This is a genomic window from Streptomyces cyaneofuscatus (assembly GCF_000718135.1).
GTDB classification, from domain to species: domain Bacteria; phylum Actinomycetota; class Actinomycetes; order Streptomycetales; family Streptomycetaceae; genus Streptomyces; species Streptomyces cyaneofuscatus.
Map to the genome: position 1 here is coordinate 113,390 of NZ_JOEM01000021.1, position 57,671 is coordinate 171,060.

38 protein-coding genes and 1 tRNA gene (2 of these 39 running past the window's edge) are annotated in these 57,671 nt (G+C 69.0%); 30 read left to right on the plus strand and 9 right to left on the minus strand.

Features of this window, described 5'->3' with window-relative positions:
* From IF17_RS0129255 to IF17_RS0129265, 3 genes are all read left to right on the plus strand, one after another.
* Positions 1-474: the 3' portion of a hypothetical protein gene (locus tag IF17_RS0129255; RefSeq protein ID WP_051884159.1), read on the plus strand. The gene continues 618 nt to the left of window position 1, outside the view; only the last 474 of its 1,092 coding nucleotides appear in the window; its start codon lies beyond the left edge, outside the window; the stop codon is at positions 472-474.
* A gap of 134 nt (positions 475-608) precedes the next feature.
* Positions 609-1,658 (plus strand): bile acid:sodium symporter family protein, encoded by a 1,050-nt coding sequence (locus tag IF17_RS0129260; protein WP_030572189.1) that lies wholly within the window; start codon positions 609-611, stop codon positions 1,656-1,658.
* An 81-nt stretch (positions 1,659-1,739) separates the two neighbouring features.
* A complete protein-coding gene (locus IF17_RS0129265) occupies positions 1,740-1,958 on the plus strand; it encodes a helix-hairpin-helix domain-containing protein (RefSeq protein WP_030572192.1) in 219 nt (72 codons plus the stop codon).
* A gap of 87 nt (positions 1,959-2,045) precedes the next feature.
* Here the strand turns inward: IF17_RS0129265 and fdhD are convergent, their stop codons facing one another.
* A complete protein-coding gene (fdhD, locus tag IF17_RS0129270) occupies positions 2,046-2,888 on the minus strand; it encodes a formate dehydrogenase accessory sulfurtransferase FdhD (protein WP_030572195.1) in 843 nt (280 codons plus the stop codon).
* 267 nt (positions 2,889-3,155) lie between these two features.
* Here fdhD and IF17_RS0129275 point away from each other — a divergent pair, with 267 nt between their 5' ends.
* The 16 genes from IF17_RS0129275 (at position 3,156) to IF17_RS0129350 (ending at position 24,410) form a co-directional block, all read left to right on the plus strand.
* Positions 3,156-4,115 (plus strand): beta-ketoacyl-ACP synthase III, encoded by a 960-nt coding sequence (locus IF17_RS0129275; RefSeq protein WP_030572197.1) that lies wholly within the window; start codon positions 3,156-3,158, stop codon positions 4,113-4,115.
* 148 nt (positions 4,116-4,263) lie between these two features.
* The gene (locus tag IF17_RS0129280; protein WP_018513416.1) at positions 4,264-5,445 is read left to right on the plus strand and encodes an ROK family transcriptional regulator; all 1,182 of its coding nucleotides are present in this window, start codon (positions 4,264-4,266) and stop codon (positions 5,443-5,445) included.
* Between the two features lie 292 nt (positions 5,446-5,737).
* On the plus strand, positions 5,738-7,261 hold the full coding sequence (locus tag IF17_RS0129285) for a sugar ABC transporter ATP-binding protein (RefSeq protein WP_030572200.1): 1,524 nt from the start codon (positions 5,738-5,740) through the stop codon (positions 7,259-7,261).
* Complete coding sequence (locus IF17_RS0129290; RefSeq protein ID WP_030572202.1) at positions 7,258-8,310, plus strand: ABC transporter permease; 1,053 nt, start codon at positions 7,258-7,260, stop codon at positions 8,308-8,310. Before IF17_RS0129285 ends, IF17_RS0129290 begins: the two co-directional genes overlap by 4 nt.
* 80 nt (positions 8,311-8,390) lie before the next feature.
* On the plus strand, positions 8,391-9,428 hold the full coding sequence (locus IF17_RS0129295) for a substrate-binding domain-containing protein (protein WP_030572206.1): 1,038 nt from the start codon (positions 8,391-8,393) through the stop codon (positions 9,426-9,428).
* 71 nt (positions 9,429-9,499) lie between these two features.
* Positions 9,500-10,750: a Gfo/Idh/MocA family protein gene (locus IF17_RS0129300; protein WP_030572209.1), complete on the plus strand. Its 1,251-nt coding sequence runs from the start codon at positions 9,500-9,502 to the stop codon at positions 10,748-10,750.
* A 15-nt stretch (positions 10,751-10,765) separates the two neighbouring features.
* Positions 10,766-11,770 carry a sugar phosphate isomerase/epimerase family protein gene (locus tag IF17_RS0129305; RefSeq protein ID WP_030572212.1) on the plus strand — a complete coding sequence of 335 codons (1,005 nt, stop codon included), beginning with the start codon at positions 10,766-10,768 and terminating at the stop codon, positions 11,768-11,770.
* Positions 11,771-12,047: 277 nt separating this feature from the next.
* The gene (locus tag IF17_RS0129310; protein WP_030572215.1) at positions 12,048-15,776 is read left to right on the plus strand and encodes a ThuA domain-containing protein; all 3,729 of its coding nucleotides are present in this window, start codon (positions 12,048-12,050) and stop codon (positions 15,774-15,776) included.
* A 93-nt stretch (positions 15,777-15,869) separates the two neighbouring features.
* Positions 15,870-17,042 (plus strand): inositol-3-phosphate synthase, encoded by a 1,173-nt coding sequence (locus tag IF17_RS0129315; protein WP_030572217.1) that lies wholly within the window; start codon positions 15,870-15,872, stop codon positions 17,040-17,042.
* Complete coding sequence (locus IF17_RS0129320; protein WP_030572218.1) at positions 17,039-18,235, plus strand: SCO3242 family prenyltransferase; 1,197 nt, start codon at positions 17,039-17,041, stop codon at positions 18,233-18,235. Before IF17_RS0129315 ends, IF17_RS0129320 begins: the two co-directional genes overlap by 4 nt.
* Entirely contained in the window at positions 18,232-19,107 is an 876-nt protein-coding gene (locus IF17_RS0129325) for a sugar phosphate isomerase/epimerase family protein (protein WP_030572220.1), read from the plus strand. The genes IF17_RS0129320 and IF17_RS0129325 overlap by 4 nt, the downstream gene beginning before the upstream one ends.
* Positions 19,101-19,739 carry an EboA domain-containing protein gene (locus tag IF17_RS0129330; RefSeq protein WP_030572222.1) on the plus strand — a complete coding sequence of 213 codons (639 nt, stop codon included), beginning with the start codon at positions 19,101-19,103 and terminating at the stop codon, positions 19,737-19,739. Before IF17_RS0129325 ends, IF17_RS0129330 begins: the two co-directional genes overlap by 7 nt.
* Complete coding sequence (locus IF17_RS0129335; RefSeq protein WP_030572224.1) at positions 19,739-20,587, plus strand: TatD family hydrolase; 849 nt, start codon at positions 19,739-19,741, stop codon at positions 20,585-20,587. The genes IF17_RS0129330 and IF17_RS0129335 overlap by 1 nt, the downstream gene beginning before the upstream one ends.
* A 4-nt stretch (positions 20,588-20,591) precedes the next feature.
* A complete protein-coding gene (gene eboE / locus IF17_RS0129340) occupies positions 20,592-21,806 on the plus strand; it encodes a metabolite traffic protein EboE (protein ID WP_030572226.1) in 1,215 nt (404 codons plus the stop codon).
* 2 nt (positions 21,807-21,808) lie between these two features.
* Positions 21,809-23,233 (plus strand): alkaline phosphatase family protein, encoded by a 1,425-nt coding sequence (locus IF17_RS0129345; protein ID WP_032772777.1) that lies wholly within the window; start codon positions 21,809-21,811, stop codon positions 23,231-23,233.
* A gap of 88 nt (positions 23,234-23,321) precedes the next feature.
* Positions 23,322-24,410, plus strand: a complete 1,089-nt coding sequence (locus IF17_RS0129350) for a sugar phosphate isomerase/epimerase family protein (protein WP_030572230.1) — start codon at positions 23,322-23,324, stop codon at positions 24,408-24,410.
* Between the two features lie 29 nt (positions 24,411-24,439).
* Here IF17_RS0129350 and IF17_RS0129355 read toward each other — a convergent pair whose 3' ends face one another.
* Entirely contained in the window at positions 24,440-25,747 is a 1,308-nt protein-coding gene (locus IF17_RS0129355; RefSeq protein ID WP_030572232.1) for a DUF2254 domain-containing protein, read from the minus strand.
* 163 nt (positions 25,748-25,910) lie between these two features.
* Between IF17_RS0129355 and IF17_RS0129360 the strand changes: the two genes are divergently transcribed.
* A tRNA-Leu gene (locus tag IF17_RS0129360) sits at positions 25,911-25,995 on the plus strand.
* 117 nt (positions 25,996-26,112) lie between these two features.
* On the opposite strand, the gene IF17_RS0129365 is transcribed toward IF17_RS0129360, so the two are convergent.
* A complete protein-coding gene (locus IF17_RS0129365) occupies positions 26,113-28,011 on the minus strand; it encodes a hypothetical protein (RefSeq protein ID WP_030572233.1) in 1,899 nt (632 codons plus the stop codon).
* Entirely contained in the window at positions 28,008-29,012 is a 1,005-nt protein-coding gene (locus IF17_RS0129370) for a site-specific integrase (protein ID WP_157851179.1), read from the minus strand. Before IF17_RS0129370 ends, IF17_RS0129365 begins: the two co-directional genes overlap by 4 nt.
* A gap of 21 nt (positions 29,013-29,033) precedes the next feature.
* Here IF17_RS0129370 and IF17_RS0129375 point away from each other — a divergent pair, with 21 nt between their 5' ends.
* Positions 29,034-29,354 (plus strand): helix-turn-helix domain-containing protein, encoded by a 321-nt coding sequence (locus IF17_RS0129375; protein WP_032772781.1) that lies wholly within the window; start codon positions 29,034-29,036, stop codon positions 29,352-29,354.
* A gap of 210 nt (positions 29,355-29,564) precedes the next feature.
* Here the strand turns inward: IF17_RS0129375 and IF17_RS1000000139060 are convergent, their stop codons facing one another.
* Positions 29,565-30,086: a hypothetical protein gene (locus IF17_RS1000000139060; RefSeq protein ID WP_157851180.1), complete on the minus strand. Its 522-nt coding sequence runs from the start codon at positions 30,084-30,086 to the stop codon at positions 29,565-29,567.
* Positions 30,087-30,364: 278 nt separating this feature from the next.
* On the opposite strand from IF17_RS1000000139060, the gene IF17_RS0129380 reads away from it, so the two are divergent.
* The gene (locus IF17_RS0129380) at positions 30,365-31,132 is read left to right on the plus strand and encodes an IclR family transcriptional regulator (protein ID WP_030572240.1); all 768 of its coding nucleotides are present in this window, start codon (positions 30,365-30,367) and stop codon (positions 31,130-31,132) included.
* Between the two features lie 24 nt (positions 31,133-31,156).
* On the opposite strand, the gene IF17_RS1000000140435 is transcribed toward IF17_RS0129380, so the two are convergent.
* Positions 31,157-31,603, minus strand: a complete 447-nt coding sequence (locus tag IF17_RS1000000140435) for an NUDIX hydrolase (protein WP_356447552.1) — start codon at positions 31,601-31,603, stop codon at positions 31,157-31,159.
* A gap of 842 nt (positions 31,604-32,445) precedes the next feature.
* Between IF17_RS1000000140435 and IF17_RS0129390 the strand changes: the two genes are divergently transcribed.
* The 8 genes from IF17_RS0129390 to IF17_RS0129425 all read left to right on the plus strand — a co-directional run bounded on the left by IF17_RS0129390 (position 32,446) and on the right by IF17_RS0129425 (position 51,791).
* Positions 32,446-34,566 carry an AIPR family protein gene (locus IF17_RS0129390; RefSeq protein WP_030572244.1) on the plus strand — a complete coding sequence of 707 codons (2,121 nt, stop codon included), beginning with the start codon at positions 32,446-32,448 and terminating at the stop codon, positions 34,564-34,566.
* Positions 34,567-34,826: 260 nt separating this feature from the next.
* Entirely contained in the window at positions 34,827-36,968 is a 2,142-nt protein-coding gene (mads2, locus tag IF17_RS0129395) for a methylation-associated defense system DNA methyltransferase MAD2 (RefSeq protein ID WP_030572246.1), read from the plus strand.
* The gene (gene mads5, locus IF17_RS0129400) at positions 36,965-38,389 is read left to right on the plus strand and encodes a methylation-associated defense system restriction endonuclease subunit S MAD5 (protein WP_030572249.1); all 1,425 of its coding nucleotides are present in this window, start codon (positions 36,965-36,967) and stop codon (positions 38,387-38,389) included. Before mads2 ends, mads5 begins: the two co-directional genes overlap by 4 nt.
* Complete coding sequence (mads6, locus tag IF17_RS0129405; protein WP_063830245.1) at positions 38,389-42,708, plus strand: methylation-associated defense system protein kinase MAD6; 4,320 nt, start codon at positions 38,389-38,391, stop codon at positions 42,706-42,708. The genes mads5 and mads6 overlap by 1 nt, the downstream gene beginning before the upstream one ends.
* Positions 42,699-44,366 carry a methylation-associated defense system protein MAD7 gene (gene mads7, locus IF17_RS0129410; protein ID WP_030572253.1) on the plus strand — a complete coding sequence of 556 codons (1,668 nt, stop codon included), beginning with the start codon at positions 42,699-42,701 and terminating at the stop codon, positions 44,364-44,366. The genes mads6 and mads7 overlap by 10 nt, the downstream gene beginning before the upstream one ends.
* Positions 44,363-50,044, plus strand: coding sequence for a methylation-associated defense system ATP-binding protein MAD8 (gene mads8, locus IF17_RS1000000139965; protein WP_030572256.1), 5,682 nt, complete (start codon positions 44,363-44,365; stop codon positions 50,042-50,044). The genes mads7 and mads8 overlap by 4 nt, the downstream gene beginning before the upstream one ends.
* 447 nt (positions 50,045-50,491) lie before the next feature.
* A complete protein-coding gene (locus tag IF17_RS0129420; RefSeq protein WP_051884157.1) occupies positions 50,492-50,722 on the plus strand; it encodes a hypothetical protein in 231 nt (76 codons plus the stop codon).
* Between the two features lie 178 nt (positions 50,723-50,900).
* A complete protein-coding gene (locus IF17_RS0129425; RefSeq protein WP_030572263.1) occupies positions 50,901-51,791 on the plus strand; it encodes a DUF429 domain-containing protein in 891 nt (296 codons plus the stop codon).
* 16 nt (positions 51,792-51,807) lie between these two features.
* On the opposite strand, the gene IF17_RS0129430 is transcribed toward IF17_RS0129425, so the two are convergent.
* The 3 genes from IF17_RS0129430 to IF17_RS0129440 form a co-directional block, all read right to left on the minus strand.
* Positions 51,808-54,465, minus strand: a complete 2,658-nt coding sequence (locus IF17_RS0129430; RefSeq protein WP_030572264.1) for a hypothetical protein — start codon at positions 54,463-54,465, stop codon at positions 51,808-51,810.
* Positions 54,462-56,000: a hypothetical protein gene (locus IF17_RS0129435; RefSeq protein WP_244890558.1), complete on the minus strand. Its 1,539-nt coding sequence runs from the start codon at positions 55,998-56,000 to the stop codon at positions 54,462-54,464. The genes IF17_RS0129430 and IF17_RS0129435 overlap by 4 nt, the downstream gene beginning before the upstream one ends.
* Before the next feature lie 468 nt (positions 56,001-56,468).
* A protein-coding gene (locus IF17_RS0129440; RefSeq protein ID WP_030572269.1) for a hypothetical protein crosses the window boundary here: on the minus strand, positions 56,469-57,671 show its 3' portion. Its footprint extends 135 nt past the window's final position; 1,203 of the gene's 1,338 nt are visible here — the last part of the coding sequence; the start codon falls outside the window, past its right edge; the stop codon is at positions 56,469-56,471.

Consider the following 57,671-nt stretch of genomic DNA (forward strand, 5'->3'; position numbering starts at 1 on the left):
GACACGACCGATCCCCTGCTCCTGTTCAGCCGCTTCCGGCCGGAGCGGGCCCGGCCGGTCGGTGACGTGGTCAAGACGCGCGGCCGGCTCACGTACCGTGAGGGGAAGCGCGGGGCGGTCGAGGTGACGGCGGACGTCACTTTCGTGTACCCGGTGACCCCGGCTGCCGACAGCGGAGAGGACGGCGAGGTCGTCCGCACGATCGTGCGGCGCGAGGTGGTGATGAGCTGGGACGATCCGGCCGAGGTCATCACGGAACCGGGCACGATGTCGCTCGTCTCCTACACGCTCGACATGACCAACGGCGGCTGCTCCGCCCCGACCGGCTACTTTGAGCCGCCGTTCGGTACCGCCGAGGGCCAGCACGCCGACCAGGACCGCCGGATCGACCCGTACGACCGCAGCAAGCCGCTCGACACGGGTGGCGGCACAACGGTCAAGGACGACGATTGCGCCACCGCCAGCCGCTCCTGAGGGTGGCCGTAGCGGGTCCCGGAGGTTTATCGCGTTCCGTGATGACAGTGAGAGCGGTGTGAGGGATTCCCGATCGCCGGACGGCGGGCAGGATGGTGGGGTCCACCAGCGAGCCGAAGAATCACGTGGAGCTCATGAGCAGCCGCCGCCGCACCCTCACCCTGCCGTCCTGGCTGCCGGTCGACGCGTACATCCTGGCGCTGGTCGGCACGGTCGTCCTCGCCGCGCTGCTCCCCGCGCGCGGCACAGCCGCCGACGTGGCGGGCGGCGCCTCCACCGCGGCGGTCGCCCTGCTCTTCTTCCTCTACGGGGCCCGGCTCTCCACCGCCGAGGCGCTCGACGGGCTGAAGCACTGGCGGCTCCACCTCACCGTCCTGGCCTGCACGTTCCTCGTCTTCCCGCTGCTGGGGCTGGCGAGCAAGGGGCTGGTGCCGTTCGTCCTGACGCCGGAGCTCCAGGCGGGCTTCCTCTTCCTGTGCCTGGTGCCGTCGACGATCCAGTCCTCGATCGCCTTCACCTCGATCGCCCGGGGCAACGTGCCCGCCGCGATCTGTGCCGGCTCCTTCTCCAGCCTCACCGGCATCTTCCTCACGCCGCTGCTGGCCGCGCTCCTGCTCGGCTCGGCCGGCGGCGGGTTCTCGGCGGACTCGCTGCTGAAGATCGTGCTCCAACTGCTCGTGCCGTTCCTCGCCGGACAACTCCTGCGCCGCTGGGTCGGCGGTTTCCTGACCCGGCACAAGAAGGTGCTCGGCCTGGTGGACCGCGGCTCGATCCTGCTGGTCGTCTACACCGCGTTCAGTGAGGGGATGGTCGCCGGTATCTGGAGCCAGGTCACCCCGGCCCGGCTCGGCGCCCTGCTCGCGGCCGAGGCGGTCCTGCTGGCCGTGATGCTCGCGCTGACCTGGTACGGGGCACGGCGGCTCGGCTTCGGCCGGGAGGACCGGATCGCCATCCAGTTCGCCGGGTCGAAGAAGAGCCTGGCGGCGGGGCTGCCGATGGCGAGCGTGCTGTTCGGGGCGCACGCGAGCCTCGCCGTGCTGCCGCTGATGCTCTTCCACCAGATGCAGCTGATGGTCTGCGCGGTCATCGCCAAGCGGCGCTCGCGGGACCCGGAGCCGGTGCGGGACCCGGCCGGGTCCGATGCCGGGCCGTTGTCACACCCGGCGGCTACGGTGACGTCATAGCCGCCGACCGTCGCCGGCCGCCGCAGACCGTTGCTGACCGCCGCTGGTTGCGGCTGACCGTCGCTGATCTGGAGGACCGCCATGACCGACCGGGCCGCCGCCGAACCCGGGGACGACTTTCCGCACGGCGCGGGCAACCCGGCCCGCGGCGCTCTGCGGCACGCGGGCTACACCCGGCTCGCCCAGCTCACCGACGTGACGGCTGCGGAGGTGCTGGCGCTGCACGGGGTCGGCCCGAAAGCCATCAGGGTGCTGCGCGAGGCGCTGGCGGCCGAGGGGCTGTCCTTCGCCGGTGAGTGAGTGAGCCTACGGACGACCTCGCCGCGCCCCGCCGCTCGGTGCACCCCGCCGCGCCCGCCGCTCGGTGGACCCCGTCCCGCCCGCCGCTCAGTGGACCCCCGCCTCCAGCGCGATCCGGTGCTCACCCGCGTACACGTTCATCGAAGGCCCCCGCAGGAACCCCACCAGCGTCAGCCCGCTCTCCGCCGCCAGGTCCACCGCCAGCGAGGACGGCGCCGAGACCGCCGCGAGCACCGGGATCCCGGCCATCACCGCCTTCTGCGCCAGCTCGAACGAGGCCCGCCCCGAGACCAGCAGCACCGCCCGCGACAGCGGCAGCCGCCCGTCCGTCAGCGCCCGGCCCACCAGCTTGTCCACCGCGTTGTGCCGCCCCACGTCCTCCCGTACGTCCAGCAGCTCGCCCTCCTCCGAGAAGAGGGCCGCCGCGTGCAGCCCGCCGGTCCGGTCGAACACCTTCTGCGCGGCCCGCAGCCGGTCCGGGAGGACGGCGAGCAGCTCGGGGGTGACGCGGACCGGGGGAGTGTCACCGACGGGGTGGCGGGTGGTGGTGCGCACGGCGTCCAGGCTGGCCTTGCCGCAGAGGCCGCACGAGGAGGTGGTGTAGACGTTCCGCTCCAGCGTGATGTCGGGGACCACGACACCGGGCGCGAGCTGCACGTCCACCACGTTGTACGTGTTCACGCCGTCGGCGGTCGCCCCGGCGCAGTAGACGATCGACTGCACCTCACCGCCCTCGGCGATCACGCCCTCGCTCACCAGGAACCCGGCGGCGAGCGCGAAGTCGTCACCGGGCGTGCGCATCGTGATGGCCAGCGGCTTTCCGTTCAGCCGGATCTCCAGGGGCTCCTCCGCGACGAGCGTGTCGGCGCGGGAGGAGACGGCCCCGTCCCGGATACGGAGGGTGCGGCGGCGCTCGGTGACCCGTCCCATGTGGCTGAACCCGATTCTGTCGGTGTGCGGAGCTGCCGGCCGTGGGTCGGGCCGGAGCCTGGCCCTGTCATTGTCCTGCACACGCGGTACGGCGTCTCCGCCGCGTGTGCAGGACACCCGAACGGACGGTCGGGGGGAGCATGCAGGTGAGGCTGTTGTCAATGCTCCAACGTGTGGGCCGGTTTCCTGTGGGATCACGTGCCCCCGTACCGAACGGTAGCCACCAAGACTGGGTGTTTCCTGCCCTACGTAACGATGGGAACCCGTATGACCGGCTCACGTGTCGTGGCGCTCGGCCACTATCAGCCCGCCAAGGTGCTCACCAACGACGACCTGGCGGCCATGGTCGACACGAGCGACGAGTGGATCACGAGCCGGGTCGGCATCAAGACCCGGCACGTGGGCGGCCCCGACGAGCCGGTCGACGAGCTGGCCGCGCACGCCGGTGCCAAGGCGCTGGCCGCCGCCGGCCTCCAGCCCTCGGACATCGATCTGGTCCTGGTGGCCACCTCCACCGCGATCGACCGCTCCCCGAGCATGTCGGCGCGGGTCGCGGCCCGGCTCTCCATGGGGTCACCCGCCGTGATGGACATCAACGTGGTCTGCTCGGGCTTCACCCACGCCCTGGCCGTCGCCGACCACACGATCAGGGCCGGTGCGGCGACCCGGGCGCTGGTCATCGGCGCCGACAAGATGGGTGACATCGCCGACTGGACCGACCGCACCACCTGCGTCCTGCTCGGCGACGGCGCGGGCGCGGCCGTCGTCACCGCCGATCCGTCCGCCCCCGACACCCCGGGCGGCCCCGGGATCGGTCCGGTGCTGTGGGGGTCGGTGCCGGAGATGGGCAACGCCGTACGGATCGAGGGGACGCCGCCGCGCTTCGCGCAGGAGGGCCAGTCCGTCTACCGCTGGGCCACCACCCAGCTGCCCCCGATCGCCCGCAAGGTCTGCGAGAAGGCGGGCATCACCCCGGAGGACCTGGCCGCCGTCGTCCTGCACCAGGCCAATCTGCGGATCATCGAGCCGGTGGCCCGGAAGATCGGCGCGGTCAACGCGGTCATCGCGCGGGACGTGGTCGACTCCGGCAACACCTCCGCCGCCTCCATCCCGATGGCGCTCTCCAAGCTCGTGGAGCGCGGCGAGATCGCCTCCGGCGCGCCCGTGCTGCTCTTCGGTTTCGGCGGGAACCTCTCGTACGCCGGACAGGTCATCCGCTGCCCCTGACCACGGCTGCGCAGGCTTTGTCCTGAGTGTGGAGAAAGTTGGGGCCGATTCCTGCGCAACTTCTTCCCACTCCGGGAAAGCGCTGCTACGTTCCCCTCGAAAGCCCGACGGACTGGCCGGATGTGGCGGGGAGGGACGCGTGAGACGTATGACGGCACGACCCGCGAACGCGCATCAGGCGCGGCTGCTCCGGCTGCTGCGCGACGGGGGCCCCAACTCCCGTGCCCAGCTGGGTGACCAGGTCGACCTCTCGCGCTCCAAGCTCGCCGTCGAGGTGGACCGGCTGCTGGAGACCGGCCTGGTCGTGGCCGACGGGCTCGCCGCATCCCGTGGCGGGCGCCGCTCGCACAACATCCGGCTCGCCCCCGAACTGCGCTTCCTCGGGGTCGACATCGGCGCCACCTCCATCGATGTGGCCGTCACCAACGCGGAGTTGGAGGTCCTGGGCCACCTGAACCAGCCGATGGACGTGCGCGAGGGCCCGGTCGCGGTCTTCGAGCAGGTCCTGGCGATGGCGGCCAAGCTCCGGGCCTCCGGCCTCGCCGAAGGCTTCGACGGCGCGGGCATCGGGGTCCCCGGCCCCGTCCGCTTCCCCGAGGGCGTGCCGGTCGCGCCGCCGATCATGCCCGGCTGGGACGGGTTCCCGGTCCGCGAGGCGCTCAGTCAGGATCTGGGCTGCCCCGTCATGGTCGACAACGACGTGAACCTCATGGCGATGGGGGAGCAGCACGCGGGCGTCGCCCGTTCCGTGGGCGACTTCCTGTGCGTCAAGATCGGTACGGGTATCGGCTGCGGGATCGTCGTCGGCGGTGAGGTCTACCGGGGTACGACGGGCAGCGCCGGGGACATCGGGCACATCCAGGTGGAGCCGGACGGCCGGGCCTGCGCCTGCGGCAACAAGGGCTGCCTGGAAGCCCACTTCAGCGGGGCCGCCCTGGCCCGTGACGCGGAGGACGCCGCCCGTGAGGGCCGCTCACCCGAGCTCGCGGTCCGGCTGGAGGCGGCCGGACGCCTCACCGCCGCCGATGTGGCCGCCGCCGCGGCGGCCGGGGACGCGGCAGCGCTCGACCTGATCCGCGAAGGCGGCAACCGGCTCGGCCAGGTCATCGCGAGCCTGGTCAGCTTCTTCAATCCCGGTCTGGTGGTGATCGGCGGCGGGGTCACCGGCCTCGGTCACAACCTCCTCGCCAGTGTCCGCACCCAGGTCTACCGGCAGTCCCTGCCCCTGGCCACCGGCAACCTCCCCATCGTGCTGGGCGAGCTGGGCCCCACCGCCGGAGTGATCGGCGCGGCCCGCCTCATCAGCGACCACCTCTTCTCACCGGCCTGACCACGGGACCGGTGAACGGCGCCCGCGCCGCCGCCGACCCCGTACGCACGACCGCTTCCCGCCCCGTACGCACCACCGCTTGCCCCTTCCGTACGCACGACCTCGCCCGTTCCGTACGCACCACCGCACTGGTCAGGTACGCCTCACGTACGTACCCCCTGTCAGCAGCCGCTCGTGATGCCGCCGGCTCCACGGCACCTCCAGCCCTGCGCCCTGCCCGCTCACCGGCCCTCCCCGAACGCCCGGCACCCGCCGAGGCCGGGGAGAACCCATTCGCCGAGGGGATTTCGTCATGGCACCAGAACCACCCCTGCTCACCATGTCCGGCATCACCAAGTCCTTCCCCGGCGTACGCGCCCTGGACGGCGTCGACCTGGAGGTCCAGGCCGGCGAGGTCCACTGCCTCCTCGGCCAGAACGGCGCGGGCAAGTCCACCCTCATCAAGGTGCTCGCCGGGGCCCACCAGCCCGACGACGGCGAGATCACCTGGCGCGGCGAGCCCGTGCGCCTCAAGTCCCCGATCGCCGCCATGCGCCTGGGAATTGCCACGATCTACCAGGAACTCGACCTGGTGGAGGGGCTGTCCGTGGCCGAGAACGTCTTCCTCGGCCACGAGCCGACCAGTGCGGGCTTCATCGTCCGTACGGGGGAGGGGCGTTCGGCGGCGAAGGCGCTGCTGGCCCGGCTCGGTCACCCGGAGATCGACCCCGCACGGCCGGTCGGCTCCCTCTCCGCCGCCCAGCAGCAGATCGTCTCCATGGCGCGGGCACTCTCCCACGACGTACGGCTCATCGTGATGGACGAGCCCTCGGCCGCGCTCGACCCCGACGAGGTCGACAACCTCTTCCGGATCGTCGACAGCCTGACCGCCGACGGGGTCGCCGTCGTCTACATCTCGCACCGGCTGGAGGAGATCCGCCGCATCGGCGACCGGGTCACCGTGCTGAAGGACGGCCGGGCGGTGGCGGTCGGGCTCCCCGCCGCCGACACCCCGACACGCGACATCGTTGCCATGATGACCGGCCGCGATGTCGAATACGTCTTCCCGCCGCGCCCGGACGAGGCGGCCGTGAACACCACCGAACCCGTCCTGCGGGTCCAAGGCCTCTCCCGCAAGGGCGAGTTCGCGCCCGTCGACCTCGAACTGCGGCCCGGTGAGATCGTCGGCCTCGCCGGTCTCGTCGGCTCCGGCCGCTCGGAGATCCTGGAGACGATCTACGGCGCCCGCAAGGCGAGCACCGGGACCGTCACCGTCGGAGGCAAGCAGCTCAGGCCCGGCAGCGTCCGTGCCGCCGTCGCCGCCGGGATCGGCCTCGCCCCCGAGGAGCGCAAGGCCCAGGCCCTGCTGATGACCGAGTCCGTGACCCGTAACGTCTCCGTCTCCACCCTCTCCCGGTTCGCCCGGGCGGGCTGGATCGACCGGGGCGGCGAGCGGCGGTCCGCGCAGCAGGCCACCCGCGAGCTGTCCCTGCGGCCGGACAACCCGGACACGCCGATCCGCACCCTCTCCGGCGGCAACCAGCAGAAGGCCGTCCTCGCCCGCTGGCTGCTGCGCGGCTGCCGGGTCCTGCTGCTCGACGAACCCACCCGCGGCGTCGACGTCGGCGCCCGCGCCGAGCTCTACGCCGTGATCCGCCGGCTGGCCGACGAAGGCCTCGCCGTCCTGCTCGTCTCCAGCGAAGTGCCCGAAGTCCTGGGCCTCGCCGACCGGGTGCTGGTGCTCCGGGAGGGACAGGTCGTCCACACGGCCCCCGCCCAGGAGCTCGACGAGCACCGCGTACTCGACCTCGTGATGGAAGGGAGCCCGACGCCATGACACAGCCCGCCCCGTCGGCGCAGCACAACGGGCCGGACAAGGGGGCCCTCACCGGCCCCGCCGACACGCCCCCGGTGAAGACCGGCGGCCGGAAGCCCGGCCTCGGGCTGCGGCTCGACGTCCGGATCCTGTCCCTGCTCGGTGTCCTCGCCGCGCTCGTCCTGGTCGGCGGCATCACCGAACCGGACGCGTTCCTGGACACCGGGAACCTCCAGCTGATCCTGACGCAGGCCTCCGTCATCGGGGTCGTCACCGTCGGCATGACCTTCGTCATCACCAGCGGCGGCATCGACCTCTCCGTCGGGGCGATGGTCGCCCTCGCCTCGGTCTGGGCGACGACGCTCGCCACCCAGGAGTACGGCTTCGCGGGCATCGCCTTCACGGCCGTGGTCGTCGGCCTGGCCGCCGGACTGGTGAACGGTGTGCTCATCGCGTACGGCGGGATGGTCCCGTTCATCGCGACGCTCGCCATGCTCGCCTCGGCGCGCGGCCTCGCCCTCATGATCACCGACGGCAAGACACAGATCGTCACCGTCGACTCGGTCCTCAGCCTCGGCCTGCCGGACTCCTACTTCCTCGGTATCCCGCCGCTGGTCATGATGTTCGCGGCGGTCACCGTCATCGGCTGGCTGATCCTCAACCGGACCACCTTCGGCCGCCGCACGGTCGCCGTCGGCGGCAACGCGGAGGCGGCCCGGCTCGCCGGGATCGACGTCCGCCGCCAGCGCCTCTACCTCTACCTGCTCTCCGGGCTCTGCTGCGGCATCGCCGCCTTCATGCTGATCGTGCTCTCCGGCTCCGGCCAGAACACCAACGGCAACCTGTACGAGCTCGACGCCATCGCCGCCGCGATCATCGGCGGCACCCTGCTCAGCGGCGGCCGCGGCACCATCGTCGGCTCCGTCCTCGGCGTCCTGATCTTCACCACCATCACCAACATCTTCGCGCTCAACAACCTCCAGAGCGACGTCCAGCAGATCGCCAAGGGCGCCATCATCGTCGCCGCCGTCCTCGTCCAGCGCCGCACCCTGCGCGGCGGCGAAACCTGAGCAACCCGCCCAGCCCCAGCAACTCCGTCTCCAAGAGCCGCACTTCGCACGCAACCCACCGGATGAAGGGTCAGACCGCCATGCCAGAAACCAGCCGCAGAGGGCTGCTGTTCGGAGCCGCCGCCGTCTCCACGGGCGCCCTCCTCACCGCCTGCACCAGCAACGAGCCGAAGAGCGCGCAGCCGGCCGGCAACAGCCAGCCCGCCGCCGACGACAAGCCCGGCAAGCCCGTCACCATCGGCTTCGCCGGACCGCAGGCCGACCACGGCTGGCTCAACGCCATCAACGTGAACGCCAAGTCGCGGGCGGAGAAGTACAGCGAGGTGACGCTGGAGATCACCGAGGGCTCCAACGACACCGCCGCCCAGATCGGGCAGGTCAAGACCCTCATCAACAAGAAGGTCGACGTCCTCGTCATCCTCCCCGCCGACGGCAAGGCGCTCACCCAGGTCGGCCTGGAGGCGATGAAGGCGGGCATTCCCGTCGTCAACCTGGACCGCATCTTCGCCTCCCCGCAGGCGTACCGCTGCTGGGTCGGCGGCGACAACTACGGGATGGGCCTCAACGCCGGTCACTACATCGGCGAACAGCTCAAGGGCAAGGCGAACGCCAAGGTCGTCGAGCTCGCCGGCATCGACAACCTGGAGCTGACCAAGCAGCGCAGCCAGGGCTTCGCCGACGCGCTCAAGAACTACTCCAACATCAAGCTGGTGGCCCGTCAGGCCGCCGATTTCACCGTCGAGTCGGGCCAGGCGAAGATGGCCCAACTCCTCCAGGCGCAGAAGCAGTTCGACGCCCTGTGGAACCACGACGACGACCAGGGCGTAGGTGCGCTCCGCGCCATCCAGCAGGCGGGCCGCGACGAGTTCATCATGGTCGGCGGCGCCGGTGCCAAGTCCGCGATGGACGCCATCAAGGCCGACAACTCGGTCATCAAGGCGACCGTCCTCTACCCGCCGACGATGGCCGCCTCCGCGATCGACCTGGCGCGCGCGCTCGGCCAGTCCAAGGGGGTCAGCGGCCTGGCCGAGATGGAGATCCCGACCTCCCTGACCCTGTACTCCGCGGTCGTGACCAAGGACAACATCGACCAGTACCTGCCGACGGGCTTCAACTGACCGGGTCTCCGGGGGGCGCGGCGAGCGCGTCCCCCGGCCCGTTACCGCACACCGACGAGGAGGAAGTCCGCATGGCCCGTAGTCAAGAGCAGGAGACGGAACCGCAGACCGCGACCGTGACCGCGACACCGCCCCCGCAGCCGGGGCGAGGGACGCTCGGGGTCGGCATGGTCGGGTACGCGTTCATGGGCGCCGCCCACTCCCAGGGGTGGCGCACCGCGGGACACGTCTTCGACCTGCCGGTGCGGCCGGCTCTCGCCGCGATCTGCGGGCGCGACCGTGCGGCGGTCGACGCCGCCGCCGCCCGGCACGGCTGGGCGGCGGCGGAGACCGACTGGCGGGCGCTGATCGCCCGGGACGACGTACAACTGATCGACATCTGCACACCCGGCGACAGCCATGCGGAGATCGCCATCGCCGCCCTGGAGGCGGGCAAGCACGTGCTGTGCGAGAAGCCGCTCGCCAACACGGTCGCCGAGGCGGAGGCGATGGTCCGCGCCGCCGAGGCGGCGCAGGCCCGGGGCCAGGTGGCGATGGTGGGCTTCAACTACCGCAAGGTGCCCGCCATCACCTTCGCCCGGCAGCTGATCGCGGACGGCCGCCTCGGCGCCCTGCGCCACGTACGCGCCAGCTACCTCCAGGACTGGCTGGTCGACCCGGCCTCCCCGCTCACCTGGCGCCTCAAGCGCGAGCACGCCGGTTCGGGTGCGCTGGGCGACCTGGGGGCGCACATCGTCGACCTCGCCCAGTACCTTGCGGGGGAGCTGCTGACCGGGGTGTCGGCGGTCAGCGAGACCTTCGTACGGGAGCGGCCCCTGCTCTCCGGTGCGTCGGCCGGGCTCTCCGGCGGTGCGGACGCGGTGGCGCGGGGCGAGGTGACGGTGGACGACGCGGCGATCTTCACCGGCCGCCTCGCCTCCGGGGCGCTGGCCTCCTTCGAGGCGACCCGGATGGCGGCCGGACGCAAGAACGCGCTGCGGCTGGAGATCAACGGCGAGCTGGGCTCGCTCGCCTTCGACCTGGAGCGGCTCAACGAGCTCTCGTTCCACGACCACACCGAGCCCGCCGCCACCGCCGGCTTCCGCCGCATCCTGGTCACCGAACCCGAACACCCCTACCTGGAGGCCTGGTGGCCGCCGGGCCACGCCCTCGGGTACGAGCACACCTTCGTCCACCAGGCCCGTGACGTGGTCCGCACGATCACCGAAGGCCTCCCGCCCCTGCCCTCGTTCGCGGACGGCCTCCAGGTCCAGCGGGTGCTCGCCGCCGTCGAGGAGAGCGCCGCCAAGAACTCCGTACACACCTCTGTCCCGTCGTCCTAGGAGGCAGTCGCCCCCATGCCCCGCCCCTTTACCCTGTTCACCGGCCAGTGGGCCGACCTCCCGCTGGAGGAGGTCTGCAAGCACGCCCGGGACTTCGGTTACGACGGACTCGAACTCGCCTGCTGGGGAGACCACTTCGAGGTCGACAAAGCACTCGCCGACCCCGGCTATCTGGACAGCAGGCACCAACTGCTCGACAGGTACGGGCTGAAGTGCTTCGCCATCTCCAACCACCTGGTCGGCCAGGCCGTCTGCGACAACCCGATCGACGAACGCCACCAGGGCATCCTGCCCGCCCGCATCTGGGGTGACGGCGAGGCCGAAGGCGTACGGCAGCGGGCCGCCGCCGAGATCGCGGACACCGCACGCGCGGCCGCCGCCTTCGGCGTCGACACGGTCATCGGGTTCACCGGCTCCTCGATCTGGCACCTGGTCGCGATGTTCCCGCCGGTCCCGCCGCACATGATCGAGCGGGGCTACGAGGACTTCGCCGAGCGCTGGAACCCGATCCTGGACGTCTTCGACGCCGAGGGGGTGCGCTTCGCCCACGAGGTGCACCCGAGCGAGATCGCGTACGACTACTGGACCACCAAGCGCGCCCTCGAAGCGGTGGACCACCGGCCCGCGTTCGGGCTGAACTTCGACCCCAGCCACTTCGTCTGGCAGGACCTCGACCCGGTGGGCTTCCTCTACGACTTCCGGGACCGGATCTACCACGTGGACTGCAAGGAGGCCCGCAAGCGCCTCGACGGCCGCAACGGCCGCCTCGGCTCGCACCTGCCGTGGGGCGACCCCCGGCGCGGCTGGGACTTCGTCTCCGCCGGCCACGGTGACGTGCCCTGGGAGGACGTGTTCCGGATGCTCCGGTCCATCGGCTACGAGGGCCCGGTCTCCGTGGAGTGGGAGGACGCGGGCATGGACCGGCTGCACGGCGCTCCGGAAGCGCTTGCCAGCCTCAAGCGGTTCGACTTCGACCCGCCGTCGGCCTCCTTCGACGCGGCCTTCGGCGGCGGCGAGTAGGAGCTGCGGCAGAGCGGTCCCGGGTGCTCCCTGAGGCGCCCGGGGCTGTCTCGCCCTGCCCGGAATCTTCTTTGTCCTGGCGGAAGCAGAAGTTCGGCCCAACCCTTGCACAAGGGCTTTCCGTCCCGGACGAACAGGTCTACCGTCCACCACGTGTACACGACATGACTCGCGTCACCGGGGTCACTCCCGTCTCCGGTGACGCACGCGCGGCAGTCCCCGCGCGGCACGGCACGGCTACACCCGCCCGTACAACCGGCACCTCCGGAGGACCTACGTGCACCGACCGCACCGAACCAGAAAGCGGCTCCTGGCCCGGACCCGCATCCGTAAAACGCTCGCGCTGTTCACCGGCGGCCTCCTCGCCGCCGCGACCCTGACCCTCGGCTCCGCCCCCGGCGCCACCGCCCACCCCGGTCACCCGGGCCACGAAGAGCCCGTGGCGGAGGACTTCCAGCAGGTCACCCTCGCCAAGGGCGCGGAGGAGACCGGCGAGCCCATGTCACTCGCCGTTCTCCCCGACCGCAGCGTGCTGCACACCTCGCGCGGCGGCGAGCTGCGGATCACCGACAGCGCCGGCAACACCCGGATCTCCGGCACCCTCCCCGTGTACACGCACGACGAGGAAGGCCTCCAAGGCGTCGGCGTCGACCCGGACTTCGCCGAGAACCGGGCCATCTACCTGTTCTACGCACCCCCGTTGGACACCCCGGCAGGCGACGCACCCGAGACCGGGACGGTGGCCGACTTCGCGAAGTTCGACGGCGTCAACCGGCTCTCCCGCTTCGTCCTCAACGAGGACGGCACGCTCGACACCGCCAGTGAGAAGAAGGTCCTGGACGTCCCCACCTCGCGCGGCATCTGCTGCCACGTCGGCGGTGACATCGACTTCGATAAGGACGGCAACCTCTACCTCTCCACCGGCGACGACACCAACCCCTTCGCCTCCGACGGCTACACGCCGATCGACGAACGCACCGACCGCAACCCGGCGTTCGACGCCCAGCGGACCTCCGGCAACACCAACGACCTCCGCGGCAAGATCCTGCGCATCAAGGTCGCCGAGGACGGCTCGTACACCGTCCCCGAGGGCAACCTCTTCGAGCCCGGGACGGACAAGACGCGTCCCGAGATCTACGCGATGGGCTTCCGCAACCCGTTCCGCTTCTCCGTCGACCAGGCTACCGGCATCGTGTACGTCGGTGACTACGGCCCCGACGCCGGTGCGGCCGACCCGAAGCGCGGGCCGTCCGGCAAGGTGGAGTTCGCCCGGGTGACGAAGGCCGGCAACTTCGGCTGGCCCTACTGCGTCGGTGAGAACGAGCCGTACATCGACTACGACTTCGCCACCAAGACCTCCGGCGCCGCCTTCGACTGCGCCAACCCGAAGAACGAGTCGCCGCACAACACCGGCCTCGTCGACCTGCCGCCGGCCGAGGCCGCCTGGATCCCGTACGACGGCGGCTCGCTGCCCGAGTTCGGCACCGGCTCCGAATCCCCGATGGGCGGACCGGTCTACCGCTACGACGCGGACCTCGACTCCCCGGTCAAGTTCCCCGAGGCCTACGACGGCGACTTCTTCGCCGGTGAGTTCGGCCGCCGCTGGATCAAGCGCATCGAGCAGGACGCGGACGGCGCCGTCCAGTCCATCAACGACGTGCCGTGGTCCGGTACGCAGATCATGGACATGGCCTTCGGCCCGGACGGGGCGCTCTACGTCCTGGACTACGGCCTCGCCTGGTTCGGCGGCGACGAGAACTCCGCGCTCTACCGCATCGAGAACGCCACCGGAGGCCGCTCACCCATCGCGGAAGCCTCCGCCAACAAGACCTCCGGCACCGCACCGCTGAAGGTGAAGTTCTCCTCGGCCGGTACGTCGGACGGCGACGGCGACCCGTTGACGTACGCCTGGGACTTCGGTGACGGCGGCACCTCCACGGCCGCCAACCCGACGTATACGTACAAGAAGAACGGCACGTACGTCGCGACCGTCACCGCCGAGGACCCGACCGGCCGCACCGGCTCCGCGAGCGTCCACATCACCGTCGGCAACACCGCCCCGACCGTGGAGCTGGTGCTCCCCGAGGACGGCCAGCTCTTCGAGTTCGGTGACTCCGTACCGTTCAAGGTGAACGTCAGCGACCCGGAGGACGGCACCATCGACTGCACCAAGGTCGAGGTCAAGTTCACCCTGGGCCACGACAGCCACGGCCACGACATCACCACCGAGCACGGCTGCGAAGGCACCATCAAGACCGCCATGGAAGGCGGCCACGACCCCAACGCCAATATCTACGGCGGGATTTCGGCCTCCTACACCGACAACGGCGGTGGCGGCCAGGCCAAGCTGACCGGCAAGGACACCTCGCGCCTCCAGCCCAAGCACCGCCAAGCCGAGCACTTCGACGACTCCTCCGGCGTCACCACGCCGAGCAAGTCCAGTGCCCACGGTGGAAAGACCGTCGGTGACATCCACAACGACGACTGGATCTCCTTCAAGACCTACGTCCTCGGTGGCACCACCAAGCTCACCGCCCGTATCTCGTCGGCCGGTTCGGGTGGCTTCCTCGAGGTGCGCACCGGATCGCCCACCGGCAAGATCCTCGGTTCGGGCCCCGTCCCGGTGACCGGTAGCTGGGACACCTTCCAGGACATCGACATCCCGCTGCGCGGAGCGCCCAAGAAGCAGACCGAACTCTTCCTCGTCTTCAAGGGCGGCGACGGCGCGCTCTACGACATCGACGACTTCGAACTGTCCGACAGCCCGGTCGACAAAACCGCCAAGCGCGTCCTGGTCTTCTCCAAGACCGCCGGCTTCCGCCACGACTCCATCCCGGCCGGTATCGCCGCGCTGAAGGAGATCGGCAAGGACACCAACATCACGGTCGACTCCACCGAGTCCGCCGCCCAGTTCACCACCAGCAACCTCGCCCGCTACGACGCCGTCGCCTTCCTCTCCACCACCGGTGACGTACTCAACGCCGACCAGCAGAAGGCGTTCGAGAACTACGTGGCCACCGGCGGCGGTTACGTCGGCATCCACGCGGCCGCCGACACCGAGTACGACTGGGAGTTCTACGGCGGCCTCGTCGGCGCCTACTTCGACTCGCACCCGCAGATCCAGCCCGCCACCGTCCGCGTCGAGGACCACGACCATCCGGCCACCGCGCACCTGGACGAGGAGTGGGAGCGCACCGACGAGTGGTACAACTACCGCACCAACCCCCGGGACAAAGCAAAGGTGTTGGCGACCCTCGACGAGACCACCTACACCGGCGGCAACATGAAGGGCGACCACCCGATCTCCTGGTGCCAGACCTACCAGGGCGGCCGTTCCTTCTACACCGGCCTCGGCCACACCAAGGAGTCCTACGCGGAGCCGGCCTTCCGCCAGCACGTGTCGGGCGGCCTGCGCTACGCCACCGGCCAGGTCAAGGCCGACTGCAAGCCGAACAAGGACTACCGGCCCATCTTCAACGGCAAGACGCTGGAAGGCTGGAAGCAGGCGGGCCCCGGAAAATTCTCCGTCAGTGACGGCGCCCTGCACTCCGAGGGCGGCATGGGCCTGCTCACCTACCAGGCCAAGGAGCTGAAGGCGTACTCGCTCAAGCTCGACTGGAAGATGGCCGGCGACGACAACTCCGGTGTCTTCGTGGGCTTCCCGGAGTCGGACGACCCCTGGTCGGCCGTGAACAACGGCTACGAGATCCAGATCGACGCCACCGACGCCGCCGACCGCACCACGGGCGCCGTCTACGGATTCAAGTCGGCCAACATCAAAGCCCGTGACCGCGTCCTGCGGCCGCCGGGCCAGTGGAACAGCTACGAGATCAAGGTCCAGGGCGAACGTCTGCAGATCTTCCTCAACGGAGCGAAGATCAACGACTTCACCAACACCGACCCGGCCCGCAGCCTGAAGGACGGCTACATCGGCCTCCAGAACCATGGAGCCGACGACCAGGTGTCCTTCCGCAACATCCAGCTGAAGGAGCTGCCCTCGACGTAGGGCGGCCACCTCTGCCGACGACGGGCGGGGGAGGCACCGACCCCTTCCCCGCCCGTCGTCCTCCACCTCTTCATCCCCCCAGGGAGGCAGCCCGTGACCGCACATGCCGATCGTGAAGGCCGTGACGAGCGTCCGCGCCGTACCGCCGACAGCCCAGGCCGCCGTACCGGCGTCTGGTTCATCGGAGCACGCGGCTCCGTCGCCACCACCGCGACCGCGGGGTGCGCGGCCATCGCGGCAGGCCTCCACCCGCCCACCGGCATGGTCACCGAGACGCCTCCCTTCGCCGACAGCGGCCTGCCGCCCCTGACCTCGCTGGTCTTCGGCGGCCACGACACCCTGGACTGCCCGCTCGCCAAACGGGCCGAGGCACTGGCCGAAGGCGGCGTGCTGCCGTACCGCCTCCCCACCGCCGTACGCGCCGAACTCGACGCGGCCGACGCCGAGATACGCCCCGGCGGGCCGCTCCCCGGCGACACCCGCACCGACCAGGAGCTCATCGCCGCCTTCGCCGCGGACCTCACCGACTTCGCCCACCGCAACGAGCTGACCCGTACGGTCGTCATCAACGTCTCCTCCACGGAACCGGCCCCCGCCCCCGACGACCCCCGGCTCCCCGCCAGCTCCCTCTACGCGGCCGCCGCCCTCCGGGCCGGCTGCTCCTACGCCAACTTCACCCCTTCGACCGGCCTGCGTGCTCCGGCCCTGGCCGAAACCGTCGCCGACAGCGGACTTCCCCACGCGGGACGCGACGGCAAGACCGGCCAGACGCTGCTCCGTTCCGTGCTCGCCCCGATGTTCCTCCAGCGCGCCCTGCCCGTACGGGCCTGGTCCGGGTCGAACCTGCTGGGCGGCGGGGACGGGGCGGCGCTGGCCGACCCGGCGGCGGCCGCCGCCAAGAACGCGGGCAAGGAACGTGTCCTCACCGACACGTTCGGCACCGCCCCCGAGGGCGAGGTCCACATCGACGACGTGCCGGCGATGGGGGACTGGAAGACGGCCTGGGACCACATCGCCTTCGACGGCTTCCTCGGCTCCCGGATGGTCCTCCAGACCATCTGGCAGGGCTGCGACTCGGCCCTGGCCGCCCCGCTCGTCCTGGACCTGGCCCGGCTGCTGGCCCGCTCGCACGAACTGGGGCTCAGCGGCCCCCGGCCGGAGCTGGGCTTCTACTTCAAGGACCCGGACGGCGGCACCTCGGCCGCGCTCGCCGAGCAGTACGCCACCCTGCTGGGCTTCGCGGAGCGGCTGCGGGGCCAGGCATGAGGTGGCGGCTGCGGGCCCTGTCGGTGCTCGGGGCAGGCTTGCGTATGCCCTCGGGAGCCTGGGGCCGCGCACTCCAAGACGGCCTGTCCGGTACGGGTGGGACTGCACCCGCACCGGACAGGCACCGGCCGTCCCCCGGTCGCGGGAGAGGGGACACGGTGCGGGCCTGGACCGAACTGTTCCGGGTCTCCGCGCTGTTCTCCGTGCCGGGTGACGCACTGGCCGGGGCCGCGGCGGTGGGCCGCAGCCCCGGCCGGGGCACCGCACTCGCGATCGGCGCCTCCCTCTGCCTGTACGAGGCCGGGATGGCCCTCAACGACTGGGCGGACCGCGAGGAGGACGCGGTGGACCGCCCGCACCGCCCGATCCCGTCGGGCCGCATCAGCCCCCCGGCCGCCCTGGGCGCGGCCGGGGTCCTGACGGCGGCGGGCCTGGCCCTCGCGGCGCGGGCCGGCCGCCCGGCCCTGGCGGTCGCCACGGGCCTGGCCGCCACGGTCTGGGCCTACGACCTCCACCTCAAGCACACGAAGGCGGGCCCGGCGGCGATGGCGGCGGCCCGCACCCTGGACCTGCTGCTGGGAGCGACGGCTTCGGTTGCGGCGGGGGCCAGGGGCGGGGCGGCTGGGCGAGGGTCGGCTCCGGTTGTACCAGGGGCGGCCGACAACGTTGCCGCGATGGCGCACCCCGTCCGTGGTCCCCTGACCGCTCTCCCCGCAGCCCTGGTGCTCGGCGCGCACACCTACGGCGTCACCGCCGTGTCCCGCCACGAGGCGCAGGGCGGATCCACCGCCGTACCGCTGGCGGTCCTGGCCACGACGGCGGGGCTGGGCGCGGCCGTGCTCACTGCGGGCCGAGCAGCTCGGACCAGGGCACCGGAGCCCGGCGCGGGCGGCCACGGCGCGACCGGGCCGGGGGAGCACCGGGCGACCCGCCCCCACCGCCTCACCCCCGCCGACCTCCTGCTCACCGCCTTCACCTGCGCCTACCTTCGTACCGCCGGGCCACCCCTCCTGCACGCCGCCCTCAACCCGTCCCCGCCCCTGACCCAGCGGGCGGTCGGCGGCGGGATCCGGGCCATGATCCCGCTCCAGGCGGCGCTCGCCGCCCGCGCCGGAGCACCCGGCTCCGGCCTCGCCGTCATGGCACTCGTCCCCCTGGCCCGCTCCCTCGCCCGGAAGGTGAGCCCCACATGACCCTCCACCTCGGCTACGGCAGCAACGGGCTCACCGACCTCCGCCTCGACGACGCCCTCGGGCTCCTCGCCGACCTCGGCTACGACGGCGTCGGCCTGACGCTCGACCACATGCACCTGGACCCCCTGGCCCCGGACCTCCCCGAACGCACCCGCCAGGTCGCCCGCCGGCTCACCTCCCTCGGGCTCCGGGTCACCGTCGAGACCGGCGCCCGCTATGTCCTGGACCCGCGCCGCAAACACGGCCCCTCCCTCCTCGACCCGGACCCCGACGCCCGGGCCGCGCGCACCGCGCTGCTCGTCCGTGCCGTGGACGTGGCCGCCGAACTCGGCGCGCACGCCGTCCACTGCTTCAGCGGCATCACCCCGCCCGACACCTCCACGGACACCGCCTGGAAGCGCCTGACCGAAGCGATCACCCCCGTACTCGACGCCGCCGACCGGTCGGGCATCCCCCTCGCCATCGAGCCCGAACCCGGTCACCTCCTCGCCACCCTCGCCGACTTCCACCACCTCCGCGCCCTCCTCGGCGACCCGGCCCCCCTCGGCCTCACGCTCGACATCGGCCACTGCCAGTGCCTGGAGGAGGCATCCCCCGTGCAGTGCGTCGTCGACTCCGCCCCCTGGCTCCGGCACGTCCAGATCGAGGACATGCGGCGCGGCGTCCACGAGCACCTCCCGTTCGGCGACGGCGAGATCGACTTCCCGCCCGTGCTCGCCGCCCTCACCGCCGCCGACTACCAGGGCCTCACCGTCGTCGAACTGCCCCGCCACTCCCACGCGGGCCCCGAACTCGCCCGCACCTCCATCGCCTTCCTGCGCGACGCGATGACCAAGGGCGCGATCACCAAGAAGGGCGGCGCACCGTGCTGAGGTCCCGCAAGGAACTCGACGCCGAACTCGACGGCGCCGCCCGCGCCTGGCTCGACGAGGCCCTGGCCGAAGCCGCACACGCGGCAACAGAGGACGTCACGGCCGAGGCCTCCCCGTACGCCTCCCCTCCCTGGGAACTCCGCTACGCCGCCGCCGGCCGTCACTGCGGACCGGCCCACGCCGACTCCGTACGCTCCCTCCTGCTCATCGAGGCCCGCGCCCCGCTGTCTTCCGTCACCCGGCTCTACGAACAGGGCACCGCCGCCGAACGCCGCGCCGTCCTGCTCACCCTGCACCGCCTCGCCCTCGACTCCACCGCTCTCCCACTCGTCGAGGACGCCCTGCGCGCCAACGACACCCGGCTGGTTGCTGCCGCCGTCGGCCCGTACGCCGCGGCCCACCTCGATCCGCACGCCTGGCGCCACGCCGTACTGAAGTGCCTGTTCACCGGGGTGCCGCTGACCGCCGTCGCCCGGCTCGACGAGCGGGCCCGAGGGGACGCCGAACTCGCCCGCATGCTGAGCGACTTCGCCGCCGAGCGGACCGCCGCCGGCCGTGACGTCCCGGCCGACCTGCGCACCGCACTCACTCTCACCGAGATCGCCCCCGCCGCCCCCACGGAGGAGTCCTGATGCGCATCTTCGACCCCCACATCCACATGACGTCCCGGACCACGGACGACTATCAGGCGATGTACGACGCGGGCGTCCGCGCCCTGGTCGAACCCTCCTTCTGGCTCGGCCAGCCCCGCACCTCGCCCGCCAGCTTCTTCGACTACTTCGACGCGCTCCTCGGCTGGGAGCCCTTCCGCGCCTCCCAGTACGGCATCGCGCACCACTGCACGCTCGCCCTCAACCCCAAGGAGGCGAACGACCCCCGCTGCACCCCCGTCCTGGACGCCCTGCCGCGCTATCTGGTGAAGGACTCCGTCGTCGCCGTCGGCGAGATCGGCTACGACTCCATGACCCCGGCCGAGGACCACGCGCTGGCCGCCCAGCTCCAGCTCGCCGCCGATCACGGGCTCCCCGCCCTCGTCCACACCCCGCACCGCGACAAGCTCGCCGGTCTGCACCGCACCATCGACGTCATCCGCGAATCGAACCTCCCCCCGGAGTTCGTCCTGCTCGACCATCTCAACGAGACCACCGTAAAGGCCGCCACTGACAGTGGCTGCTGGGCCGGGTTCTCCATCTACCCGGACACCAAGATGGACGAGGACCGCATGGTCACGATCCTCCGGAACCACGGCACGGAGAAGATCCTCGTCAACTCCGCCGCCGACTGGGGGAAGAGCGACCCGCTCAAAACCCGCAAGGTCGCCGACGCGATGCTGAAGGCCGGATGCCCCGAGGACGACGTCGACCAGGTCCTGTGGCGCAACCCGGTCGCGTTCTACGGCCAGAGCGGCCGCCTCCACCTGGACACCCCCGCCCCCGACGCACTCCACGAGGGCAACTCCATCCTGCGCGGCGGGGAGTGAAGCCATGCGCTTCCGCCACCCGGACGGCTCGATCGTCCACCTCTCCTACTGCACCAACGTCCACCCCGCCGAAACGCTGGACGGCGTCCGCGCCCAGCTCCGCGACCACTGCGAACCCGTACGCCGCCGCCTCGGCCGGGACCGGCTCGGCATCGGCCTCTGGCTCGCCCGGGACGCCGCCCGCGCCCTGATCAACGACCCCGCCGAACTCCGCGCGCTCCGCGCCGAGCTGGACAGCCGGGGCCTGGAAGTGGTCACCCTCAACGGCTTCCCGTACGAGGGTTTCGGAGCCGACGAGGTCAAGTACCGGGTCTACCGCCCGGACTGGACCGAACCCGAACGCCTCGCCCACACCACCGACCTGGCCCGCCTCCTGGCCGCCCTGCTCCCCGACGACGTCACCGAAGGCACCATCTCCACGCTCCCGCTGGCCTGGCGCACCCCGTACGCCACCGACCCCGGGGCGGCCCGCACCGCACGCGCCGCCCTCACCACGCTCGCCCAGCGCCTGGACGCGCTGGCCGAACTCACCGGCAAGTCGATCCGGATTGGCCTCGAACCCGAGCCGGGCTGCACGGTGGAGACCACCGCCGACGCCATCGCCCCGCTCACCGACGTCGGCCACGAACGCATCGGCATCTGCGTCGACACCTGCCACCTCGCCACCTCCTTCGAGGACCCGGACACTGCGCTCGACGCCCTGACCGCGGCGGGCATCCCGGTGGTCAAGTCCCAGCTCTCCGCCGCCCTGCACGCCGAACACCCCCACCTCCCCGAGGTCCGCACCGCGCTCGCCGCCTTCGCCGAGCCGCGCTTCCTGCACCAGACCCGTACGCTTCCCCAAGCTCTCGAACCGACTCGACCAGGGGAGATCCCACTCGCCGCCGGGCTGCGCGGCACCGACGACCTGGACGAGGCCGTCGCCGGCAGCGCACTCCCGGACTCCACCCCCTGGCGGGCCCACTTCCACGTACCGCTGCACGCGCCGCCCGCGCCGCCGCTCACCTCCACGCTCCCCGTGCTCCGCGCCACGCTCGCCCGGCTCGTCGGGGGACCGGTCCCGCTGACCCGGCACCTGGAGGTGGAGACGTACACCTGGCAGGCGCTGCCCGCCGAACTGCGGCCCCGCACCCGTACCCAACTCGCCGACGGCATCGCCGCCGAACTCACCCTCGCCCGCGACCTCCTGGTCGACCTCGGCCTCAAGGAGCTGCCATGACCATGGACAGGGACAGCACGGACAGCACGGACAGCTCACACCAGGCGCGAACGGGCCCCACCCCCCTCCTCGTCCTCGACGTCGTCGGCCTCACCCCGCAGCTCCTCGCCCACATGCCCAACCTCACGGCGCTCGGGAAACAGGGCGCGCGGGCCCCCCTCTCCACCGTCCTGCCCGCCGTCACCTGCGCCGCCCAGTCCACCTTCCTCACCGGCACGATGCCCGCCGAACACGGCATCGTCGCCAACGGCTGGTACTTCCGCGAGCTCGGCGACGTCCTGCTCTGGCGCCAGCACAACGGGCTCGTCGAGGGCGACAAGCTCTGGGACGCGGCCCGCCGCGCCCACCCCGGCTACACCGTCGCCAACATCTGCTGGTGGTACGCGATGGGCGCCGACACCGACTGGACCGTCACCCCGCGCCCCGTCTACTACGCCGACGGCCGCAAGGAACCCGACTGCTACACCCGGCCCCCCGCCCTGCACGACGAACTGACCGACAAGCTCGGCACGTTCCCCCTCTTCCACTTCTGGGGCCCCGGCGCCGACCTGGTCTCCTCCCAGTGGATCATCGACGCCACCCGCCACATCATCGCCACCCGAACCCCCGACCTGGCTCTCTGCTATCTGCCCCACCTGGACTACGACCTCCAGCGCTACGGCCCCGACGACCCCCGCTCCCACCGGGCCGCCGCCGACCTGGACCGGGCCATCGCCCCGCTGCTGGCCGACGCCCGCGCCGAAGGCCGTACCGTCGTCGCGCTCTCCGAGTACGGCATCACCCGGGTGAGCCGCCCCGTCGACATCAACCGGGCGCTGCGTAGGGCGGGCCTGCTGGAGGTGCACACGCAGGACGGCATGGAGTACCTCGACACGATGGCCTCGTGCGCCTTCGCCGTCGCGGACCACCAGCTCGCCCACATCTACGTACGCCGTCCCGAGGACCTGGAGGCGGTCCGGGCGGCGCTCGCGGACCTGCCCGGCATCGACCAGCTCCTGGACGACGAGGGCAAGAAGGCGCACCACCTGGACCACCCCCGCTCCGGGGAGCTGGTGGCCGTGGCGGAGAAGGACGCCTGGTTCACGTACTACTACTGGCTCGACGACGCCCGCGCCCCCGACTTCGCCCAGCTCGTCGAGATCCACCGCAAGCCCGGCTACGACCCCGTCGAGCTCTTCATGGACCCCGAGGACCCCTACGTACGGCTCAAGGCCGTCTCGGCGGTCGCGCGCAAGAAGCTCGGGATGCGCTACCGCATGGCGGTCGTCCCCCTTGACCCCTCACCTATTCGCGGCAGCCACGGCCGCCTCCCCGAGAGCGACGACGAAGGTCCGCTCATCCTCTGCTCCACCCCCCACGCGTTCACCGACCGGGTCAGGGCCACCGAGGTGAAGTCCCTGCTCCTCCAGCTTGCCGGACTGCACTGACAATCCGCGTCACGCATTCCCCGTCACGCACCCGGCACCGCACCACACACCCCACGTCCCGTCAGGTCAGCAAGGGAGATACCCGAACATGAGCCGCACCTCCAAGGACACCGAACTCACCCGCAGACTGAGCCGCCGCAACATCCTCGGTGTCGCCGCCGGAGCGACCGCCGCCACGATCATCGGCACGGCGACAGCCCAGGCCGCCGACCGGGACCACGCTCAGGGCCCCGGCAAGGGCCACGGCCACGGGCATGACCACGGCCACGGTCACGGCAAGGGCAAGCCCGTCCTGCCCCCCGGCCGCCTCGGCATCCAGCTCTACAGCCTCCGCGACAAGATCTCCACGCTCGGCTTCGCCCCCGTCTTCGCCGAGCTGGAGAAGTACGGCTACGACGAGATCGAACTGGCCGGCTACACCCAGGGCTCCGCCGGCCCCATCACGCTGGCCCAGCTCAAGCGGCTGGCCAAGGACCACGGCCTCAACCCGATCGGCAGCCACGTCGGCTACTACGACGACAACAACCCCGGCGCCTACACCTTCGCCCAGAACCTGGAGAAGGTCCTCGACGACGCCCAGGCCCTCGGCCTCAAGCACATCGGCACGGCGTCGGGCCCCTTCCGCTACGGCTCCACGGTCGACGGCTGGAAGCGGGCGGCCGACGACTTCAACACGTACGGGGCCGCCGCCCGTAAGCGCGGCATGAAGTTCTACCAGCACAACCATGCCGAGGAGTTCTCCTTCGCCACCGACAAGCCGAAGGTGCGCCTCTACGACGTCCTGCTCGCCGAGACCGATCCCGACCTGGTCTACCTGGAGATGGACATCTACTGGGCGTACTGCGCCCAGTTCCGCTTCAGCAAGCGCGCGGACGGCACCAAGGCCCCGCTCGACCCGCTGAAGTACGTCCTCAAGCACCCGAACCGCTACCCGCTCTTCCACGTCAAGGACGGCGTCCGCGACGACACGACGCGCGACGGCTACCGCATGTCGGACGTGGGCGACGGGGACATCGACTACAAGACGTTCCTGTCCGAGGTGACCGACCGGACCCACCACGGCCGGAGCTACCACCACTGGCAGGCGGAGCACGACAACCCGGTGGAGTCGCTCGCCTTCGCCCGGAAGTCGAGCGAGCACCTGCACTCCCTGCGCGAGGGCCGCTGCGGCGACTGACGCGCGCCGCGTATGCCGGACCGGCGGGGCTACCCGATGCCCTGCCGGTCCGGCAGCAGCGCGAACTCCCGGTCGGCGGCCACCGGAACGGCCCGCTCCACGGCCTGGACGAGCAGGGCCCGGTGCCGTACCAGCGGGTGCTTCCGCTCCTCCGGCGCCAGCAGCAACAGATCGTCCAGCCCCGCCAGCAGCCGACGCGACACCTGGGGGCTTCCGGCCACGCACCACCGGATCTCCTCGAAGGCGAGATCCACCAGGTCCTCCCACGCCGGCCCCTCCTGCACCAGCCGCACCCGCCCCGACCGGTCCCGGTGGTGGACGGTCCCGAGGGGCAGGCGCACCACGGCCGCGAGGAACTGCACGATCCGGTCCAGGCACTGGACGGCGGTGGTCGGATCGTTCACGGACGTCGACAGGGCCCGCAGCGCGATGTCGACAAGCTGACGCAACCCGAAAGCCAGATCCTGGTGCAGGGTGCGCTCGACCCCCACGGAGACCGTGTACCGCAGCAGGCGACGCGGCGGTACGGCGGCGCCGCCGTGGACGGCGAGCACCGGAGTCCCCGGCACCACGAAGTCCCCGATCCGGGGGATCAGCCGCAGCACCACGTCCTGCCGCCGCGCGGCCCGGACGAGCCGCGCCGTGTTCACGTCCCGCAGCACCCCGGCCCGCCCTTCGTGCACCACCCGCCCGGTCTCCGGCCCCAGCCCCTCCGGCCCGCCCGGCCCCCGGGGCATTCTGCCGAGCACCCGGAACGAGTCACGCGCGATCTTGTCCACGACCGGCCCGACCTGCATGAGCCGCAGCGTCGCGCTGACGTAGACGACGAACAGCAGCAGACTCAGCCCGACGAGCACCAGCGTGAGCATGCTCTGCAGCAACGGGACCGAGACCACCAGGCGCGGGTCCGCCTCGCTCTCGTACGAGGTCAGCACCAGCAGCGAGAACAGGAACGTCGCGAGGAACACCGTCAGCGTGACCTTGCTGATCCGGCTCCGGACGAAGATCCGCACCACCCGGGGCGTGAGCTGCCCGCTGGCCATCTGCACCGCGACCAGCGAGATGCTGAACACCACGCCGATGAACGTCATCATGGCCGAGCTGATCGTGGTGACGATCGTCTTCGCGTCCTGGACGAAGGAGATCAGGCTCCCGAGTTCGTCGTAGGCCTCCTCCCGCTGGAGAACCGTGACGATCTCCTCGTCCACGGCGGACGCGGCCAGCCACAGCACGAACACACAGACGAACCCCATGGTCGGTGCGGACCAGAACGTGTCGCGCAGATGCTCGCGCAGGGGAGACAGCGGACGGGGCCGGCGGTAGCCGCGATCACTCATGGACGCGAAGGTAGCCCCGCCGCCTCCACGGACCGTGGAGGCCGCGGCCGACCGGCCCGCCGCACCGCACTGACCACCGGATATGCAGGTGAAGGGCGCGTCGAACCCCTGGTATTGTTTTCCATGTCGCCGCGGGGAACACACCGCGAACGACAGACACCTTGTCCGGGTGGCGGAATGGCAGACGCGCTAGCTTGAGGTGCTAGTGCCCTTTATCGGGCGTGGGGGTTCAAGTCCCCCCTCGGACACCGGCGGTCCAGGTACTGCGCCTCTCACCTGCGGAAACAAGACATGCCTGCGCGACGGCTGGTAGCCGTGGCGCAGGCATGTGGGGTTTTCAGGGGGCGGAGCGCGACGGACGTGTGTCACTCGCGTGGCGGAGGCTCGACCTGCTCGTTCGGAAGCGGTCGGGCCAGGGGCGGGGCGGAGGGCCCACCGGATTGGGTTGCGGCGCTCTGCGTGCCGGCTTTGCGGGGCTGGATGCCCTGGTCGCGGAGGAACCGTCGGATGGCTCTGAGGTTCGCCACGAAGATGATGACGGCATTGAGCAGGGTCTGTGCGACGCGTCCGTGCGGCAGGCGGAGCTGGGGATTGTCGATGCTGTCGAGGGCGGACTTCTTGAGGTTGCCGTTGCCGCCCTCGTTCTGACTGCGCAGTCCGGACCAGGCTTCCTGCCACAGAGGGGTGAACAGGGGGTATTTCTGCCGCCACTTGGCCAACACGGTGCCCGGGACGGTGATGCTCTTCCCCCTGCAGATGTCGGGGTAGACAGGGGTGTCCCGCTTGGGCCTGGGGATGGTGGGCAGGGCTGCCGGGGTACGGACAGTGGGGGCGTCGAGGTCGACGACGGTGGACGGGCGTGGCTGGGGCCGGCGGTAGCAGGTGACCGTGGCGTGCGGCCCGAGGGCGGGGCACTGTCGACGCTGATCCCCTGCGGGCCCGTATTCCTTGATCTTGGCCTGGTAGTCCTTCCGGGACTGGATCAGGTTGAGTGCGTGGGCGCGCTCCTCGTCCGTGCGGCTGTCGATGTATGTGGCGCCCGCAGTGACGAGCGGGGTGGGCATCAGCGGGCAGTAGAACTCGCCGCCGACCAGCTGCATGCCGCGGAACTCTCCCTGCCGGTCGACCTTGTCGTCGTTGTAGTGCTTCACCGCGTTGAGGCCGAGTTTCAGCAGCTGCAGATGCAGGTTGTGAGGCTTGGCCTGGGTGATGCCCCGGTCGGCGCAGAACAGGTCTTTGACCAGGCCTCGTTCGAAGGCCGGCTGGATGGCGCGCAGGGCGGCCGGGCCGGGTTCGGTGCCCGGGGTGTGAAGGATCATGCCGAGGCAGACCGCCGGGTAGGCGCCGGCGAGGTCGCCATGGCCATGGCCCGGGAACGCAGCCATCATGGCGTAGCGGAACTCTCTCTTCTCCGGCGCCTTGGCCTTCTTCTCCTGTTCCGACTTGGTCTTGCGAGGCGCTGGCTTGTTTGCCGTGCCGCGCCGGGTGCCAGTGTTCGTGGAGGCCGCAGCTTTGCCGCTGGGCGACTTCTGCTGCGTTCCTCCCTTCACGTACATCCCGGCGGTGATCTCAAGCGAGGCCCGGTCCTGGTGGTAGTCCGGCTCTTTGCCCCAGACCGGAACCGGAGTGTCGTCGACCGCGATGTGACCAGGCCACCGAGCGAAGTCGCCGCGCCGGTAGGAAGCCATCACCGGAGCGAGAATCAGATCCTGGGCGATGGCCTCCAGGTTACGCACGGTGTCCTGGTTGTCGCGGGCATTCCACTTCCGTCGGATCTTCTTGGCCTCGCTGAGCGACAGCCGCTTGCGGCGGTCGTGTGGTGCCGGGTCGAGGCGCCGGGTCATCGAGGCCCAGGACCGGTAGACGCGTTTCGACGTCGCGTACTGGTGGTGCGCGATGCGGTCGATCTCTTCTCGGGTTGCACCCTCGGGGATGTGCAGGTCGACGTTGGGGACGTCAAGGAGGGCCTTGGACCCTGGAGACAGGGCGAAGAAGAGTGTCTCCCATGCGTCGTTGATGTTCGCGCTCTTGCCCATGTACTGCGAGAGGATCAGGCCGATCAGTACTGTGCGGAACGGGAAGCCCTTCGGGCCTGGCCGGTGCTCGCTGAAGGGAAGGCGTTCCAGTACTCCGCTGTGGCGCACGAGGTCGAAGACCTGGCTCACAACGCGGTCGCTGAGGGTACGGCCGGGGGCCTGCGGTGCAGGGCGTAAGGCGAGGCCGGTACGCCGGCAGGGTTTGTCCTCCGGGTTCTTCCTGCTCATGCCGCCGCCCCCCGCAACAGATCGGATGCCTCCGCTTCGGGCACGTCGTGGAGGAAGACGAGGTATCGCGAGAGGCTGTGCAGGGTCCCGAGTCCCGACGCTTTGAGGATCACCTTCAGCGGAATACCTGCATTCAACAGCTCGACGAGCCAGGTCGTACGCAGCCGCTGGGTCTGCAGCACTGCACCGTCACAACGGCCGATGATCCGCGGGTACTTGGCCAGCCAGTCCGATGCGATGTGCTTGCTGGTGCGGTCCTGCCAGTCCGGCCGGAAGGCGTACGCGTCTGCCGGGATGTGGGCGGCTTCCGCCAGCAGCAGTTCCTCGTAGGCGTACCGGCATACGACAGTGCGCGGACGGCGCCCGTGCACCCTGACCAGTGCCCGGCCGGTGGGGCCCGCAAGGATATCCCGCCCCTGAACGTACACAAGATCCTCAACGGCGAGCCCGCAGCCGACGCCGAGACAGAACAGAAGACAGGCGTTGCGCCTTTGGGCCGGGGTGGGCAGGCTCTGCGCCCAGATCAGCCAGTAGGCGATTTCCGCCGGCGGATAGGGGGCCACTGGGGCGGCGGTGGCCTTCAGCCGGATCGGCGGATGCTGTCCGAGCTGGTCCAGCAGGAGTGCTTCGGAGGCCCGGCGCAGCTGGCTGCTGCAGGTTCGGCGACTGTTGGCGGCCATGTCCCGGCAGCCGACGAGGATGAACCGTTCGACGGTGCTCTGGTCAAGGATCACCGAGGGTTCGAGCGGGAGGCCCTGGGCCTCGACCCAGGCGACCAGCCGTGCGAGCGGTGTCATGACCACGTCTGGGCCGTAGGGTCCCGCTGCGACGGCCATGAATCCCAGCGAGCGGACGACCGGAGCGATGCGGCGCCACTGGGCGGGCGGCACCGTCTCCGCCTTCGGTGCGTAGGCCAGCAGGCGATTCGACACAGCGACCTCCAGGCGCAAGGCCCATGACAGGTGGCCGGTTAACCGGCCACTGGTGTCAGTGTCGATCACGATCTGAAGGAACGCATCTTTATGACCGGAGGCCGAGCGCGCACGGCGCCGCCATGGAGCTACGCCGTCGATCCGGAGGAGTGGCCGGATGCCCGGATCGCCGGGGAGCCCGCCGCAGCGGTGGTCCAGACGATTGCCCGCCGCCTCGCCGCCGCCCTGCGTGAGAGGCCGGAGCTCTCGCTGCGTGCCCTGGCCGCCCAGAGCAACGTCGGCAGACAGACCATCGGCGATCTGCTGGCGGGCGCCACCTGGCCGGATGTGCTGACGGTCTGCCGACTGGAGCGCGCCCTGGGCCTGGCGCTCTGGCCCGGATCGAATTCGACCCAATGTGCTCATGACTGATCCCCAATTGCCTATTTGAGGTCAGTCGTGCACGCTCAAGTACGGAATGGCGTAGACGCCCTATAGCGCCACTCGCGGGAGCGCTAGAGTGAACGTGCGCGACGGACCGGAACCCTGCTAGGAGAAGCGTCCGTTCGCGTGTTTGGCGGCCTCCCTCGACCGCTAATCGAGGGAGGCCTGCTTGTTGGGTTAGGGTCGTTCTCGGGTGGATCAAGCAGCCCGGGATGACAGCACGGCCCGAAACATTCCCGGTGCTACGTTTTCCACCTCGCCAAGTTGCTTCATACGGTTGAGGGTTTTTCCTACGGATGAGCGGACCGTCGCGTCTGCTCCAGGGCGCACCGCCGCCGCGATATCGGTGATGGACATTGCCTCTTGAGCGGCGCACAGGAGTGTGAGGATCGCATCGCGCATGCTTCCGTTACGCGGTGGCCCCAGGGTCCGAGTGCCCATGCCCGGGCGCGCATCTTCGGACGAAGGATCCTCGTCGGCGACAGAAACTTCAGGCGGACCCTCCCGGGAGGGTTGGGCGGTTCCCGCGTCCTCGCCAGTGTCCGGCGGCTCTTCGCGGACATCGGTGGATTCGACGCCCTGGCACATCATCGCGTACACAGCTTCCAATGTCGCCAACTCGCCGCGCAGTGAAGTGATCAGCTCCTTCACGGCATGCCGGGCCTGGCCGATGTAGACACCCTTGTCTGACGCAGGTGCGCCGGTCCGGTATCCCGCCATAGCGAACTCCTAAGGAAGGTCGCTGCCAGTGTAGGGACGGCACACTGTGGCACGCACGCAGTTCCTGTGAGGCGCTATCAAACGGTCAACAGTGCGCTCAAGCCCGGCAAGTCCGGTCGGAGTTAGCGCAGGACTCGACCCATCTTGGCGCAGAGTTGGCTCGCCGGGTTCGTGCGATGCCGCACCGGCACTGTGAGACGTGCCATCACAGAATCCTGACGTGTGGATTCTGTCGAAGCTCCCGGTCTCCGGGAACGTTTGAGCGTTACGGTTCCTTCATGGTGGATGGCAAGCATCTGTCGGCGACGGAGGCCTTGGCGTCGGTGACGAAGGCCCTGGATGTTCTAGTCCTGGCGTATGACCGGGGGGAAGTCGGTGTTACCGAAACCGCCCGGGAGCTCGGTATCTCACGTTCCACCGCGCACCGCATCCTGGTCACCCTTCAGCGCACGGGTTTCCTCCGCCATGATCCTGGCCAGCACGGATACTCAGCGGGGCCGCAGCTCGTACGCATGGGACTGGCCGCGATCGCCCAGCTGGACGTCCGACGACAGGCGCGCAGGCCCCTGGAGGAGCTCTCCGAGAAGCTGCAGGAGACGGTGTGCCTGTACTCCCTGGATGCGGCCGTCGTCCGACTACTCGACGGAATCGAGTGCCGGCATGTCCTGCGCGTCAGCGTTCCGCTCGGACAGGAGCTCCCCGCCCACGTCACGGCGGCGGGCAAGGCCCTGCTCGCACTGCGCGACCCGGCAGATGTCCGCGCGGCACTCCCGGTCGTGCTCCCTGCTGCAGCGGCAGGAAGCATCACTGAGTGGCCGCTGCTTGAGGTGGAGTTGGAGGAAGTCAGAGTCCGGGGATGGGCGGCAGACCTCGAGGAAAGCGCACACGACCTGCACGGCGTAGGCGTGGCCATCCGCAACCGCATCGGGGAACCGCTCGCCGCGATCTCCGTGTACGCACCTGCCGTACGTCTGCGTGAACAGGACATGCCAGCGATTGCCACGGCCCTGCAGGAGACCGCCACCACGATCGCCAGGGCAGCGTGACAGCGGACGCCGAGGTGCCAGGACTCAAGGCCCCAATGTGATCCGCCCGTCCGGGATCCACCCCTCCAGGTGTCCCGTCAACAGCACATCCACATCTGGCAGATCACACCGTGTGCACAACTCCTGCCACTGCTCAGGCCCCGCCCAGCGTGTCGCTCCCCTCCAGGACAGATGATCCGGCGGATCACCAGCTTCAGCGAGACGAAAGATGAACAGGTGCGCCTCTCGACGGCTCCGGCCTACGGGCACAGGCACCTGAGCCCAGCGGCATCCTTCAACAGTGCCCCCGCGCACCGGCATCGCGCCGACCGCATCGAGGAGTACGCGCACTGCCGCCTCACGGTAGGTTTCTGTGGCTCGGACGGATCCTGAAGGGAGTACCCATCGGGGAAGAACTCCAGACAGTTCGTCTGCCACCAGCGCAAGCCGCCCGTCCGAGCTCAGCACCGCGACGAACACCACCCGCCGCATCCTGGGAGGCGGCACGGCAGGGCGCCCCGAGCTCTCGGCAGCGTCCAGGGAAACAGGCACGGTCCGATCCTGACATGTGGCCGCTTAACCGGCCACTCGCGTTCGGTCAGTACAGCGGCGAACACGGAAGGGAGCTCGTCGTTGCACTGGTCCGCTCGGAACTCGCAAAGGAGCACCTGAACATCCCCATGCAGCACCTGGCTGTAGAGAAGTTCCACCTCGGACTTCGATGGGTGGAGATACGTCACCCCAAACCGGGCCGAGGGGGGACGTTGGCGCCAGGCTGCCCCCGATGATGCCGCCACAGAGCGCCGCGCGCTGACCATGCTCAAGGCCGGCCCGAAGCCGGTCGGTTCGGGTGCAGCCGAAGGCGGATGTCCATGGGATCGACGTAGCGGCCAGCTGTCACCCCATCATTTCAACCTAAGCGTCAACTACTGCGGTCAATCCGGCCCAAAGCCCCGCAGGCGGAGCGCCGCCACCTCAGCATCACACCTGATGAAGGGCACACACCTCCATCCCCCGCCCTGGCAGGGCCACAGCATCCCATCAACCGGGAACGGGATTGCCCAGCCCTCACCTGTGCAGGCTCGCTACCTGTCACTCAGCGGAAAGAGCCCGGGCAAGACGGCACTTGACCGGCCCCACCCCTTCAGGTATTACTCCGCATCCAGAGAGCGGGAATACCGCCCGAGCCGCCCCGACCCGGCATCTGGCACTCACCGAGACCGTGCAGCAGCGCCGACCACCCTCGTTGTGCGCGCCATGTCCATGGTTCGAGGCGCATCAAAGATTGCCCCTCGATAGGGTGTCGGCGATGTGGTGTATTAACAGGGGGGCACATGAGCAAGCTGCACGTTAGGTACGTCCGTAAGGCGATCGAGGAGCGGTTTACCGACCTCATCGACATGAAGGACAAGGCGAAGGTCGCGGAGAAGGACTACGTCCAGGCGTTCCTCAGTCGCGGCCTGGCCGCACTAGCTGTTCAGATCGAGCACCCATGCAGTGACCGTATCGCCGCGACCAGGATCTTCGACGGCGACGACGACCGGGGCCTGGACGCCATCGCGGTCGAGGTGCGGTCCGCACAGCCAAGGATCTGCCTAGTGCAGGCCAAGTGGAGCGACAACCTCAAGGGGGGCTTCGGGGAGACCGAGGTCGACCGGATGTTCCGCGGGTTGAACCGGATGCTCGACCTCCAGTACTCCAAGTTCAACAGCCGATTCCAGCAGTTCGTCCCCGAGATCGAGCGGGCCTTCGAGGTCGGCACGCCGAAGATCACACTGGTTCTCGCGCTGATGCGTACTGCTCCACTCGACCAAGGCACCAAGGAGCTCATCGAGGAGAAACTTGCAGAGCTGAACCAGGTCGAGGAGATGGTCGACTACAAGCTTCTGGACCTGCGCGACTTCCACCGGGCCATCCTCGGGGACGCGGCTGCCCCGAGGATCGACGCCCGGGTCCGGTTGGACGGTTTCGTTCAGGAGTCGACCCCCTACAAGGCTCTGTACGGCACCATGACCGCGGCGGACCTCGCCGACCTGTACGGCGAGCACCGGCGTGGCCTCTTCGCGCGCAACATCCGCGACAACCTCGACCTGACCGACGTCAACATCAAGATCAGGAACACGCTCCTCGAGGAGCCGGAGCACTTCTGGTATTTCAGCAACGGCATCACCATGCTCTGCGAGACGATCAAGCCGGTCGGCAAGGCGGTCCCGGGCAAGGTCGGAGACTTCCAGCTCACCGGCGCCAGCGTGGTCAACGGTGCGCAGACGGTGAGCGCCATCCACCGTGCGTACACCGCAGACCCGGACACCGCCCAGTACGGCAGGGTCATGGTGCGGCTGATCTCCCTGGAGGACTGCCCGCCCGAGTTCGGCGATCACGTCACCACGAACACGAACACGCAGAACCCGATCGAGGAGCGCGACTTCAAGTCCCTGGACAAGGTTCAGGTGCAACTCCGGGACGACTTCGCCCTGATGCTGCACCTCAGCTATGTGATCAAGCGGGGCGAGGCCCTGCCCGCGCCGGAGCACGGCTGCTCGATGGCGGAGGCTGCCGAGGCGCTGGCCGCCACGCACTCGAATGCTCAGCTGGCCGCACTGGCCAAGCGTGATCAGAACCTGGCCGGCCTGTGGGAGGACCAGACCTACCGCGAGATCTTCGGGGAGGCCCCGAACGCCTTCCGTGTCTGGCGCTCGGTGGAGCTCCTCCGCGAGGTGCGGAACCAGCTCCAGATTCTCCGGGACGGGCTGCTGTGGAGGGCGGACGCCGCGGCCTTCCACGGAGACCTCCTGGTCACCCATATCGTCTTCCGGCGCCTGGACACGCGGTTCATCGAGGATCCGTCGTATCACTGGCCGCGAGAGCTCGTTAAGGTTCCTGACCTGGTACGGGACGCGCTTGCCTGGTCACTCGCCGCGATCGACGAGGAGTACGGAAAGTCCAGCCACATCATCGCCGCGGTGCGCAACACAGAGCGGATCGAGCGAGTCGTTCGGGCCGCTATGCGTGGGCTCGACTCCGACCGAACCGCTCCGGCCCTGGGCGAGGACTACCAGGTGGCCGAGGTTGAAACGCGGGGTCGGCAGGTCAACGCCGTCACCACCCTGATTACGAACAACCGCATCGCGGACAACACGGTCCTGGAGTTCCGGGCGTACAGCAAGCCCGAGCGGCGCGAGATGGCGGAGTGGCTGGCGGAGGAACCTCGACGTTCGCTGGCCACGTGGAGCAACGGCAACGGAAACAAGCCCCTGCAGTGGCACGCGGACGAGGGATGGTACTCGCCCAGTGGCCTAACCAAGGAGATGCGCCGACTCGCCTCGGGGACGGTGACCTCCGCGCAGGGGACGCTACGCTGGTTCGTCCCCGGTGAGGGGTCGCTCGACGAGCTGGCGCTGGCGGTCAGGCTGGAAGAGGGCCTGGACGTGGGGAACGAGCCGGACGGTAGTTGACCGTCCATGGTGGTGTGTGCGGCGGTGCCGACGGCGACGCGGCGATCGGCTCTCGGTGTTCCTCCGGGCGGATTGTCAGTGCCACGCAATAGGCTCGCGCCGCACCACCGCACAGCGTGATTGCAGCCTGACTGGAAGCGCCGTCCGGCATGCGGTCACGGCCGTAGGATCGCAGGTGGAGGGTGCGATCGAGCACGCCCTGGCCGTCCGGCCGCCAGTATCACCCGTACCACCGAGCACAGGGAAGAAGCAGCACGCCGATGGAGGAACTGACCTTGGACCCGGAGAACCCGCAGCAGCCTGAGAAGGGCGCGGAGCCTGCGGCGGCGGATACCCAGCCCCAGGTCACGGCCCTTGAAGAGGGGCAGGTTGTCGACTACATCAGCGGTACGGCGATCAAGGAGACTCCGAAGGAGAAGGTGCGGCAACGCATCGCTCGGGCCCTGGTCCACGAGCACGGCATCGACCCCCACGACATGGCCCGCGACTTCCCGGTCACGGTGAGTGAGGAAGGTGCTTCGCGGAAGCGGACCAAGAAGGCCGACATCGCGATCTTCGAGTCCGGCGCGAAGCACACCACGGCGAACCTGCTCCGAGTCGTCGTCTGCAAGCCGGAGCCCAAGCGCGGCAAGAACGTCGTCAAGATCCGTGAGCCCGAGCAGGCGAAGCAAGACCTCGCCGACCTCCAGGAGCTGATGGGCAACGAGGACCGCCCCAGGTGTGTCGACGGGATGTGGACGGACGGGGTCGACTTCTTCTTCCTCAAGAAGGTAGTCAGAGATTTCGGCGTTACCTTCGAGGACCGCAGCGACTGGGAGGTCGCCGACGGCACCATCGGCAGCCGGACCGTCGCCTCGCACCAGCGGTTGCGCCAGGCCGACCCGGAAATGCTTAAGATCGCATTCCAGCGCTGCCACAACTACATCCACGGCAACGAGGGCATGCCCAAGGACGCCGCCTTCTGGCAGTTCCTCTACCTGCTGTTCGCGAAGATGTACGACGAGCGAGTCACCCGTGGCACTGGGCGCGGCAGGTTCCGGACTGGCCTGAAGGAGATGTTCGACGACGACGGACGGGCCGCCATCAGCACCCGCGTCAAGGGGCTCTTCGAGGACGTCAAGACCGAGTACAAGGGCGTCTTCAAGGCCAGCGACGAGATCACCCTGTCCGACCGGGCGCTCGCCTTCATCGTCAGCGAGATCGCCCCGTACGACCTGACGGGAACCGACGTCGACGCCAAGGGCATCGCGTACCAGGAACTCGTCGGTACCAACCTGCGCGGCGACCGAGGGCAGTACTTCACCCCCCGCGGCGCGGTGAACCTGATGGTGGAGATGCTCGACCCGCAGGAGGACGAGACGGTACTCGACCCGACCTGCGGCACCGGCGGTTTCCTCCAGGCCACGCTCAAGCACCTGCGAGACAGCTGGAAGAAGGACGCCGGCACCTTTGGCTTCCCCGACACCGAGGAGGAGCGCGTACGCTACGCCGACCGCCTCAAGGAGTACGCGGAGAAGCACCTGATGGGAGCGGACTTCGACCCATTCCTGGTGCGCGCTACGACGATGGCGATCATGACGCTCGCTCAGACCACGGGCAATGTGTTCCACATGGATTCGCTTGCTTTCCCGCGTGGGCACCTTCCCGGCGTGGAGCAGGCGCAGGAGAAGATCAAGCTCGGCGAGAAGGTCGACGTACTGCTGACCAACCCGCCGTTCGGGGCGGACATCCCAGTCAGCGATGAGTCGGTGCTCGGCTCGTTCAGGAACGGCATTGCGAAGTCCTGGGGACGTGACCCCGTCACCGGTGAGCCCAGGGAGAGCCTGACCTCCCGGCCGAGCAGTATGGCGCCCGAGCAGCTGTTCATCCAGCGCGCCATCGAGTGGGTCAAGCCCGGCGGACGGATCGGCATCGTCCTGCCCAACGGCATTCTGTCGAACCCGGGGCCGACCGACGAGGCGATCCGCCGGTACATCCTGGAGAACTGCTGGGTGCTCGCGAGTGTCGAGCTGCCGGTGGAAACGTTCATCGTCGACGCTAACGTCAACATCCTCACCACCCTCCTGTTCCTGAAGAGGAAGACCGGGCAGGAAGTACAGAACCACCGGATGGGAACCGAGAAGCCGTACCCGGTCTTCATGGCGGTCGCGGAGAAGGTCGGGTTCGACCGGCGTGGCAACGATCTCTTCAAGCGCGAGCCCAACGGGGAGTTCGTGGTGGAGACGGAGGTCGTCATGGAGCGGCTCCGGATCGGGGACAAGGTGGTGACCCGGCCGCTGAAGCGCAGCAAGAAGGTCATCGACAACGACCTGCCTGTGATCGCGGAGAGGTACCGGGAATTCCGGGCCAAGCATCCGGTGCCGGGTGTGGACCCGCGGAAGGTCGCGGGGGCGAGCGCGTGAAGATCGCCGAGTTTTCCAATCCGGTGATGTCGAGCTGGTTCGCAGAGCAGGGATACAGGTTCGACGCGTCGCCGTATGTTGCGGGGTCGTTGAAGACGAAGAAGTTGCTGGAGCAGTTGCCGAAGACGGAGCCGCTGGCGGCGGTGACAACGGGGCCCAACGGCGGGCTTTTCTACGGACCGATGTTCCGCCGGGTATACCTCACCGACCCCGAGCATAGTGTGCCTTGGCTTGGCAGCCGGGACATGATGGCCGCCGATCTCACCAACTTGCCTCGCTTGAGGAAGTCGGATGCCGAATCGCCATCCTTGAAAGCCCAGCAGCTCAATCCCGGCATGACCCTAATCTCGCGCTCAGGTTTTTATGCCGGTCGACGGTCCTATGTTCGCCCCGACATGGGGAAATGCTGGGCATCAGAGCACATCCTCAAGGTGCAGCCTAATTCCGAGAAGATCAAGTCCGGGTATCTGTACGCATTCCTCCTCAGCCGGTTCGGTGAGTCGCTGGTGCGCGGTTCGGTATACGGGTCAGCGGTGAAGCACATTGAGCCGCAGCACATTGCGGGGCTGCCGGTGCCGCGCCTCGGCGCGGACCTGGAGGGGCGGATCCATGACCTCGTGGAGGAATGTGCGCAGTTGCGCGCGGACCACCAAGCAGACCTGGTGGCCGCGACAAAGGACTTCTTTGACAGTAACGGCCTGCCTGACCTGAACAAGGTGCATTGGCATCAGCAAGAACGGGACCTGGGATTTGAGGTTGCGTCTGTAGGGCCGACGTCGCTGCGAGCGTTGACCTTCGCGCCCCGGGCGCGGAAGCTGGCCGAGAAGCTGGGCTCCGTGCACGGAAGGTCGCTTGGCCAGATTTGTTCTGGCGGGCACCTGGGGTCGGGCGTCCGATTCAAGCGAGTGGACAGTGACCCTGAGCGCGGCGTCCAACTCATTGGTCAGCGCCAGGGATTCTGGCTCAAGCCAGAAGGTCGTTGGATCAGTGCAGAGCAAGCCCCCACAGGAATTTTCGCGCGTGACGAGTCCATCATGATCGCGGCTCAGGGCACTCTTGGGGAGAACGAGGTGTTCTGCCGCCCTCTCTTCGTCACCGGCAGCTGGCTCAAGTACGCCTACACGCAGCACTTCTTGCGGGTGGTGAGTGGGGATCCCGAGATCCCTGGCGCATATCTTTTCGCCTTCTTCCGCTCGGAAGCGGCCTTCCGGCTCCTGCGCTCGCTCAGCGTGGGCGGCAAGCAACAGGACATCCACGAGTTCCTTCGCGCGGAAATCCCGATCCCCCTCGCCCCGCCCGCCGACCGCAACCGCATCGCCGAAACCGTTCGCAACGCCTACAAAAAACGCGACCGCGCCGATGTCCTAGAAGACGAAGCCCTCGCGCTGCTCACCACCGCCATCGAGGAGGCCGTCGGCTGATGGGTGCCAGGATCGTTGCAGTTGGGGAGGCCGTCAACGATGCCGAGCGGAGGGTAATCGCGCATCTGCGTGATCATGCCCCCGATGACTGGACGGTCCTGCACTCCGTCGAGATTCCGCGCGACCGGAACGAGCTGTTCGAGGTCGACCTCGTCATAGTCACCGGGCACGCCGTGTACGTCATCGACGTCAAGGGCACCCGGGGCCGCATCGAGGCCGACGGCCGCAAGTGGCACCCTTCCCGCCGGGCGCCGTTCCGCTCCCCGTTGCCCAAGCTGCGCCATCACGCCCGGCAGCTGAAGTCGATCCTGGAGACGGCCCACCGTCCGCTGTCCCGGCTCTACACCGACGCGCTCGTCCTCCTGCCGTATCCGGACACCCTGCTCGTCGACCGCTCACCCCGGCAGCAGGACGCCCGGGACACCGTGCCCCTGCCCGACCTGATCGGGCGGCTCGCCGACGTCAGCCGTGTCCCCACCTCCACCAACCGGTTCGACACGGATATTGTCGCCCACCACGACCTGATCGTGAGCACGATCCAGGGCGCCTCCCGGCCCCCGTCCGGGCCGCTGCGGTTCGGCAGCTGGGAGGTGATGGAGCGGCTCGGTGAGACCGCGCCGGAGGAGAGCGGTAACGGTGTCCACCGCGAGTACCGGGCCAAGAACGCCAACGCGCCGCAAGGCTCGGGAACCGTCCGGCTGTCGGTGCGTACGGCCGACCCGTACGCACCGGAGGCCGAACGTCTGCTCCAGCAGAAGCGGATCGGTATCGCCTACGAGGCGCTCGGCAAGCTGCCCTCGCATCCGAACATCGTCGGCGCCCGTGACTTCTTCCCCGATGACGACGAAGGCGTCTTCGTCACCGTCTACGACGACGTTCCCGGACACGCGCTGGCCCTGCACCTGTCCGGGGCCGCCGACCCGCTCACCGCGGACGCGAAGCTGCGCACGGTCCGGCACATCCTGATGGGGCTCGCGCACGCGCACCACTGGCACATCGCGCACCGCGAGCTGAACCCGTCCACCGTCCTGATCGCCCAGGACGGGCGGGCGATGCTGACCGGTTTCGAGTACGCGAAGACCGCGCAGCCGCGCACGCACACCGTGGGACCGGAGGCGCACCAGATCGCCGACCGTGCGTATCTCGCGCCCGAGTGCCACGCCGACCCGTCCGAGATGGGTATGAAGGCCGACATCTACGCCGTCGGTGTCATCGGCTACCAGCTCTTCACCGGCGAGCTGCCGTTCTCCTCGGCCACTGAACAGGCGGGAGCCGGCGGCATGCTGCCGGAATCCGGCCTCGAGGCGGCCCAGGTCCGCGTGGAGTTGGCGCACTGGCTGCAGAAGCTGTGCTCGACGGACCCGGCGGACCGGCCCACCGCCGTCGAGGCGCTGCGGCGGCTCGAACTGGTCGTCGGCGCACAGAATGCCCCGGCCAGGCGCCGGGGTTCGTCCTCTGCCTCCCGGACTCCGGACGGCGCCGCCGATCGGTCGGCACCGGGCTCCCCGCGCGGTCCGGAGTCCTTCCGGGACCTGCCGGCCGATTTCCAGCTCGGCACGAAGTACCTGGTGCGCAACCGGCTCGGGCGCCCCGGTTCGTTCGGGGTGGCCTACCGGGTCTATGACACGATAAGGAGTGTCGACCGGGCGGTGAAGTTGGTCCTGCGGGACCGGGACTCCGTCCTGGAACGACTGCGCCGCGAGGCGGACGTCCTGCAGCGGCTGCAAGACGCACGGCATCCCAACGTCGTGGAAATGATCGACGCGGACCGGCTGCTGCCGCCGGACGAGTACCCGTACCTGGTCTTCGAGTTCGTCGACGGCAAGGACGTCGCGGAGGTGATCCGTGGCGGTCGGATGGGCGCGGCGGACGTGCTGCGGCTTGCGATCGATACGGCCCGGGGGCTGCGACACATCCACGAGCGCGGGGTGTGGCACTGCGACATCAAACCGAGCAACCTGCTGTGGACCGACGACGGCGTCAAGCTGATCGACTTCGGGATCGCGAAGACCGCAGACTCCTCCGAGGGCCACACCTACACCAGCCCTCGCTACACCCCGCCCGACCTCGACCAGGTTCCCGCAGACGGCTCCGGATACACCGACCGTGACCTGTTCGGCTTGGGTGTCACCCTGTACGAGGCGCTGACCGGCGGCCAGTACCCGTGGGAGGGTGTCGGACAGCCGCCGCCCGGGGTGCGGCCGGTCGATCCGCGTACCGCATACAGCGGATTCGGTGACCTGTCGCCGGGGTTCGCCGAGGTCATGCTGCGGGCCATCTCGCCCTTCCGGGGCGAACGGTTCACCACGGCCGAGGAACTGCTCGCCGCACTGAAAGGACTGGAATCGGCCCGTCTCGCCCCCGTTCCGGTCCCGCCGACCGTCCTCGCCCAGCAGCCACCCGCCCCACCGGTGGTCACCGACGGAGACGAGGTCCCGCAGCAGCCCGACCACAACCCGTTCGTAGCCCATCTGCAAACGCTCTACAGCCAGAGCCGTCGCAGTAACCGGGGCACCCGTGGCCTCGATCCGCACGCCTTGTCCGTGTATATCGAGACCGCCCTGGACCGTGAGCTCGTCCCCGCCCTCCGCGAAGGCCGTCACGTCCTGGTCGTGGTCACCGGCAACGCGGGGGACGGCAAGACCGCGTTCCTGGAGAGATTCGAGCGCCAGGCCCGTGAGCTCGGCGCCGAGTTCGGACCGCCCCGCTCCAACGGCACCGACTTCACCCTGGCCGGGCACCGATTCCGCACCAATCACGACGGCAGCCAGGACGAGGGCGAGACCAGCGGCGACGACGTCCTGGAGGAGTTCTTCGCGCCGTTCGCCGGAGCCGACGAGACAGCGTGGCCGATCCAGGGCGAGACCAGGTTGATCGCCATCAACGAGGGTCGTCTAGTGGACTTCCTGAGCCATAGGCACGACCGCTTCCCCCACCTAGCGAAGCTGACCAACCTCGGTCTCGCGGGAAGCGCCACCGGCCGGGCTGTCGCCGTCGTCAACCTCAACGCCCGCGATGTCGCCGCCCGTCCGCTCAGTGCGGACGGCGAACCGCAGGACGGGGAGTCACTCCTCGAGCGGATGCTCGACCGGATGACACACGAACGGTTCTGGGCCGACTGCGAGAGCTGCGACCTGGCGACTGTCTGCTACGCCCGGCACAACGCCCAGACCTTCCAGCACCCCGCCGCTGGCCCACAGGCCAAACGGCGCCTGCGCCGCGTCTACGAACTGACACAGCTCCGCGGCAAGCTCCACATCACCCTGCGCGACCTGCGCTCCGCCCTCGCCTACACGCTCGCTTCGGGCCGCGACTGCTCCGAAATCCACCAGCTGTACGCGGCCGGCGACACCGAGGCGATCCTCGACGGCTTCTACTTCTCCGCGCACCTGGGCACCCCGCCAGCCCCGGACGGCACCCCGCGGGAACGGGACCGGCTGCTCTCCCTGCTGCGGGAAGCCGACGTGGCCGCCGTCCCGCAGCCGCAGCTCGATCGACGGCTCGACTACGGCGGACTCCTCTCCGCCGGCGCCCTGGTAACCGTCGACGGACGTGGGGACCGTGACCGGATCTTGCTCGGCCAGGAGTTCGCACGGCTCGGCCGGTCGATGACCGACCGAGCCGCCCAGGCCGCTAGCCATCGCCGGTACGTGGACGCGACCCGCCGCCTGCTGTACTTCGAACTTCGCGACGAGGAACGGGCGGAACGGATGCTGCCCTATCCCTCCGTACTGCGGTTCATGGAACTGCTCTCCCGCACCGACGCCGCCGGCGTGGAGGAACGCGACACCATCCTGCGAGCACTCAACCGTGGTGAGGGACTGGTCGTACCGGAGCGCATCGGCGACGCCCTCGCCTTGAAGGTCCGGGACGTTCCGGGCGGAACCGTCCGGAGCTTCCGGCGCTTCCCTGCCGCCGGGTTCCGCCTCGAACCCGGCGCGGCCCCCAACTCGCCCTACATCGAGTCCGGGCGGACCTCGCTGCGGCTCACCTACCAGGACCCCGTCGGCCAGCAGGGCGGCACCGCCGAACTGGACATCCGGCTCGACCTGTTCGAACTACTCCAGCGCTTCGAGCGCGGCTACCGGCCCTCGGTCACCGACCTGCAAGGACAGCAGCTTGCCCTCGCCGTGTTCAAGAACCGGCTGGCCGCCGTCCCGTACCAGGAGGTCCTTCTCACCACGCACGGACACGACCTGCGGAGGATCCACCGCACCGAGGACTCCGTACTGCACCTGGAAGAACTGACAGCTCGGACCGACGGTGGTGAGCAGCTAGGCGCGGACACCGCCGTTGCGGAGGAGACGACATGGCGCTGACCGGAGCCCTGGGCACGTTCACCCACCCCGGCGTCAGCCGGATCGACTACAAGGCGCTGGACATGGACCGCGTGCTCACGGCGCTCCTGGCACGGCTCTGGCACGGCGGTATGCCCAGCAAGATCAGCCGGACCTGGAACCTCGAAGTCGACGTGTTCGTGAAGCTGTTCCTGGGGAACCCGGAGGTGTTCGACGGATTCGACCGGGAGACCACCACCCGTTGGGCCTCGACTCATCTCCTCGATCTGGTCAACCGGGGTAAGCCGACGGAGGCTGTGGCCGCACCTCGACCGCTGCACGGATTCACCTACCGCTTCCGCAACAGCCGGAAGTCCCGCCCGTACGGGGCCGACGAGCAGCTGTACGAGATGCTCGCCGAGGACGAGGGAGCGCTGAAGGGACTGCGGGAGTTCTTCTTCTCCGATGTGGACCGCTCTACCGGTGACATCACGCCCGGCCCGGGGACCGACGTGGAGACCCAGGCACTGCTCCACCTCGTACAGCGGGCAGGCCACCAGATGCAGGACCGGGCAGACACCAGTCGGCCCCGAACGCCCTACACTCCCCTGTGCGCGGAGCCGGCACGGCAGCTCTGCCAGGACGTCATGCGGCTCCTGTACCACCAGGACCGCATGCCCAGGACCGTGCTCGTGGACTACTTGAAGATCCTCTTCGCCTTCCATCTGTCCCTGTACCACCTGCGGATGATGAAGCTGCTTCCGGCGGTGATCGAGGCAGGCGCGGGCAGTGCCACCTGCCGTGGGGGACATTCCGGCGGGCAGGGCACAGACCGCTGCCCGCACCGGCCCCGGCTCTTCCTCGACGTTGAGGGAGTGCCCGGAACTCCGGCCGCCGAGCTGGCCGAACGCAGCGCGGAGATCTGGTACCGGCGCGTCCCTCGCTTCGTCCAGGCGACCTACCAGGTGAAGAAGCTCGACGAGTTCTCCGCTCACCTGGTCCGCCACACCACCAAGCTGAGCTACCCGCCGGGGCGGAACTACTTCACCCCGGAAGAGGTGCTGCAACGGCTTGGAAAGTCGTACGCCAAGGAACGTGACGCCTTCTTCCTCCAGCGGGTCACTCGCGTGCGGGACGAGGAGAAGGACCTTCCCCCGGAGCTGAAGCAGATCACCCAGCTCGGGCTCTCCGCCTTCGACGAGTACATCGAGATGCTGATGCACTACAAGGGGCGCCACTACCGGAACTACTTCATCGAGTGCCTCGACACCATGCTCCTCAAGCACCGGCCAGGCGCACTGATCGCCCAGCCACGCGGCGGGCGCACGGGCGGCAAGAGCGTTGCCCGACGCTTCGTCCTGGACGCCAGACTCCTGGAGGTCCTGTTGCAGGTGTCACTGCTCAGGGAGGGCGACGACGGCACCGGAAACCTGCAGACCTCACCGATGCGCGTCGACGAGTTCCTCACCCTGCTGCGTGAACGGTACGGGCTGCACATCGACCAGCTGCCGGACACCGACGGCTTCTCCGGAGCGCACCTGGACGACCAGGCCGCCCTGCGCGCCAACGCGTCAGCCTTCCTCGACCGGCTTCGCGAGATCGGCTACTACCAGGACATGTCCGACGCCTATCTGACGCAGACCATCACCCCCCGGTACAGCATCGGGACCGAGGCGACGACGGGAGCAGCGCCCCGATGAGCAGCAGCGCCACCGGTCTGGTGGAGATCACGGCCAAGGACCTTCGAGAGGCGCTCGAAGGCGTCCTCGTGCCACGGCTGGCGAAACTCGTCGGGGAGCGGGCGGCCGGTCACTGCATGCGGATCACCGAGGTCGACGCCGAGCTGGCGGCGCCTCTGGTACGACGGCTGCGCGGGGCGCTGGGCCCGGCCGCCACCGTCTGCGTCCTCGGCCAGGCCGACGACCTGGACCCGACCCGTCCCTTCCACGACGTGACCGTCACCAGCACCAAGCTGGTCGAACTCCGCAACCGAGCAGAAGGCGAGGGAACGCTCCCTGGACCGCTCCTCGTGTTCGTTCCGCCCGGCACCCGGGTGAGCGCCGAGGACTCCTTCGGCATCGCGACATTCGAGGAGGTGCCGCTCGGTGACGCATACGCTCAGCTCGCCGACCACCTCCTTCAGCAGGTTCCGGACCGGCTGCGTCAGGGCGTCGACCAACTGCTCGCCGCACTACGCGGCCATGCCGACCGGCGGACGAGTGACCGCGCGGTTGCGGCGTACCTGCTGACGCTGCAGACCAACGGCTACCGGGAGCAGGCGTCCGGGGCGGCCGTCTACCACTTCGGGCTCGTCCCCGACTTCGACCTGTACGCCGACCCCACTGCGGTCAAGGAGCGGGTCGAACGGAACCGGGGGCTGGTCGACAAGTTGACTGCGTCGAACCGCTCCGAACGCCAGCGCGTCCTGGACCTGGGACTAAGCGACGGCGATTTCGCCGCCAAACTCGCCGGCTTCGCGACCCGTTGCGGCTTGGAGGACCCGGTGGTGTGGACCCGCCGTGTGGTCACCGACCGCGAGAACTGGGGACTGTCCTTCGGGAACTGGCGTATTGACGAACGCCGACGTGCCACGGTCGCCATCGAGGTACGTGAACTGGGGCTTCCCACCGCTGGCGACAACGCCGAGGAACTGAACAAATACCAGGCACTCCGGGCAATCGTAGGCCAGCCCTACCTGCTCACCGGCGACAACGGTGTACGCGAACTCACCGCCCGATTCACCGTGCAACCCTCCCCGATCAAGGTAGACGCGCTCCAGCGATTCCGGGTGGAGATCGTCTCGGAGAACGGCGGACCGATCGGACGGATCGCGTACAAGGACAAGGGGACACGGGCGGTCCCCGAGTACAAGGTCAAACTGGCCAAACTGAACAAGATCGACTGGGAAGAGGGCTGGCACTACGTCCGGGTGACGCCCCTCGACGCTGTGGGAGACTCGCTCGACGTCGCCCCCAACGCTCACGAGCTGCCGGGCGGCGAGAGCGAGCGCTTCTACGTTGTCCCGAACGCCGAGATCGAGGAACCGCCCGAGCGCAGTGCGGGCCGTTATCCCGGGGTCGCCCAGGCACTGAGGTCACTGCAGTTCGACGCGCTTGCCACGGGGGACGACCCGACCCGAGTCGTACTCAACGACATCCGCTGGAAGCACAGCACGCCGCGGAGCCCGCAGCGGGCCCTGAACGCCAAAATCCGTCCGGCGGGCAGCGCGGAAATCCGGCTGTCCCCCCTGCTCGTACAGGTTCAGCAGGACCTCCTCGCCCGCCCCGAGGACACCTCGCTGCGCCGCCTGGTCCTCCACCCCGACGGCACCTTCGAGATGCCCTCCGGGGACGAGGAGAACCTGGCCGGCACTCTGACAGGGCGCGCCGCCGAGGCGTACGACGCGTTCCTCTCCGCGCGGGGCTTCTACTTCGGAGCCGTACGCGGCGGGAGCGGTCACGGCGACGAACCGGTCGAGGTCGGCGATCTCCTGGTCACCGAGGCCGTCGATTTCGAGACCGTACGCGAGGAACTCGCCGCGTACGCCGAAGCGTACGCCGAACTGGTGGAGGCCCAGACCTTCCAGACGGAAAGGGCAGGAGACGACGCCAGGGGCGCGGCGCTCGTGGCCCTGGCACGGATCCAGCAGATCGACTGCCTGGCTGTCAGCCTTACCGACGGTCTTGGCGGGCGAGACACCGTGCTGCTCGCCTCGCCCACCCACCCCCTACGCGCCCTCTGGCTGGCGACCTGGTCCGCGATGGGCAAGGAATGGACCGGCCGTCTCGTCGGGGAGGGCAAGCGTCGGGCCATCGCGGCCCGCGATTCTCTCCAGGGAGCGCTGTCCCCGCTCGGATTCCCGTTCGTGGTCCCGCGCCAGGACGGGCGCCTCATGGCAGCGGCGGACAACCTCACCCCGTACTGGGGTGCCTACCTCCCCAGCGAGACCGCTGACCCCCGCGGCCTGCTCGGCCGCCTCTCCGCCGGACTGAACCTCTCCACCTCCGGCACCCGCGCGGCGAACGGCGCGAGCGCGCTGTCCGGTACGGCACTCGCTGACCGCATGGAGCGCTACGTACGGCTCCACCCGTACGTCCGCACCCTCGTCATGAACATCATCAACGCGGGGCGGGCCGAGGTCATCGCCGATGCCCTCCTCGAACTCCAGCGGCGCCCGGCCACCCGTGATCTCACCTACGACATCCGGCTCTGCGTAACCGACCCCGAGGCCCCGGAGACCGGAACGGCGCTCGGTGAACTGCTCAGCGCCCAGAGCCAGATCTCCACCGCCGAGGCGGAAGCGTTCCTGCACACGGCGGGCGGGGGTCGCCACGCAAAACTCGTCTACTCGGTGCGCTCCATCAAGGAGTTCCGCAGCCCCTCCATAGAGTTCGACGCTCATCTGACCGTGCTCATCGACGCCTTCGGGGGCGAGCAGCACAGCTCCGTCAAGCGGCACGGCATCGCTCACGCGCCGGTACACGGACTCGTCCAGGCTACCTTCACCGCGTATGAGGACTCCGAGCAGCAAATTGTTTGGCGGACCGTCCCGCGCTACGGAGCCGCCATGCCCACCGCCGAGGGCGTCGAGGACCTCGCCACTCTCCTGAGTCGGCTGCCCGGCCTGCTGGCCGGCGCAGCCGCCAACGTCGCCACGGCAGGACAGGCGCCCCGCAACGTGCCGTGCACCATCCTCTCCCTCGACAACGACGACCGCGCCCTGCTCTACCAGGCCCATCAGATCGGCGATTGGGTCGTCACGATCGACCGCACACTCGGCCTGGAGTACTTCGACCACGCCGCAGAGCACGGCCGCCCCGAGTACGTCATCGACTACGCGCCCGCTCTCGACAGCGGCCTCGGCCACCAGATCATGGTCAGCTCGAACTCGGTCGACGAGCTGCGCAACCTGCTCGGCCCCACCGCACAACAGCACGGCATTGCAGTGGAGGAGCGCCACCTCAACTCCTTCTTCGACCAGCTGCGCCTGCTCTCGGGGAACCTCGCTTTCAAGCTGGCCTCCACCGCCCCCAACCAGCGCACCGAGGTTCTCGGGCTGTCCCTGGCCCGCCTCTACCTGGACTACCAGGACGCACTTCACAACCAGATCGTCGTCCCCCTGGACGCACACCCCGAGCTCTACGCCGAGGCGCGCCGCCGCGCCGGCGAGCTCGGTGACGTGCTCTCCTTCCAGCGCAGTGACCTCGCTCTGTTCCACGTCGACGCGAGGACACGAACCGTCACCTGCCGACTCGTCGAGGTGAAGTGCTACACGGCGCTCGACGATATCAGCGCCTACCAACGGCTCAAGACCAAGGTCGCCCAGCAATTGGGGCAGAGCGAGCGCACCCTTGCCGAGTCCTTCGACCCGGAATGCACCACACCGGACCGTGTCGACCGGCCGGTCAAGAACCTCGCCCTCAGCTCCCTGCTCCGCTTCTACCTGGAGCGGGCAGCTCGTCACGGAACCATGGGGCGTGGACCCCAAACGTCCGCACATGCCCTTCTCGACTCCCTCGACGACGGTTACCGGCTCGAATTCACCCGTAGCGGACTGATCTTCGACCTGGCCCGGAGCGGTACGGATCGGGAGTCGGAGAGTGGGGTGGAGTACCACCGGATCGGCAGCGACCTGATCACGGAGCTGATCGATGCGATCCCCACCAGGCGGCCGGGCGTCCCAGAGCCGTCCGATGCCGTCGCCGAGGACTCGGCAGAGTTCGGCCCGGATGCGGACGGAGCGGCCACCGCTCCCACCCTGGCCCTTCTGCAGCTGTCCGTTCCGCGACTCGCCGACGCGGAGTTCCGTGCTCCTGGGCGCGAGGAAGCGGATGGGGCGGACACTCCGGCGCAGGAGGAGCTCTGCAGGGACGACGGAGAGAACTCGGCCGGAGACTGCTCCGGAGCGGGCGATGCCCCGGCGTTCCCCGCCGACCAGATGCAGCCTCGTCGCTCGGAAGGCAGCATGGACGAATCGGTCGAGGAGGGCGCACCTGCGCTGCCCGGACCTCAGGCAGAGTCGCCGGTCCCGCACGGCACCTCGTCCGATGCTTCGTCGGCAGCGAACCAGGTTCCACCGCGGACGGAGACCGAGCTGGACAGGCGCGGCTGCCACGAGGCGCCGACCATCGACGCCCAGCCCACTACAGTCACGCTGGATATGTCCTCTGCGGGAAGCGTCCCCGAGATCTTCCTCGGCGTCTCCCGCCCGTCCCTGCAGCACGGCGTGCTCGGTGAGGTTGCCGGACGAAAGGTCGCGGTCGACCTCTACGAGACCCACACCATCAGCCTCTTCGGTGTCCAGGGAGGCGGAAAGAGCTACACCCTGGGCAGCATCGTTGAGATGGCCTCGCTGCCCGCTCCGCCCGTCAACGAACTGCCCCACCCGCTCGCGACCGTGGTGTTCCACTACAGCCGGACCATGGACTACGCCCCGGAGTTCACCTCCATGGTGCGCCCCAACGACGACCAGGCGCAGCTCAAGGTCCTCAAAGAGCGTTACGGGGCCGAACCACGCGCCCTGACCGATGTCCTGCTCCTCACGCCCGAGGCCCAAGTTGCGGAACGCAAGCGAGAATTCCCCGGCATCGATGTCCAGCCACTGGCCTTCTCCTCCGGAGAACTCCAGGCATCCCACTGGCGCTTCCTCATGGGCGCAGTCGGCAACCAGTCCACGTACATCCGCCAGCTCACCCGCATCATGCGGGCGAACCGAGACAACCTGAGCCTCGCCGCCATCCGGCAGGGCGTGGACGACTCGGGCATGCCCGACCACGTCAAGCAGCTCGCCCAGGAACGTCTCAACCTCGCCGAGGAGTACATCGACGACAACGCCAGTCTCACCAGCCTCATCCGCCCAGGCCGACTGATCATCGTGGACCTCCGGGACGAATACATCGAGAAGGACGAGGCCCTTGGCCTCTTCGTCGTCCTGATGCAGCTCTTCGCCGAAGCCCGCGACGAGGAAGGGCACTTCAACAAGCTGGTCGTCTTCGACGAGGCGCACAAGTACATCGACAGCCCCGACCTAGTTGCCGGCCTCGTCGAGACGGTCCGCGAGATGCGGCACAAAGGCATGAGTATCCTGGTCGCCAGCCAGGACCCGCCCTCCGTGCCGATCTCGCTGATCGAGCTCTCCGACCACGTCATCCTGCACAAGTTCACCTCCCCAGCCTGGCTGAAGCACCTCCAGAAGGCGAACAGTTCCTTCGCCGGACTGCGCTCGGAGCAGATGGCGCAGCTCCAACCCGGCGAGGCGTTCGTGTGGGCGAGCAAGTCCACCGACCCTGCGTTCACCCACGGCGCGGTGCGTGTGCGGTGTCGGCCTCGGGTGACCCGACACGGCGGAGCGACGAAGACCGCGTCAGGCGGGCAGTAGGGCGACAGTACGTGGTCCGGTTACAGGATCTGGGCCGTGCGGTACCGGCGCGCCCGAGCCGCGCTTTGGAAAGATCGGGCCGGGACCGGTTCGAGGAGGGGATGGATCATGGGGTACTCGCCGGTAGTAGGTGCTCCTTACCCGAAGCAGGTCAACTGGCCGAAATCCGCGGCCAATCTCGTACTCAACGACCCATACGTAGAGATCATCTATGCGTTCGATGGGCTCACGGCTGGTGAAAAGCACGCGTTTAGTACTGGCGCGGCTACGTTCGCCGTTGTCCCTGGGAACAGGCATCTCGTGTGGTGCTACCGGTTCGAGACTCCGGACCGACCAGACCGCCAATCGGACTCTCTCGGCTGGGGGGATTCACCCTGGGAAGCCCATCGGCAGCGCGACCGTAGGGTCGGGGTGCCTGGAGGGATCGGAAAACCCTTCATGACACACATGGTGCTCGTCGACTCAAGCACCGGAATCGTAGAGGGGCTGCGCGTGGTCGAGCTGGACGCGGAGATCGCCGATTCGCTCAGGGATGCGGTCGCCAGGCAGCTCGCCCGTCCGTCCGACGACGTGGCAGCCTCGGAGGAAATCGATACCGCTTATCAGCGGCACCCCAGCACCCAGAGCCTCCTTTCCGAAGCCACGAGCGTGCAGATGGTTCCCGCACCCGCGGAGTGACAACACCGCTCGATCCTCCTTCCCGCCTCCCAGACGTCCATAAGTCCGCAGGCGGCCCGCCCGAGGCGATGCCGGGCACCGGTGAGGGATCTCCTCGATCACCACACCATAGGGGCGCTGTCTGAGGAGTACCGCGCCTCACCGGTGGCCGGTTCCGGTTCTCTGGTATTACGAATGCATGCGGATCGAACGGTTCATAGGCATCGACCTCGCCTGGGCGCAGAGCGGAGCCCGCACCCAGCCCAATGAAACAGGCCTGGCCGCCATCGCCGCGCACGGCGTCGTGATCGAATGTGGCTGGACCCGTGGCCTCGAGGAGACGATGTCATGGCTGGCCAGGACAGCCTTCGACGGATCGGCCCTGGCACTCGTCGACGCACCGCTGGTCGTCGACAACCCCGTGGGCCAGCGGCCCTGCGAGCGGGAGGTCGGCCGGCGGTACGGCCGTTGGAAGGTGAGCGCGAACAGCACCAACCAGAGCTCACCCTGTCAGGCCGGAGTGCTGCTGCGGGAACGGCTGGAGGAGTCGGGCTGGTCCTACGACGACGGCGGGGGCGGGCCGCCGGCCAGCGGTCTGGTCTTCTCCGAGTGCTATCCATACACGACCCTGGTCGGAGCCGCCGAGCTGGGCTACGACCAGGAACGCCCCACGTACAAGCGCCGACCGGCACGAGTCCCGACGGCACAGTGGCGAGCGGTACGGGCGGCGGAGTGCGACAGGCTGATCCGGCACCTGGCGGGCCTGGCCACCGCCGATCCGCCCCTCCTGCTCTCCTCCCACCCGGTCTCTCGTCAACTGCTTTCCGAGCCCTCACCTCAGAAGGCAGCTGACTACAAGCATCGGGAGGACCTGATCGACGCGCTGCTCTGTGCGTGGACGGCCGCACTGTGGTATCGGCACGGACTGGCGCGCTGCCAGGTGCTCGGAGCGGACAGCTCCCTGCCTCCGGGACAGGCTCCCACCATCATCGCGCCTGCCCGCCTTGAGCAGCGGCGAGACGGTGAGTCGAGGTCAATCGTGGGAAATCAGCCGCTCGACGGTCCGTCGCCGGTGGCGTCACGGCACTGATCGCTTTCTTTCCCCGTCACGTGTCGAGAGTGAACAGGCGACTGACCAACTCCGTGTAGGTGAGGCCTGCCTCGGCGAGAATCTTCCTGAGAGCCTCCGGCGGGCCCTTCTGCAGCGGGGTCGGGGAACCGACGCGACCGGGTACCGCGGAAAGGTCGCCGCCGCTAAACCGTGATTCCGGTGTGGCAGGGAGCCGCACCTGGTAGGTGCGCCAGACGCGTGCCGGGGGATTTAGCAGGACCAGGTCGGGGCCCGCCCATGCCATGAAGGTCCAGCGGTTCTTGCTACGTGCTCGCACAAGCACGCCGTCGGCGTGGTGTCGCCCGAGCCGTTCGGCGGCCTTGGCCACGACCGGAAGCGGATTGCCGAAGGAGCCCGTAATCTCCCAGAGCCCGTCCTCGCACGCGACCGACCAGCCGGCCGCGGTGAGCCCCTCGATCGCCTCCGCGTAGGGGTCGTCCTCCTGCGCCAGCGCGATGAGTCTGTCCACCTCGCTCCAGGGCGCGACGCGGGCGAGCGCCCGCTCCGGCGGGATCATCAGGTCCTCCGCCTCGGTGGGCGCGGCACGCGCGATCATCGCCTTGCTGCCATGCCAGGCGAGGGCGGCCAGTACGTCGTGTTCGCCGCCTCCGGTGAACGTGGCGTCCTGGACGAGCAGTGTCATCACCACGGCCGCCACCGCGTCCAGCCGTCGCCGGGTCTCGGGCGGAGCCTCGTGATCCGCCTCGGCTGCTGGGTCTTCGGAACGGAGTGCTTCGAGGAGGCGACTGAGACCGTCGCGCCAGCTCTGGTCCTGCTCGTCCCAGACTCCGGCGGCCAGCAGCTGGACATACAGGTTGGCCACGAGCATCCGGACCGGAACCGGTGCCGCGGCTGAACCGTCAGGGTCCCTGAGCGCCCCGACCCAGCGCTGGGCCCAGGCGCGACAACGGGCACGCTGCTCTGGCGCGACGTACTGGGCGAGCGGCTCGCTCGTGGTGGGGAGGTCCACCTCCTCCGTCCCGTCCTCGTGCTCTTCGTCGTCCTCCTCCCGCACGCCAAGAGTGACCGCCGACACGATCCACCGCGACGAGGGTGCCTGCGGCAGGTCGAGCGGCGAGGTACCGAACGCCAGATCCGTCAACGGCGCCCCGATCATCCGGCGGCAGTCGGCGAGGTAGGCGTCCCAACGGTCGACACCGCTGGATGTCACCGAGCCAGCTGTCGCTTCTCCCGCCGGGCTCACCCGGGGAGCGGACGTTCCGGCGCTGAGTTCGCGCAGGCGCAGCAGATCGGTTTCGAAACGGCGCGCGGCACGCTCGTCGGCGAACAGGGTCTGCGCCGTGTAGTCGTATCTCAGCCGGGGACCGCTGTCGGCGCCGTGGCGCCGTGCGCAGTGCACGGGGCTGTACACGAAGACGACGGCGGATTCGGCTGTGGTGCCGTCAGGACGGGCGCACGTGGCACGAACCGCCGCACCAGGAACCTCGGGCAGCGGGAAGGAACAGGCCGCCGCCTCCGCCGGAATGGTTCCGGTCTGCGTCCAGGAACCCGGTGAACCGTCCGGAGACGTGCTGATCACCACGGGCAGGGACTGGGGGTGCGCCAGAGAGACGTGCAGGCCTTCACTGTCCGTCTTCGCGCCCAGCAGGACGAGCGTGTGACCGGTGGACTCGAAGGGCCGGATGGTGCGGCCCGTCAGGCTCGCGAGTGAGGTGATGCGCCCCTGCTCGGGAAGCAGCGGCGCGGTGTCGGCGGCGAGTACGGCGAGCTCGCAGTTGCCGCCGTCCCGGGTGCTCGTGCACAGCGCGGCGCGAGTGAGATTCGGGCTCCCGGTGAGAGCGTATCGGCGGCCGCCGGCCTGCCACTCGACGAATTTGCCGTGCCGCATCCGAGTCTCCTCGAGGAAACGGATCTGCGCGTCGAAGCCGCCGAGTGCCCTCTTGATCGCTCCGGCGTCGTAGCTCGACCAGCGAGGCTGGAGCCCGAGGATGGTGCGGCGGGGTGTCAGACGGCCGAGCAGCCCGCTGAGGGCATGACCGGCCTCGTCGACGAACGGGGCGTACGCGTGCAGTTCGTCGACAGGACCGAGCGGCAGTTGGTCCAGCAGACTCTCCTGGAGGTTGTGCAGAAGCCGGGCACCGGTTTCCGGTCCGGCCGGGGCGTTGACATGTCGCTCGGTCAGAAGGGCAGCCAGTTCCGCCAGATGACTCGCCGACCAAGGGGCCAGTTCCACGGCGGAGGGCAGTGCGTCCAGCCAGTCGGCGAGGTCGGCCAGGAGCGCGTGGGAGTCGTCGTCCTCGGTTTCCACCACCGTCCACAGTTCGTCGTTGGCGCCCCAGCCGGACAGCGTCGGGTTCCCCGAACCCACGGCGAGCCGGCAGGCGTGTTCTCCGACCAGAAGGACGACCTTGGGGTGGAACGCACGCTGGCAGGAGGCCAGGCCGTGCAGATAATTGCGGCCGGCCATGCGCACATCGACCGGGTCGTACAGCCCTTGGGCAGCATCACCGATCACCGCGGTGCGGGCACCCAGGCCACGGGCGACGGGTATGGCGACCTTCTCCAGGAAGGGGAGATCGACTGTGAAACCGAGGAAGAGTGCTTCGTGCAGCGCCTGCTGATCGCTGCGTTCGCTCCACTCTCTCAGCAGCGTGACGGGGGATGCGAACCGGGTGTGCTGCGCCGCGCTCATGGGTTTGTCTCCAGGATTCGCCGTCCCTGCGCGGTGACGGTGTGGCAGTTGTCGCGGACGGCGAACAGCCCCAGTTGCGCTGCCAGGGAGCCCAGTTGGGGGATGCGGGTGCCGATGTCGGAGTCTCCTTCGTCACCGGTCTTGTAATAACGCTCGTTGCGAAGGTGCAGACGGGAGAAGATCTTCAGCCCGCCGGTCGCGGGGTCGGTGCGCAGCTTCGCGAGGGCGACTCTGCGGGACTGGGCGAGCATGTCGTCCACCAGCCGGGCGGCCAAGTCGCGGACCGGCCGGTCGGCGTAGTCGTCGATGAGGCCGTCGACCCACGTCGGGTCGAGGAACTCGGCCCAGCGCCGCTGACGGCCCAGGAAGACGGCCCGTACGTCGTCCGGCAGATGACCCTCTCGGGAGCGCAGCGCACCCACCATCAGGAGCAGCACATTGGTCCTCGGGGCATCGGCACCCTGCGTCAGGAGTTGCCGTTCGACAGGCAACAACTGGCCTGCCGCGTTCTTGAGCGGAGGCAGGTCGTCCAGGACCCGCCGTACATTCGCATCCGGGGCCTGTTGCGCCAGCCAGTCGCGCAGTTCCCCGGCCGACCGGTCGGCCTCGCCGTCCTTGGAGCCGACATCGGCCACCAGCGCCGCCCAAAGCCGACGCCAGGCACCGACGGAGTAGTGGCGCAGCAGCACCCCCCGCCAACCGGCCGTCTCGGGAATCGCCGCCAGAACGGGATCCGTTGTCGCCTCGCCACCGAAGGCCACCGCGGAGCGCAGCGTCTCCTGATACCCGTCGCCCTCATGACCGTGGAGATCGATCGCCCGGCCGAGGATACGGAGGGTCGCACGCCGAGTGCGGTCGGGCGCCTCCCAGTCCCCCTGCGAATGGGTTCCTCCATCGCGAGTTGCGGTCAGCACGTCCGTCAGCCATTCCCGCTCGGCCGGACACGGGACACCAAGAGCCGCCTGCCACGCTGTCTCCAGGTCGGCGAAGGACACGACGTCCTGCGCCGCGAGAGACAGCAGAGGGGCGAAGAGATCCTTGACCGCAGGAGGGCACGGGTGCCGGCCGGGTCTGAGCACTCCGTCCCGGACGTCCACGGTGCCGAGCACCGTGGCGGGTCCGCCGTACTGGTCCCAAAAGCCCCAGCGGCGGGGTGAGTACGACTGGCTCAGCTGCTCCTCATCGGCGGCTCGCGCGAGTTCCAGTTCCTCGGCGCAGAAACGCCGCACCCGATCGACCCCGTGGGCAAGCCACGCCGGATCTGTCTCCGTGTGGTGCTGAAGCGCCGCCAGCAGGGCCTCGCTGCGGCGGACCGCCCGGCGGCACGCGGTGATGTCCCAAGCGTTCCGTTCCGCGTGCGCTGCGATCGCCGCATACAACGAGTGGTAACGGATGTAGCGGGTCACCGTGGACACTCCAGGAACCAACCGGTCCACCGCCCGCATCACCGGGCCCTCCACCGCCAGGGGGTAGCGCCCGGACCGCACGCCCAATCCCTCGAGTGCCCATGCCGGCCCACGGACATCCGCTGTCACTTGCCACTCCTTGTCGGCTGCCGGAGCGTTGCATCGGCAGAAACTACCTGACCCTGCTTCAGGGTAGGTGCTGATTTCGGACGAGAGGCCAGTACGGTCGACTGGATTACGGAAGGCGCCAGGACACGCCCGATCCACCCTCAAGGCGGTCCACGACTGGACTTTCCTCAACGCCCGGGTTAAGTGTGGCGCAGGCGCAGGCGCCCGCTGTACCAACCCCCTGGGGCAGCGCCGACAGACAGCGCATCAACGGACTCCCCCCGTCTTCTCCCCACCAGGGCGGCTGCGAGTTCCCAGAGCACATGAGGTCTGGCCGATTTGGTGCGGCGCCATCGGGACGGCACTGGTCCTGCTCCGGAGTGCGCCGCCTATTATCACCGATCTGGGGTCGTGGGCCGCGAGGCCCGACGCCTGGGAACTGCGAATCGAATTGACATCGAGGCATGTCTCAGGCGCCGGTAACCGGGGTCAGAAGGCTCGCAGCCTCTCGATGTGATGTCTCTGTTGTTTTTCGTCCTGTTCGATGTGCACACTGACAAGCACTCTTTGACCGTCCGGCTTGTAGTAGATGCGGCCAAGTCGCTCGCTTCCCGCGATGCCCGTCGCCAATTCCGTCACCTCAAACCAGCCACGCATTCCCGAAAGGTTTTTCCCGACAGGGCGCCCAGAGTCGATTTCAGCAAGTGCTTTCATCGTGGACGCTGGCGAGTCGAGGTTGGCGATCACATCGACTGCATCGAGAACGAACTCAAGGCGGCTGAACGCCCGAGGCAGGAAGTCAATGACGCCCCCGCGCCGAGACCGTTGCGCGGTCGCGGCGCGAAGTCGTTCCGTCTCTAGGCCCTCAAGTTCCGACACTCTCCCAAAGAGTGCGTCTACCTGCACCGCCAAGTTGTCAGCGCGTGCTCCGCTTTCTGCCGCTTCCGAGTCGGCCGCTCGCACACGCTCCAGCAGCAAGGAGTTCTCGGCAAGAGCGAGTTCTCGAAGTTCCTCGGCGTCAGCGAGGTTCTTCACCAGTTCCGCCATGTCAGCCATGCCTCCCAGGCCTTGTCGAAGCACGGCGAGTTGCTCTTGCAGATCTGAATGACGGCGTTCTGCGAGGGCAACGGATTCTCGGTATCGATGCTCGCTCGCTTCCGCGTTCGCAAGATCGTGACGGAGCTGCGCGACCTCACGTTCAGCCGCCTCGCCCTTGCGTGTCGCGACGTACAGTTGGTTGAGCAGCTCCTCGATCCGAGCCTCGGCATCAGCAAGGCGAGCTGTGGTCGGATTCGTGACTGGCACCGTCGGCGCGAGAGACGACGGCGGTGCGATGACATCCCCGACGAGCGCTAGTGCTTCGGCCTGGCTGCCCTTGAACCGAAGGCGCACGAACCAGTCGTAGAAGTTGCCGTCATCTGCTGGACGATGGCTGACGTCCCAGCGCTGGATGCCGAGACCCGCGTCCTCAAGCGCTGACACCAAGCTGCTGGCAACGTGCTCCGACGCGTTGAAGACGACGGTATGCCCGTACTGGTTGGATTCGAGGTGCCACTCGACGTCGAAACCGCTGGTCTTCTCCAGCGGTTTACCGGTAATGGGAGCGTACGGAACCTCTGCTCCGATAAACAGGAACCGATCGCAGTCCGCGAGTTCCCAGCTCGTTCCGTCCAAGTCGATGAGATCACCCTG

Bases quoted from the DNA above. Each gene is read 5' to 3' on its own strand.
- IF17_RS0129260 (WP_030572189.1), top strand. From the start codon at position 609: ATGAGCAGCCGCCGCCGCACCCTCACCCTGCCGTCCTGGCTGCCGGTC.
- IF17_RS0129265 (WP_030572192.1), top strand. From the start codon at position 1,740: ATGACCGACCGGGCCGCCGCCGAACCCGGGGACGACTTTCCGCACGGC.
- fdhD (WP_030572195.1), bottom strand. From the start codon at position 2,888: ATGGGACGGGTCACCGAGCGCCGCCGCACCCTCCGTATCCGGGACGGG.
- IF17_RS0129275 (WP_030572197.1), top strand. From the start codon at position 3,156: ATGACCGGCTCACGTGTCGTGGCGCTCGGCCACTATCAGCCCGCCAAG.
- IF17_RS0129280 (WP_018513416.1), top strand. From the start codon at position 4,264: ATGACGGCACGACCCGCGAACGCGCATCAGGCGCGGCTGCTCCGGCTG.
- IF17_RS0129285 (WP_030572200.1), top strand. From the start codon at position 5,738: ATGGCACCAGAACCACCCCTGCTCACCATGTCCGGCATCACCAAGTCC.
- IF17_RS0129290 (WP_030572202.1), top strand. From the start codon at position 7,258: ATGACACAGCCCGCCCCGTCGGCGCAGCACAACGGGCCGGACAAGGGG.
- IF17_RS0129295 (WP_030572206.1), top strand. From the start codon at position 8,391: ATGCCAGAAACCAGCCGCAGAGGGCTGCTGTTCGGAGCCGCCGCCGTC.
- IF17_RS0129300 (WP_030572209.1), top strand. From the start codon at position 9,500: ATGGCCCGTAGTCAAGAGCAGGAGACGGAACCGCAGACCGCGACCGTG.
- IF17_RS0129305 (WP_030572212.1), top strand. From the start codon at position 10,766: ATGCCCCGCCCCTTTACCCTGTTCACCGGCCAGTGGGCCGACCTCCCG.
- IF17_RS0129320 (WP_030572218.1), top strand. From the start codon at position 17,039: ATGAGGTGGCGGCTGCGGGCCCTGTCGGTGCTCGGGGCAGGCTTGCGT.
- IF17_RS0129325 (WP_030572220.1), top strand. From the start codon at position 18,232: ATGACCCTCCACCTCGGCTACGGCAGCAACGGGCTCACCGACCTCCGC.
- IF17_RS0129335 (WP_030572224.1), top strand. From the start codon at position 19,739: ATGCGCATCTTCGACCCCCACATCCACATGACGTCCCGGACCACGGAC.
- eboE (WP_030572226.1), top strand. From the start codon at position 20,592: ATGCGCTTCCGCCACCCGGACGGCTCGATCGTCCACCTCTCCTACTGC.
- IF17_RS0129345 (WP_032772777.1), top strand. From the start codon at position 21,809: ATGGACAGGGACAGCACGGACAGCACGGACAGCTCACACCAGGCGCGA.
- IF17_RS0129350 (WP_030572230.1), top strand. From the start codon at position 23,322: ATGAGCCGCACCTCCAAGGACACCGAACTCACCCGCAGACTGAGCCGC.
- IF17_RS0129355 (WP_030572232.1), bottom strand. From the start codon at position 25,747: ATGAGTGATCGCGGCTACCGCCGGCCCCGTCCGCTGTCTCCCCTGCGC.
- IF17_RS0129365 (WP_030572233.1), bottom strand. From the start codon at position 28,011: ATGAGCAGGAAGAACCCGGAGGACAAACCCTGCCGGCGTACCGGCCTC.
- IF17_RS0129375 (WP_032772781.1), top strand. From the start codon at position 29,034: ATGACCGGAGGCCGAGCGCGCACGGCGCCGCCATGGAGCTACGCCGTC.
- IF17_RS1000000139060 (WP_157851180.1), bottom strand. From the start codon at position 30,086: ATGGCGGGATACCGGACCGGCGCACCTGCGTCAGACAAGGGTGTCTAC.
- IF17_RS0129380 (WP_030572240.1), top strand. From the start codon at position 30,365: ATGGTGGATGGCAAGCATCTGTCGGCGACGGAGGCCTTGGCGTCGGTG.
- IF17_RS1000000140435 (WP_356447552.1), bottom strand. From the start codon at position 31,603: ATGCGGCGGGTGGTGTTCGTCGCGGTGCTGAGCTCGGACGGGCGGCTT.
- IF17_RS0129390 (WP_030572244.1), top strand. From the start codon at position 32,446: ATGAGCAAGCTGCACGTTAGGTACGTCCGTAAGGCGATCGAGGAGCGG.
- mads2 (WP_030572246.1), top strand. From the start codon at position 34,827: ATGGAGGAACTGACCTTGGACCCGGAGAACCCGCAGCAGCCTGAGAAG.
- mads6 (WP_063830245.1), top strand. From the start codon at position 38,389: ATGGGTGCCAGGATCGTTGCAGTTGGGGAGGCCGTCAACGATGCCGAG.
- mads7 (WP_030572253.1), top strand. From the start codon at position 42,699: ATGGCGCTGACCGGAGCCCTGGGCACGTTCACCCACCCCGGCGTCAGC.
- mads8 (WP_030572256.1), top strand. From the start codon at position 44,363: ATGAGCAGCAGCGCCACCGGTCTGGTGGAGATCACGGCCAAGGACCTT.
- IF17_RS0129420 (WP_051884157.1), top strand. From the start codon at position 50,492: ATGGTGCTCGTCGACTCAAGCACCGGAATCGTAGAGGGGCTGCGCGTG.
- IF17_RS0129425 (WP_030572263.1), top strand. From the start codon at position 50,901: ATGCGGATCGAACGGTTCATAGGCATCGACCTCGCCTGGGCGCAGAGC.
- IF17_RS0129430 (WP_030572264.1), bottom strand. From the start codon at position 54,465: ATGAGCGCGGCGCAGCACACCCGGTTCGCATCCCCCGTCACGCTGCTG.